We start from the raw sequence: 57,671 nt of genomic DNA, 5'->3' as shown, positions 1-57,671 counted from the left end.
ATGGGGCACTTTTTGAAGAATTAGAAGTGTCTAACTTCAGTACGACAACCGTTAGTTTTGAACTCAGCCTCAGCTTTGATGCAGATTATGTTGATTTATTTGAAGTTCGGGGCTTTGGCAGAGAAAAACGGGGGAAAATCTTACGCCTATTGGAATCCACCCATGAGGATGTTCCATCTACTGTCGTCGATGGCGCTAAACTCTCCGAGGTTCAATCTTCTAGAGAAGAATCCCTAACACTGGCTTATCAAGGTTTAGATGGCTTGGTGATGGAATCCCGGATCCAATTCCAGTATCGCCAACCAGACTATTTCAAGGGTTATACAGCAGTTTGGCAGTTAGAGTTGGCTTCTCACGAAACCCAAAAGCTGGGTTACCGGGTGAATATGCTGACAAACAACAAGTCAAGTTCTACTGTGAATGCAGCTGTCACCTTAGTACAGGCAAAAGCTGCTGAGTTGATGGAAGAGCAACACTGGGTACAACAAATTACACGCATTAGCTCAGATAAAAGCATTTTCAATCGCGTGGTTGAACGAGCTGAACAAGATATGTATTTGTTGCGCCAGTCTTTTGGTAAACATAAGACTGTTTCGGCTGGGGTACCTTGGTTCTCGACTCTGTTTGGGCGAGATTCCCTGATTACAGCTTCCCAAACCTTGATGTTAAATCCGCAAATTGCTAAAGAAACTCTGACTTTACTGGCGGCATTTCAAGGAAAAGCTGAGGATGAGTGGCGCGAAGAGGAACCGGGCAAGATTTTGCATGAGTTGCGGTTGGGGGAAATGGCTCGTTGTCAGGAAATTCCCCATACACCTTACTACGGTACAGTCGATGCCACTCCCCTGTGGTTGATGTTGTATGCTGAATACTACGCTTGGACGAATGATAAAGAAACCATAGAGCAACTTTGGCCCAATGCCCTAGCAGCAATGGAGTGGATTGATCACCACACCAAAGAAACTGGTTATCTAAGTTACTACCGTAAATCTAAACGCGGTCTAACAAACCAAGGCTGGAAAGACTCTGGTGACTGTATTGTAGACTCGAAAGGCAACCTCGCCCACGGTTCAATTGCCCTTTGTGAAGTGCAAGCTTATGTCTATGCGGCAAAAACTCGCCTTGCAGAAATTGCCAGAATGAGGAAGCGTCTTGATCTGGTAGAACGCTGGCAAGAAGAAGCTAGAGAACTGAAGGTTCGTTTTAATAAAGATTTTTGGATAGAAGACCAAGACTTCTGCGCCCTAGCTTTAGATGGCGAGGGCAATCAAGCAGATAGTATTACTTCTAATCCCGGCCATTGTCTGCATTTGGGCATTTTTACGCCTGAAAAAGCCTACAGTGTGGCAGAACGGTTACGGGCGCCAGATATGTTTAATGGGTGGGGGATTCGCACCTTGAGCAGTTTGTCACCTGCTTACAATCCGATGGGATATCACATTGGTTCAGTTTGGCCCCATGATAACTCTCTGATTGCGATTGGATTGCGATCGCTTGGTTTGATCGATCAAGCCCTGGAACTTTTCCAAGGTTTATTCGATATGACTAATCAGCAGCCCTATCAACGTCCTCCGGAACTCTTTTGTGGTTACGAATTGAACGGTGATAACGCCCCTGTGCATTATCCTGTTGCCTGTACCCCTCAAGCTTGGGCTACTGGTAGTATCTTTCAACTGCTGCAAATGGTCGTCAACTTGGTGCCTGACGCTCAAAATAACTGCTTGCGAATTATCGATCCTGCTTTGCCAGAGTCGATTAATCGCCTGTCATTACACAATTTGCGAGTTGGCCCCACCATCCTAGATCTAGAATTCGAGCGTTCTGGCAGCACTACGGCTTGTCGAGTCATTAAAAAACGCGGCAATCTCCGCGTAGTTATCGAAGCCTAACCGGCAATAGGTGACAGAGGGAGGAATGGGGATATTGAGAACTTAATCCCCATTCTTTTTCCTGCACTGTTTCATTCCCTAAAAGACTTATAGTTTCAAGACTTTTCTTTTAGGCTTGTACTAGTCTTTTGCGTTTTAACCCAGTGCTGAAGGCGAATGCGCCTAAGCCTCCTAGTCCTAGCAAGGCAGAAGGTTCAGGAATATCCACCTTAGGCTTATCTGCAGTGAGTTGGAAAGTAGTACTCTGACCACTTTTGGAGAGATTAAGAGCTAGAGTTCCTTTAGTAACTGTGTTGTCCGGCTCGATAAAGTCGGCATCTAGGAAATCAATGATCTGGAATTGAAAGTTTGTACTTAGAGGATTATTAGGTAACCGACTGAAAGCGGGGCTTGCTTTAAGCAGATTAACTTTCACTGTGGTTGAGTCGCTTAGCGTAATCTTTAAGAAGTCAACAACATCGTTAACAAGGTTGTACTGGTTTGTAGCGCCTACACGCTTAAGAGTAAATGGCGTTGGTCCAACCACAGCCGTAGCGCCTGCAAATTGACCAGTAAAATCACCTGGGCTGATAGCGCCAGGCGAGAATGTGAATATGGGATCGCTCGTAGTACCGCTTACTGTAGCGTTTCCAGACAGACCCAGAGACCCGTATAAAGTCCCCGCTTGAGCAGGAGCAGCTGCCATGCTGACACCCGCCAGAAGACTAAGGGCGGAAACTCCCGCAGCAAGTTTGTTAGTGAATGTACGAGTTTTGGTGATGGTTTTCATTTTTGACGTTGTGTAATGAGGGTAAATTTGTCTTTGATACTAGAGTGATCAAGAGCAACATAGTTCTGAATGTATACATTTGTGTTCAGAATTTCAGTCTTTCTCTTGCACAAACTAAACTGATTTTTGTTGCTGGTATAATTATCCAAGAATACCTGTTTCTATTAATACAGAGAATTTTAAAATAAGCAAGTCCGAGAGAACTACTTCATCAAAAGTTTATTTTTAGCCCTAGCGTCATATTCCCTGGACTTATTCTTGTCTGGCAGGATCTCACGTTTGCCAGGTATTAGAAATCGCGGCTACATAAATATGTGTAGCTGCTGCGAAACCTAGTCAACAGGACTGTAGATATCTTTACAAGAGGTTTATAAAAGTGAGACGCTGTCCGATACATCTACGCGGCAGTTTACCGAACATTGCCCGCCAAAGTAACGATAGCGCTCTCTGTTTTTGGTTAAGATACTGATGTGGTAGCTTTTTTGTAACCAAGTATTCAAATCAAAACCCTGCTCAAGCACTTCACCAAAAATAGAATAAGCTGGCTTCAGCAGGTAGATACCTTAGTTTATTAACTTGTTTGAGCTTTTACACAGAGATTATAAAATTTGAGTCTGTCAGGAATCAAATTTAATCAGCGTCTATTGAGTTGTGAGGCGACTTAATCGCTCCTGTAAGCGTTACATTGAATACCAAAAAACATTTAGGCGGGGTAAATCCTGTAATTAGCTTTCATCCCCGGCTTAAGAGCAGGGGGTTGTCAGCATTTGCTCGATAAATTATGAGTTACCCTTCTTCGTGATTTTCGATTTTTTTTCCTGGAGAAGCTTCATAAAGAGCATCTAACTGTTGGCGGGCATCTTCCACGTTAATCGAACGCATCACCAACAATGGTTCTTTAATTAAATTACCTGCGCTATCTAATAGCTCTGGATGGGGTATAAACTGTTTTTTTGCTCCATAGTAGCCAAAATTGCCTTGATTGCCTATTGACGAAGCTTTCGTAGGATAAGTCCGCTCACGATCAAAACTAAACATGACCAGATTGCGAATTAAGTTAGCAACAGCTATAAATGCAAGAATAGTAAAAGCAAGAATGTAAAGTAGGTGTAACATCGGATTTTCCTCCAGGGGCAGCAAGTTTTAAAATCTTATTTTGTAGCGCTTCTCTTCTGTGATCTCGTAGTTCACAGCTAAGGCAAGTATTTTATGCACTCTCTGTGCGCCTATTTATATGGGGCGATTTGTTAACCTTTATTTAAATTAACGTAGCATGGGATACATTATTTTGTGAATAAAAATAATGTTAAGGATTTTTTGCTATCTGTTCGACTTTAATATTCATCTTGCTGTTGCCTAGCAGTCTGCCACAGATAGATCGGATAGATCAGACTTCTCGCGCTTCACGGGAGCGCCTTGCCACATTCCAGCATTCTGTTACCAATTGATGCCAAGGCTTTAAAGTTGCTATATCAATACCGACTTGTTCTCCAGTTGCTGCAAACAGCACCTTTGCTGTGGTGAGTTCTGCCTGTGCTTGGTTAATCCGCATGAGCAAGTCAGTTTGCTCTTGGTCACTCATAAATGAGAGTTGCTCGGTTTCCAGCATTTGGCGCGATCGCGAAAACCAATATTGAAAATCCTCTAACAGCGGTTCTAACACTGTTTTCAGCAACTCAGTCCCTGGTAAATTAGAGTCTCGCATAAATTGAGATGATACTTCAAACTTTCTTACTAAAGATTAACATTATTCAATATTCTTAACAATTTTCTCAGATAGATCTATTCAGTTAGTCATCAAAACAATTTGTAGCATAAGCTACAGTTTTTATTATATAGGCTGGCTAAAGGTTTGTACAGTTACCTTTGGGGGTGTGTCTCTAAATCCAAAGGCATAGATCAGATCAGATAGCAATCAAAAACTATAAATTAATCCTAGGAATACACAGTGTGAAGAACTCCTGGGCGCTGCTTCTTTGGGCAACTGCGTTTGAACTTGGGCCGCTATTATAGGAGAATCCACTGGTGGCGGCGGCGTCATCATCAAGTGGACTATTGCCTCATAGGGTAAATTTTTCAGAACTTCATTTGAAATCACTTCGCCAATGGTTCAGCAGCCAATGTCGCCTAATCAAGCTCCCAATCAATCAGAACAACCAGAAAAAATTTACTTACCGCGTACCAGCGAATCGGAGAAGTTAAAAAAAATTCGCCACACAGCTTCTCATGTGATGGCGATGGCAGTACAAAAGCTGTTTCCCAAGGCGCAAGTTACAATTGGCCCCTGGATTGAAAACGGATTTTACTATGACTTTGATAGTCCAGAACCATTTAGCGACAAGGATCTAAAAGCCATCCAGAAAGAGATGGTGAAGATTATCAACCGCAAACTGCCAGTATTACGGGAAGAAGTCAGCCGAGAAGAAGCTGAACGCCGGATTCAGGAAATTAAAGAACCTTATAAGTTAGAAATCCTGGCTGATATTAAATCTGAACCAATCACAATTTACCACTTGGGTAATGAATGGTGGGATTTGTGCGCCGGGCCTCATCTGGAAAACACCAGCGAAATTAACGCCAAAGCAATTGAATTAGAAAGCGTTGCGGGTGCTTATTGGCGTGGGGATGAAACCAAGGCGCAATTACAACGCATCTACGCTACCGCTTGGGAAACTCCAGAACAACTAGTTGAATACAAGCGGCGTAAAGAAGAAGCGCTACGGCGAGATCACCGTAAACTTGGTAAGGAACTGGGATTATTTATTTTTTCTGACCAAGTGGGGCCGGGTTTACCTTTGTGGACGCCCAAAGGCACTTTGTTAAGAAGTACTTTAGAAGATTTCCTCAAGCAGGAGCAAGTTAAACGCGGTTATTTGCCTGTGGTAACGCCCCATATTTCCAGAGTGGATTTATTTAAAACCTCTGGACATTGGCAGAAATATAAAGAAGATATGTTTCCCTTAATGGCGGAGGATGAGGAAGCAGCAGTTTTAGAACAGGGTTTTGTTCTCAAGCCGATGAATTGCCCTTTCCACATCCAAATATATAAGAGCGAATTGCGTTCTTATCGGGAACTACCAATGCGCTTGGCAGAATTTGGCACTGTTTACCGCTATGAACAATCAGGGGAATTGGGCGGTTTAACAAGGGTGCGCGGTTTTACGGTGGATGATTCTCACTTATTTGTGACTCCAGAACAACTAGACAGCGAATTCCTCAGTGTTGTAGATTTGATTTTGTCAGTGTTCAATAGTTTGCAACTGAAGAACTTTAAAGCTAGACTCAGTTTCCGCGATCCTGCTAGTGATAAATACATCGGTTCCGATGAAGTTTGGGATAAAGCCGAAGGTGCGATTCGCCGCGCTGTGGAAAAGTTGGGAATGGAATATTTTGAGGGGATTGGGGAAGCAGCGTTTTATGGACCTAAGTTAGATTTTATCTTCAGTGATGCGCTAGAGCGAGAATGGCAGTTGGGAACGGTGCAGGTAGATTACAATTTGCCTGAACGTTTTGATTTAGAATATGTTGCTGAAGATGGTTCCCGCAAACGTCCGGTAATGATTCACCGTGCGCCGTTTGGTTCGCTGGAACGATTGATTGGGATTTTGATTGAAGAGTATGCGGGTGATTTCCCCTTGTGGTTGGCACCGGTGCAATTTAGATTGCTGCCGGTGGGTGAAGCACAGCTAGATTTTACTAAGGATGTGGCGGCGAAGTTTAGAGCTTCGGGAATTCGTGCGGAAGTTGACAGCAGTGGCGATCGCTTGGGTAAACTAATTCGCAATGGGGAAAAAGACAAAATACCTGTGATGGCTGTGGTGGGAGCCAAGGAAGTGGAAAGCAACAGCTTGAGTATCCGCACCCGCGCTTCCGGGGAGTTGGGCGCTATAGCTGTGGATGAGGTGTTGGAGAAGATGAAAGTGGCGATCGCTAACTTCGACAACTTCTAGCAAACGATAGCCTGGGTAATTCCCACTAGCGGTAGGCTTAATCTCACCTATCGCCCTTTAATATACACCCTACATCCCTTGCTGTTGGTGGCAAGGGGGATTTTTTTTCAACGCAGAGGCATACATAGGGTATAGCTGGAATAAAGATTCTAAAGAAATTGTTACAAACTTTAGTAGAATGACATCATTCACAGATAAGTATTTTTTCTTATATACATGACAGCGGATCAATTTCCCTGGCTTACCGCGATTGTCTTGCTACCACTCGTTGCTTCCCTACTCATCCCTGTGCTGCCCGATAAAGATGGCAAGCTTGTACGTTGGTATGCACTCGGTGTAGGGATCGCAGACTTTGCCTTAATGTGCTATGCCTTTTGGAAACATTACGATGCCAGCAGTGATAGTTTTCAACTCGTTGAGAATTATACCTGGATGCCTCAGTTAGGACTAAACTGGGCAGTATCAGTTGATGGACTTTCAGCCCCCCTTGTGCTTCTAGCGGGATTTGTCACCACACTCTCGATTTTTTCAGCATGGCAAGTTGATCGCCGTCCCCGTCTCTTCTATTTCCTGATGCTGGTGCTGTATTCCGCACAGGTAGGGGTATTTGTCGCCCAAGACTTGCTGCTATTTTTCATAATGTGGGAAGTGGAACTAATTCCCGTATACCTACTTATTTGCATTTGGGGCGGGAAAAACCGTCGCTACGCAGCTACAAAATTCTTACTTTATACCGCGGCAGCTTCTATATTTATATTGGTAGCAGCGCTGGCAATGGGGCTATACGGCGGCGGTGATGTGACCTTTGATATAGCTGCCCTCGCCATGAAGGAATATCCCCTTGGTCTACAACTGCTGCTTTATGCAGGATTGCTGATTGCCTTTGGTGTCAAGCTGGCTATTTTTCCCCTTCATACTTGGTTACCCGACGCCCACGGCGAGGCATCATCTCCAGTATCAATGATACTAGCTGGTGTGCTGCTGAAGATGGGTGGATACGGGCTGATTCGCCTCAATCTTGAACTTCTTTCTGATGCACATATTTACTTTGCACCAGTTATAGCTATTCTAGGTGTTGTCAACATTATCTATGGTGCATTAAACTCCTTTGCTCAGACGAATATGAAGCGGCGTTTGGCTTATTCGTCAATTTCTCATATGGGGTTTGTGTTGCTGGGTATTGCGTCTTTCACAGATTTGGGAATCAACGGCGCGATGTTGCAGATGCTATCGCATGGTTTAATCGCATCGGTGCTCTTCTTCTTGGCAGGTGTCACCTACGATCGCTCCCGGACAATGGTAATGGCAGACATGGGCGGTATTGGTCAAGCAATGCCTAAAGTATTTGCCCTATTTACAATCAGTGCGATGGCGTCCTTAGCTCTCCCTGGTATGAGTGGTTTTGTCGGTGAACTCTCGGTTTTTGTCGGTTTGACAACCAGCGATGTCTATAGTTCAACCTTCTGCACTGTGACAGTTTTCCTCGCCGCTGTGGGAGTCATCCTCACACCAATCTATCTACTTTCGATGTTGCGACAGGTGTTTTACGGTTCTGGCGCAGCACTAATCTGCGACATTAACAATGTAGCCTCGGAAAATCTGGAAGATGAGGGAACAGCTTGTTTTGGTACAGACTGTCTCTTGCCAACTGAAACAGTTTATAGTGATGCTCGACCCCGTGAAGTCTTTATTGCTGCCTGTTTTCTTGTTTTGATTATTGGCATCGGTTTCTACCCCAAGGTGGCTATGCAGATGTACGATGTGAAAACTGTGGCGATAAATGCTCAGGTTCGTCAATCTTATACTGTAGTCGCCCAATCCAATCCCCGCATCTATGCTGAGGGATTCTTGGCTCCTAAAGTTCAAAAGGCTGAGGTAGCGCCTGTTTTAGGAACTTTGAAGTAAGCCTGATTTGGCGGAAAATTGCGATCGCTAAGTTTGAGAATTTCTAGCTATCTTCCTGAGAAAGAATAGAGCATTGATAATCTAGCCTCATAAATAGACTATCAATGCCAAACTCTTCTCAAGATGCCCAGCACGTTTTTTCAGGAAACCATCCTTTTTTCCAGTGTTGCCGAATTTTGACAGATGCGCCTTGGAAAAATGCCTGCGGGTTTTGAGCAGGTGTTTCTTGAAGTTCCTTAACTTCACCACTAGATTTATCTAGCCACAAAGATCCTAAATGATCTTCGTTTGGTCCGAAGCGATAAGTAACGCTGGTTTCATCCTCCCTGTCTTTTAAAATCAATACATAAAAAGCCATAAAACATCATCTGGTCTGTAAGTGTTGGATACTTCAGTTTTAACTCATTTGATCTCTAGTTATGTTAGAGGTGGACTCCATACGCGGCCAGAGCGTTCAGTTGCCTCATGAGCAGTACGGTAGTTAGTATGGAATATAGCCTCAAACCGAGACTCAAAGTATTCATGTTCAAGTAGTCGCAAATCTTCAGAGTTAAAATTACCTTGCTGTAACCTAATCCAAGCATCTGCTATCTCTGGATGAGGGTCAAAGAAATCAACTCTATCATCTAGCAAGTGCTGACGGTAGAAAAGGTGGTCTTTAATTCGTTTAATAGGAAACTCTCTCCAACCCGTGCTTCTGGAAATTTCTGCTACATCATCAGCATTCCGACGAATAGCATCATACGCTTCAGGAGCATATTGCTCCCAACGTTGCAAATATTTCATTTTAAAAATTTTTAATAAAAATTAGCTATATGCATTCATGATATCATAGGTTTACCAGTACTTCAGGCAATAAAATTTAAAATAATTATTAAGAATAATAGCTGGCGAATTGGGTGCTATACCTGTAGATGACTTATTGGAAAAGATGAAACAAGCAATGCCTGCGGCAGACTGCGCTAACGCACCCTTTCCATGAGATGCTGGTTGATCGATTGGTGAGTATTTGCAAATGTCTCTGGTTTCTACTGTCATTGTTACAGTTCCCGCAACCACCGCTAATTTAGGGCCTGGTTTTGATTGCATTGGTGCAGCTTTAGGACTATACAACGAGTTTAAGTTTACTCGCCTCGATGAAGGTGGGTTAATTATTCATGTCACAGGTGCGGAAGCTGAACGGGTGCAAACTGATGAAAGTAATATGCTGTATCAGGCGTTTGTCAGGTTATATCAATATATAGAGCAGACACCGCCACCTGTAAAAATAGAGATTCAGATGGGTGTACCTCTGGCGAGAGGGTTGGGTAGTTCAGCGACTGCTATTGTCGGGGGGTTGGTTGCTGCAAATCAACTGGCGGGTGTACCTTTGTCTGAGTTGCAGGTGATGGAATTAGCGATCGCCATCGAAGGACATCCTGATAATGTAGTACCAGCCCTAATTGGCGGATGTCGTCTCGCAGCCACCAGCAGCGCAGGTTGGGAAATTTGCGATCTTCCTTGGCATGAAAATATTACCCCAGTAGTCGCCATTCCTGATTTTGAGCTTTCCACCTCAGAAGCACGGCGAGTTTTACCCACAGAATACAGTCGTGCAGATGCAATTTTCAATACTGCCCATTTGGGATTATTGTTGCGCGGCTTGGAAACTGGTAAAGGAGAATGGTTAAGCGCAGCTTTACAAGATAAGTTGCATCAGCCTTATCGCAAAGCGTTGATTCCTGGTTACGATACTGTGAATGCAGCTGCTGTCGCTGCTGGTGCTTATGGCATGGTGATTAGTGGTGCGGGGCCAACGCTATTAGCAATGGTTGATAAGTTGCACGCCAAAGCAGTTGAAACAGCGATGGCAGATGCTTGGAAGCAACAGGGAATTACCTCAATTGTGCGATCGCTTCCTCTCGATACCCAAGGCGCAACTATCTCTCAGCAAGGATAAACAGCAATCATGGAGCAAATTCAGGCAGAAATAGCGGCGCTGCACTCGCAAATTCAAGCTCTCCAGCAAGAACGCACTGCCCTCAATATTAATCATGTCAAATCTGGAGATCATAATTCACCCCTCGCCATAGTTGAGGCTTACCGCCGCCATGCTCGAGAAAATCCCCAATTGTCTACCGAACTCCAAGGCATAGATAATGCGATCGCCGCCCTAGAATTTGAGCTAAATCACAAACAAGCTGAATTAGCCCGTTGGAAAATTGAGTCCAGACGAATTTCCCAAGAACAGGAGCTAGAGGAAGCAAAAAGAATAGCTCAACTTCACGCCGAGCGGATTAATCAACTAGCGGCGGATCTTACAGCCGAAATCCGCCTGCTGAAAGCTTGCGCCGATCATCTTAGTCCAATATATTGGCAGATTTACTACAAGCCTTTCATCACCGGCTTTAAGACAATCTCCGTTCCCTACGTCCGCTCAGATGGGGAAGTTTGGACAATTGTCAACCGTATTGTTTAATTAGACGCAAGTCAACGTAACATTCAGTAACTATTCACACTATAAACGCGGAATTATAACTGATAACGGTGGCATGAGTCGCCGTTCTTTTATTGACGTTGCAAAAATTTACTTCTAGAATGGACGGCAGGAGAAAATAATAAGTATTTCTTACTATTTAGCCCCTAAATAGGAATTCCCAAAAGAAAAAACATTTACAAAAGTAAGAATTCCTTAATATAATGTAATTAAAAGCGAAACCGAAAAACGATTGTCAGCAGTGATGAATGCTATTCAAGTTCCTTGGTTAACAACCATAATTCTTTTCCCCCTAGTGGCAGCCCTAGCCGTTCCCTTAATCCCCGATAAAGAGGGAAAAACTGTCCGCTGGTACACACTGGGAGTAGCTTTTGCAGACTTTGCACTCATGATTTATGCCTTTTGGCATAACTACGATTTCCAAAACTCAGCACTCCAATTTGTCGAAAACTACCCTTGGGTACCGCAGTTAGGAATGCATTGGGCTGTAGGGGTTGATGGTTTGTCGATGCCCCTAGTGCTACTAACAGGCTTAATCAACACACTCGCAGTATTCGCGGCTTGGAAAGTTACCAACAAGCCGCGATTATTTTTTGGGTTGATGCTGGTGATGTACAGCGCCCAGTTAGGCGTATTTCTCGCCCAAGATTTACTGTTGTTCTTCTTAATGTGGGAAATCGAATTAGTCCCGGTTTACCTGCTAATTTCCATCTGGGGAGGACAAAACCGCCGCTATGCAGCTACCAAATTCATTATTTACACCGCCGCTGCATCTATATTTATCTTGGTAGCTGGCTTTGCAATGGCATTCTCCGGCGATACTGTCACCTTCAACATGAAAGCCTTGGGAATGAAAGAATATTCCAAAGCCTTTGAACTGTTAGTTTATGCAGGATTCTTAATTGCCTTCGGCGTCAAACTGCCAATTTTCCCTCTACACACATGGTTACCTGACGCCCACGGTGAAGCATCTGCCCCCGGTTCCATGATTTTGGCAGGTGTATTGCTGAAAATGGGTGGTTATGCCCTCATCCGCTTCAACGTCGAAATGTTGCCCAACGCCCATGTCACTTTTGCCCCAGTCTTAGCAATTTTGGGTGTAGTGAATATAGTCTACGGTGCTTGCTGCGCCTTTGCCCAAACCAACCTCAAACGCCGCTTGGCTTACTCTTCAATTGCCCACATGGGGTTTGTGTTGATTGGGATTGCCTCCTACACAGAAATCGGCATCAGCGGCGCAGTCCTACAAATGGTTTCCCACGGTTTGATTGCTGCTAGCTTATTCTTCCTCTCTGGTGTCACCTACGAACGCACCCACACCTTGATGATGGATAAAATGGGCGGCATGGCTAAAGTAATGCCCAGAACCTTCGCCCTCTTTACAATTGGTTCAATGGCTTCTCTCGCCTTACCAGGCATGAGTGGCTTTGTCGGAGAGTTGATGGTATTCCTCGGAATCGCCAGCAGTGATGTTTACAGTTCCAGCTTCAAAATTGTAGTTATCTTCCTGTCAGCAGTTGGCGTAATTCTCACACCGATTTATCTCCTCTCGATGTTGCGTCAAGTCTTCTACGGTAACCAAAGCGAAGAGTTACATTTAGATGCAGCCATCTCTGATGTTAAGCCCCGCGAATTGTTTATCACCGCTTGTTTGTTGCTTCCCATCATCGGTATTGGCTTCTATCCCAAATTAGCAACGCAGACTTATGATGTAAAAACAGTAGAACTAGCAGCCCATGCCCGTCAAGTTCTCTCAGTTGTTGCTCACCAAGAACCAACAAGCCTCTACTCCCGTGTTTCTACAGCACCAACCTTAGCTTCTTCCCAGGTTGATAGTTTAGTTAAAATTTCAGAGTAAATAAACTTCCCAATAAGGGTATCGCACGTAAATTCTAAATATGAGGGGAATATAGGGGTGGTTTCTTAACCATCCCTAAAATTTTTTTAGTTATTTTTCGGTAACATCATGTCCCACACCATCAAAAGTGCCTTTAAACTCCCCTCCTCGCTTGCGGGGAGGGGCTAGGGGTGGGGTTCCGGGTTTTCTGGGTAATGACACCAACATAATATAATTTATTTTTTTGGCAGTCCCTTACACCATTCTTGAAAATCATGTTCATATGATTCCCCTGTAGTCTTATAAGCCTTCATCCAATGTAAGAACAAACCTAATCCCCAAGCCAAGAGTGGAAAAATTGCCCAGAAATACGAAGGACTTGTGAACAGATTTAACAAAATCAAAAACCCATTTACCCCAATAAAAGAAACCACGTGTGATTTTAACTCCCTCCGTCGCTGGGCGTTAAACATCTGCCGCTTTTTCGCTTCTACTTCCTGTATCAACCATTCTTGTTCAGCAGCTTGCAGCGATGCAGCCGAAACACCCAGTTCTGAGGCTATCTCTATAATCTGTTCCCGTGAAACCTCTCCCTGCTGCTTACGAGCAAAAGCAATTTGAAGAATCCGTTGCATTTCATCTGAATTGTAAGTCATATAAATACCTATGATGGTGAAAAAATAGCCTGGAGAATTAAGTTTGTTTTGAAACTTTAGCTACACAATCATTAAAAATAGATTTGCCTGTTGTTACGAACTGCTTAGAAACACATTTTATATCTGAAAAAATAACTCATGAAGTAATTGAGAACACAAATCTAGATTTATTAAAAAGAAGATACCCGATTTATTAAATAAATCGGGTATCTGAAGCTTTTCTATTTTAATAAATCTGTATATTTAGCAACACTAAAAGTAAACTGAATTTTTGTGCATAGGTAAAACGTTATTACATGGGTTCGTTCTGGATTTAAGTCAGGTTTAGTAGGTGCTGTAGTTTAGAATTAATTCTCAATTCAAGAAGTAGAGACAAATTTTCTGTCCATATACGACAATTACCAAATTTAAAACAACTAAAGCTGAAGCTTCTTAATCAAGTTTAACATATTTTTAATGATTATTTATTTCTTGAATATCTTATATGAGAGTATAATATAGTGCTAAGGCACCACTGTTTCATAGTAAAAACCACAGTATCATTATGGATAGTAACTACTCTTTTGATGAAGAACAAAGTAGGTTTGATGATTATGCTGACGAAGAGGACGATTTTCAAATTGATGAATATGATTTAACTTCTACACCAAATGATTTCAATGTAATAACAATTTACAATTTTATGGAATCCGGTGCCGTTAAAATACCAGGCTTTCAAAGGAATTATGTTTGGGATATAAACAGAGCATCTAAGTTGATTGAATCAATAATTTTAGGGTTGCCAATCCCACAAATTTTTCTCTACGAAGAATCAAGAAATAAATTCTTGATTATTGACGGACAACAACGTCTAATGTCTATATACTATTTTATGAAACGTAGGTTTCCTCTTAAAGATAAACGTGTTGAGCTAAGAAGAATATTTGAAATAAATAGTTGTATTCCTGATGAAATATTAAACAACGATAAGTACTTTAGCAATTTTGACCTAAGCCTTCCACAAAAACTACCAGAACAGCCCAACAAATTTAAGGGACTTAATTACTTTACTTTAGGTGACTATAAAACACAGTTTGAACTTAGACCAATTCGGAATGTAATAGTTAAACAGAACTCCCCTAAAGATGATGACTCTTCCATATATGAAATATTTAATCGTTTGAATTCGGGTGGTGTTAATTTAACCCCACAAGAGATCAGAGCTAGTTTATATCATTCTCCTTTTTACGAAATGCTGAATCGTATAAATATGGAGAGGGGATGGCGAAATCTATTACAAATGGATGAGCCAGATATTCATATGAAAGATGTTGAGCTTTTACTTCGAGCTTTTGCCATGCTTATTGATGAAGAAGAATATGCCCCTTCGCTACCAAAATTTCTAAATAGGTTTTCCAAAAAAAGTAGAAAAAACAGTCAAGAGCTAAATAACTATCTTGAGAACTTGTTTAAAACTTTTCTGAAGCAATGTGAGTATTTAGAACAAGATCCATTTATTGGAAACCGTAACAAACGATTTCATATAGCACTTTTTGAGGCTGTATTTACCGCAGTATGTAAGCCAATTTTTCTCCAGCGTCAGTTGCTAGATTCTCCTCTGGAGATTAGTAAAATCAGGCAGATAGAGAACGATACAAAATTTGTTAAAGCTTCTTCAGAAGGAACAACCAAGAAATCAAATGTAGAAATTCGTTTGCAACGAGCTAAAGAAATTTTAGGTGTTTAAGGGTAGAAAAGTGCAAGAAGAAACGTGCGTTGATAGACTCTATAAAGAGTTTAAAACTTTAATAGAATACATTGATCAGGGAAATGAAATATCGCTCCGAAATACAGTAGATGAAAATTTCAGGAAAGCTTTACTTTTGGCAGCAGCAAGTTATTTTGAACATCGTATAACCAATGATGTTCTTGAATACATAGGGGAAATATCAAATAAAAACGAGCTTTTAGTTTCATTTGTCAAGAATAAGGCTATCAGCAGGCAGTATCATAGCTATTTTGATTGGAAAGGTACAAATGCAAATACTTTTTTTAATCTATTTGGCAGCATATTTTCAAGTTTTATCAAACAAGAGGTGAAAAATAGTGAAGCACTTAACTCTTCCATTAAGGCATTTCTTGAAATAGGACTTGAAAGGAATCGATTAGTTCATCAAGATTATGGTACATTTTCACTAGAAAAAACGTCTGATGAGATATATCAACTATACAGGGATGCATTAGTATTTGTGAATATTTTACCCAATAAGCTTCGCCAATGCTTACAAAAAAATGAAGCAGAAATAAATCAGAACTGAGAAAAAGTATAGCCCATAAAAAAAGCGGGCTGACCGCTATTACTTGGTTAAATCGTTAAATTTTGTAACATGAAATAATAAAACTTCATAAGTTAGGTAGAGCAACAACACAAACCGACTTAAAATTTCTTTTCTTCTTCTCTTCCCTTCTTCATTCGCGATCTTTTCGCCTTCTCGGTTCATTAATTGTTTTAACTTGTCATCTCACTAATCAACAAGCGATCGCTATTCCATGATCTATACTGAAGGTGCGATCGGCTTGAGGAACGGTAACCAAGATGAATACAACACCTTCTAAAAGCGAAAGAGATGAGATGTTATTTCCATAGTCCCTCCAGTACCCCTCATGACTACTATTAAGGAACAACTAATTGCGGCCATGGAAAACACTCCAGAACCGATTCTGGAACAAACCCTCGACTATCTCGAATATCTCAAAACTAAAATAAATGCTTCTGCTATTAAATCAAGCAGTGTTCCTGTAAAAGATGGAGAACCGATATTACGTGGCTCTAAAGCTAAAGATTTGCTAAAATTTGCTGGAACTTGGCAAGGTGACGACTTCGAGAAATGTCTTCAGCTTGTTTACGATACCCGTTCCGAAGCTGAATTCTGATGTATCTTCTAGACACTAATCACTGTAGTCGTATCATCTTTGGGATTAATCGTAACTTGTCATCTCACTAATCAACAAGCGATCGCTATTCCATGATCTATACTGAAGGTGCGATCGGCTTGAGGAACGGTAACCAGGATGAACACAACACCTTCTAAAAGCGAAACTGATGAGATGCTCAAGTGGTTGAACCGCAACCGCCAGATGTTATTAGATTTATATAAAAATCAATATGTCGCTTACAATTCCAATGGAATAATTGCTCACACCGAGAACTTACGTGAAGTTTTAGAATTAGCAAATGCTGCAAAACAGCCTTTTTTAATTTACTTGGTTCCCCGCCGCACTGCTTCTGTAGAAATTTTACCAATTCGCTTTCGCACAGTTGCTCGCCATGATTGGCAGCCAAATTATAGTGTAAATTTAAAGCACAGAGATATAGAAATTTCTACAACAATGTTAGTAGATTCTGGCGCTGAATTGAGTTTAATTTCATTTAAAGTCGGACAAGATTTAGGCTATGCTTTAGCTGATGCAGAATCAAAGTTATTAGCTGAAACCATAGGTGGCAGAGTTGAATATGTTTTACGCAATGTGGAAATGACAATTGATGAACACAATTTTATTGCCCCTGTAGCATGGTTACAAACTAATACAGGTGGAGAACAGTTGCTTTTAGGGCGAGAAGTTGTATTTGATAAGTTTAATATTGAATTTAGGCAAGCTGATGAGCAAATTATTTTTACGCGGCGTGAAGATTTGCAGCCATAAATCCCAGCCTCATAAAAAAGCGGGCTAACCGCTATTACATGGTTAGCCCGTCGAGCTTTGGGAACGCGCAGAGAAATTATTATTGCAGTACCAACTTGACATTGGCGTTTTGCAGGCCGCGTTGTTTTACTTCAGCCAAAGTTTTGTTAACGGCATACTTTTGGTTGATGGAGTTAATCAACTCGGTTTGGTTGTGCTTTTTAGCAACGCCCCACAGGTCAGCGATGAGGTCAAAAGAACCATCGCTATTGCGAGACCAACCTAAATCATATTCGCCTTCCAATGTAGCAACGATGTCGGAACGTACGCGCTGACCGTTATAACCACGGACATCTGCTTCAGTCTTTACGCTAATACCTAAGTCGCGCAAAGAAGCTTTGAGGATTTCGGCATCGGTGATTTTGGTACGCAGAGTGCTAAAATGAGACATGTGGGTTTCCTCCAAAAGAGAAGAGTGAGAAAAACGACAACGGTTTCTTTTCGGCGAAGCCGCGCTTATGGGGGGCGGCTTTTTTTCAAAACTGCTAGCCTTGTCAGCTAGCCTTTCCCCTCTGGGATTAGCAGAGGAAAGCTTTTAAAACTCCATTCGCTGATATTCAGCAACGGAGGCTGCGGCGGGTCGTGCGCGCTGTCTGGCCCAGTCTCTAAGAGCTGTGACCTGTTCTTGCATCGTGCGAGACAGTGGCAGGGTCGCTTTCAGTGCAGCGATAATATCTAATTGGGTGAACTCCCGATCTTGGGCAAAAGCTTCATACATTGCCGCGACGATCGCTTGTTCAATTTCTGCTCCAGAAAAGCCGTCAGACATTTTTGCTAATTGCTCAAGGTCAAATCGAGCAATGTCTTCCCGGCGCTTGGTCAGGTGGATGTTGTAAATATCTTGCCGTTCTTCTGGAGTCGGCAGATCCACAAAGAAAATTTCGTCAAACCGACCTTTCCTTAAAAACTCCCCAGGTAATCGCTCTACACGGTTAGCCGTTGCCATTACAAACACTGGAGATTTCTTCTCTTGCATCCATGTGAGAAAAGAACCAAATATTCTACTGGAAGTTCCGCCATCAGAGTCGCCGGAACCTGCACTACCAGCAAAGGATTTGTCTAACTCATCGATAAACAGAATCGTTGGCGAAATTGATTCTGCTGTTTTTAGGGCGTTCCGCAGATTTGCTTCGCTTCGACCCACCATTGAGCCGTCGTATACTCGCCCCATATCCAAGCGCAGGATTGGTAAACCCCACAGCCGGGAAGTAGTTTTGGCAATTAGCGACTTACCACAACCGGGAACTCCCAGAATCAGCATCCCTTTTGGTTGAGGCAACCCGTACTCCCGCGCTTTTTCTGTAAAGGCGTTGGAGCGTTGCTTGAGCCATTTTTTTAACTCTTCTAAGCCGCCTACAGCATCAATGGTTTCATCTTCCTCGATGTACTCTAGGATGCCATTGCGCCGAATTAGCTGCTTCTTCTCAGATAAAACTATATCTACTTCATCTTCCGTCAAACGCCCTGTAGTTACCTGCGCCTTACGATATACTTTTTCAGCTTCGTCTTTAGTTAGACCCAAAGCTGCTCTTATAAGTTTTTCTCGCGCCTCTGTAGTCAATCGCCGACCGCGATTTTGCTCTAAATGGTGGGTTAAAACTTTATTCAACTCAGCCATGTCTGGCAATTGAAAGTCGAGGACGACAACTTCTTTTTCTAGTTCGATGGGAACTTGCTGCATGGGAGACATCAAAATGATGTTCTTTTGCATTCCCTTGAAACTGGCGATCGCATCCCGCAGCGATCTGGTTGTGGGCGGCGCATCAATAAATGGATGTAAATCTTTAAGAATAAATATACTGGGTTCTTTCTGCCTGATGATCCACTCAATCGCTGCCTCTGGAGACACGGTGTTGTGCTGGGTCACATTCCGGGGTTGACCGTACTCCACTATGCCGTGAGTAACTGTCCAAATGTATACTCGACGTAGGGGCTTCAATAATTGGGCGATGGTAGAAATTGCCTGCTCAGCCCGCTCTTCCTCGGAGGTCACAAGGTAGATTAGAGGGTATTGAGCTTGAATGAGTATATTGAGCTCTTCTTTCATATCTATCGACCTACACGAGACCTTATAACAGACAGTACAGCCATTACTTTTGGTAAAGACAACCGAACTATGAATTAGTCATTCATAATTCCTATCTAGCAAGGAACCAATTCTTCTTCACCCTTAGGATGGGTTTCACTTTGCTTCATCTCATCTATGGGAAGATGTTCTTGACCAATTACCCCTGGTTGGTTACCTAGGGTCAATAACTCCCCATCGCGCAAGACCAGTGAACTTTCACAAGTGGGACAAGAATAAACTCTATGAGTTCGACCGAGGGAAGAAGCTTCAACTTCTTCCACCAATTCTGAATTTGTGAGGTAGAAAAATAGGGCACGTTCCGCAAGTTCGGACATTGGTTCGGAATCGACTGCTGAACGAATCTTTAGTTTTTTGTGCAGTTCCGGCGACAAATACAAAGTGACCTTTTGCTTAGTTTGCATATAACTCTTTAACGGTCTTACCCGGGTATGTAACTAAGTTATCGACTTCTTTGTTTGTTGTCAAGATGGCAAAGCGTTTTGACAGCTATTTTGTTACATTTGTTAATAAAGTTTCCTTGACTGTTGTTTGCAGTTAGTGACATCGTCATCAACGTAAGTTATTTATGAAACGGTTGCCCAGTTTTTACCAAAGGGCGGTGGGATGGAATAAAAGCCGCCCCACTCTGTGATCTGTAAGTTTGGCAAAGGGTGTAATGATGTCTATTGCTGTTAAAACCTGTAGTTTGGGGCGAATAATTTATACTTTCGCCTTTGGTGTTGGCACAGCGATCGCCTTTTGGGGGTGTAGCACATCTAATTTCAGAGACTCTGACCTCGCATGGAAGACTTACAGCAATTCCCGTTATGGCTTTGAATTTCCATATCCCAGCAACTGGACTTCGTTGGCCACCCCAGAAAATAATGATGGTATTGCCTTAGTTTCACCAAATAACAACTCTGTAGAGATTCGAGGGTGGGCAGGTCATCAGTTACCAGGGTCGAGTACCCAGAACCGGGAAGGGATGAAAACAATCAACGAAAACTTTCAAACTGTCCAAGGAGTTTCTGGAGTGCTGGTTGTCGAAGTTGGTCAAAAAGTAAGTTTGATGAAACTGACACTAACTCAGGGTGAAGTGAAATACTACTGGCAGGGACAAAGCAACAGCCAAGAATTTCAAAATTACTATCGTTTGTTTTACTACATTGCTCAGCAATACAGAATTCGGGAATAGGTAATTGGGAAAAAGGTAATTGGAAAAACTATTAACTATCACGCGCCTCTCTCAGAATGATGATGGCGAGGGGGCAGAAACCTGGTAGATTTAGCTATCAGTGAGTAAAAACTTGTAAAGGTCAACAACCCACCACCAACCCTTTGGGCACAGTGGGGGCAAACGACTGCCCTAGTTGACCCGACTAAGTACCGTGCGTACTACGTTTAAGGCAAGAGTTCAAGACCTACCCTGGAATGCGTAGCCAGTTCCAGGCACTAGAACTGGGGGATTAAACAGGCTTAGAGGGTTAAGCTGGTGTCTTCTGGATAGTGAGATAGTTCGTTTCTGTCGCCTCGCGTCGGAATCTTCTATCGAACCCGCAAGGGTACCGACCTTAAACATTGTCCAGGCTAACATTACTGGCGTAGCAAGGCGATTCTCGGCAATACAGAGAAATGGGCAAGTACTACGCCTCTACTTACCCAACCCCGCAAGGGGCTTGTACTAGTCAAATCAATCACTATTTTATGCCTAACCAAAGATTTGTAAATTGTTCAACTGTCCCCTGCCTTGTTTTTGCTCACGCAAAAAAACAGTTAGGGGGCGTTCCACAATTTACCCTCCATTCCTCCCACCACCAAGCTGAGTACAGCTATGGTGGGGATCTCCTGGAGGGTTAAGATGAAAGTTCTGGTTATTGGTGGCGATGGGTATTGCGGTTGGGCAACCGCACTTTACCTTTCTAGTCGAGGTTATGAAGTTGGAATTTTAGATAGTTTGGTGCGACGGCACTGGGATAATGAACTGGGTGTCGAAACTCTTACCCCGATCGCACCAATTCAGCAACGCCTCCAGCGCTGGAAAGATTTAACAGGTAAATCTATTGACCTGTATATCGGTGATATTACTAATTACGAGTTTCTCACCAAAGCGCTGCACAAATTTCAGCCAAACGCCCTAGTACATTTTGGTGAACAGCGTTCGGCACCATTTTCCATGATTGACCGTGAACATGCAGTTCTGACCCAAGTGAATAATGTGGTCGGTACTTTGAACTTACTGTATGCGATCCGGGAAGATTTCCCAGACTGCCACTTGGTAAAGCTGGGGACAATGGGTGAATACGGTACACCCAATATCGATATTGAAGAAGGGTACATCACTATTGAACACAACGGGCGTAAGGATACCTTGCCTTATCCCAAACAGCCCGGTTCAATGTATCACTTAAGCAAAGTCCATGATAGCCATAATATCCACTTTGCTTGTCGGATTTGGGGATTGCGGGCTACAGACTTAAATCAAGGTATAGTTTACGGCGTCTTAACCGAAGAAACAGGGATGGACGAACTGTTAATTAACCGCCTTGATTATGATGGCGTGTTTGGTACAGCCCTCAACCGCTTTTGCATTCAAGCCGCCATTGGGCATCCCCTGACGGTTTATGGTAAGGGCGGACAAACCCGCGGATTTTTAGATATTCGGGATACGGTGAGATGTGTGGAATTGGCGATCGCGAATCCTGCCGCCTCCGGTGAATTTCGCGTATTTAACCAATTTACCGAACAATACAGCGTTGGCGACTTGGCAATGATGGTGAAAAACGCTGGAATTGCGATCGGACTGAATGTGGAAATCGATCACCTGGATAACCCCAGAGTTGAAAAAGAAGAACATTACTTCAACGCGAAAAACACCAAATTGCTTGATTTAGGTTTAAATCCCCACTATCTATCTGATTCTCTACTCGATTCTTTGTTGAACTTTGCCATCAAGTATCAAAAACGAGTTGATAACACACAAATTCTGCCCAAAGTCTCTTGGCACAGAAATTAGGGTCAGATATGCCTAAAATTGGTCGTCTTACTGAAGCAGAGTAGGGCGACCATTCAGTTTTGAGCATCCAGGCTTTGGGTTCCCAAAGGTGGACTTGCAGGGGCAGAGTCTAGCGAAAAGTCAGAAAAGCTGGGATGATCTGCCTGTACTGAATAGTTTTTTATGAGAATTGCCCTATTCACTGAAACCTTTTTGCCCAAGGTTGACGGCATTGTAACGCGCCTGCGCCACACTGTTGACCATCTACAACGCAATGGAGATCAAGTTTTGGTGATTGCCCCTGAAGGTGGCATCACTGAACACAAAGGAGCGAGAGTTTACGGCGTTACTGGCTTTCCCCTACCATTGTATCCAGAGTTAAAAATGGCATTGCCCCGCCCAGCCATTGGTTATGCCTTAGAAGAGTTTCAGCCAGATATTATTCATGTTGTGAATCCAGCAGTTTTGGGATTGTCCGGGATTTTTTATAGCAAAGTTCTGAAAATTCCCCTGGTGGCGTCCTATCATACCCATTTACCCCAATATCTCCAACATTACGGGTTGGGGATGCTAGAAGGGTTACTCTGGGAATTGCTCAAGGGTGCTCATAATCAAGCGGCATTAAATCTGTGTACCTCGACAGCAATGGTCGACGAATTAACGGCACATGGTATTGAACGAGTAGATTTGTGGCAGCGTGGGGTGGATACAGAGTTATTTCACCCGGATTTGGCTAGTGTAGAAATGCGATCGCGTTTGTCGGAAAATCATCCTGAAAGTCCCTTACTACTTTACGTCGGGCGTCTTTCTGCTGAAAAAGAAATTGAGCGCATCAAACCAATTTTAGAAGCCATCCCCGATTCCCGGTTGGCACTAGTAGGAGATGGTCCCCACCGTCAAGCACTGCAAAAACACTTCGCAGGTACAAACACCCATTTTGTAGGTTATCTCATGGGACAGGAGTTAGGATCTGCCTTTGCTAGCGCTGATGCCTTTATCTTTCCTTCCCGAACAGAGACGCTAGGATTAGTGCTGCTAGAAGCGATGGCTGGGGGATGTCCAGTCGTAGCATGCCGTTCTGGGGGAATACCTGATATTGTCACAGATGGGGTAAATGGATATCTGTTTGAGCCTACAGCAGATATCCAATTTGCGATCGCCGCTACTGTTAGTCTCTTACAGCACAAACAAGAACGAGCGATTATCCGTCAAAATGCTCGGAAGGAAGCAGAAAGTTGGGGATGGGCAGCTGCCACACGCCAGCTACAAAATTATTATCACAAGGTAATCTTTTCTGAACGAGTTTCTCAGTGCTGATGTGGTGCAAAAATTAGAGCACAGCACTAATCTTGCCGTCAATCCCCTGACTAGAGCGCAAGGATGTCACTATCTTGTTTTCTGATATCCGGTGCTATACAACCTTAACGGAAAACCTGGGAGCGGCTGAGGTGGTATCACTGCTTATTTAGGGCGCAACGTCCCAAGTGCGATCGCCTACTTTGAAGTTGCCAAACGCATCCAGCCCGCAGACCGAGCTGTTAATATCCACCTAGAGCGCCCTCGGAATTACCAACAGACACCACCTCTAGATTCCTGGGATGGTGTTTGGACAATGACTGCCAAATAGGCAATCGCTCACATGATTTGGGCAGAAAGCGGGGAAAATACAAGTTAAAAGGTAAAGTCCTTTTTTGATTTATGTTTACTTTTTATTTTTGAGGTTTGAATTCTACCCCTGCTCTCCTTGCTTCAGCCTTCAGCATCAGAGCTATCGTTTTGAAAGGGGTCTTCACCAATTTTCAGTTGTTTTTTCGTGCGTTTTAACTGCTTCCATAGCGCTTTTATTTGTTTATAAGCTTCATCTGGCGGCAGTTTTCCACCCGTTTCTAAGTTGCAGACGTAGCTAACTCGTTGGGCGAATTCCTGTAGATTGGCATTAAAAACCAAGTTTTCCGGTTTTATATGACCATAGTAGCGACCACGAGGGTAGAGAAAATCATCTTTGCTCACCATTTTTTTCTCCATTTATTCAAGCCCTCTCCTATTTTCATCTCTGAAGCTGAATCACTAGTCACCGTTGATTAGTCCTCATCTCTATTTATGTCAGATATGAATCAAATTATTCCACCCCATTGGTGACTTGGTTATGGGGGAATAAGTCAATTCCGGCTTTGACAAAAGATAATAAAGCTTGAAATCGTTGAACAGCAAGTATTACACACGAAAATTATGCCAAAGTTGCAACAGAGGTTACTTTACTTTTAGCCAAGTTACCAATTTATTTGATCTTATTCTATGATTCGGGAAATTTGGATTTTAATCAACTTCACCTGATCGGACAGTAAAATGTATTAATATATACCATTTTTTCAAGCTCAAAATTTTATTCCCGCAAAAACCTGACTAAATTAACTGTGAAAGAATATAGTTTTATGCAAGGTTTAACCAGAGCCAAAGAGAATTATTCTTGAACCGCTGGCGAGTGTATTTTTTGGTCATTGCCCACGGAGGACTTGCGGGAGATACAAGGCAAGGACTTGCAGGGTTTTGCTCTTCCCGTCATCTCTGAGGGAATTAAGAGAATCGTCACAGTTTAAAACCTGCTTGCGCCTTTGACCTCTAGACTGAAGTCAAGGGTTTTCAGGCAGATTTCTTATAAAATAGTTAAGCCTGTAACGACAACATCTGCCCATCGCCTAGGACTTTACCCGTAACCATGCCTGTTAATTCTAAGCTATACGAAGGCAAAGCGAAAATTCTCTACACAACGGACGATCCCGAAGTCTTGTTGGCTGATTTCAAAGACGATGCCACTGCATTTAACGCCCAAAAACGTGGCAGTATTAAGGAAAAAGGAACTATAAACTGTAGCATTTCCAGCAAGCTGTTTCAACAGTTGGAAGCTATTGGCATTAAGACTCACTTTATTGATAGTCCAGCCCCAAATCAAATGCGGGTGAGGGCGGTAAAAATTTTGCCCTTAGAAGTAGTTGTCAGAAATATTGCCGCTGGTAGTCTTTGTCAGCAGACAGGGCTACCACTGGGTACTGTACTCCAACCGCCTTTAGTAGAGTTCTATTACAAAAACGACCAATTGGGTGATCCTCTACTGACACGCGATCGCTTGTTCCTGCTCGCACTAGCCACTGTGGAACAAGTCGACACCATTACCCATCTAGCATTGCAAATCAACGATTTTCTCATCGGCTTCTGGCAGCGGTGTGGTATTACCCTAGTGGACTTCAAACTCGAATTTGGTTTGGACTCGCAACAGCAGGTGCTTTTGGCAGATGAAATTAGCCCTGACACCTGCCGATTATGGGATGCATCTGAAGGAGATCCTAACCGCCGGGTAATGGACAAAGACCGCTTCCGCCGTGATTTAGGAAATGTAGAGGATGCCTACCAGGAGGTTTTACGACGAGTGTTAAAAGTAGTAGAAGCTACAAATTAAACAGGTAAAAACTATAAAAAGTAAAAAGGCTTTCTTTTTAGTTTTGCCTTGTGCCTTGTACAGTAAAAAGGCAAAAGTAATAAACTATGTGTTTACTTTTACCTTTTGCCTGAGAGCATGATTGCCTTGTAATGGTGTGTGGTAGTGAAGAGGAATATAAATAAAATGCGTTTATCTCCCGGATTGATAGTAGCGGTAGCCATTGCAACCCCTTTGGGCGGCTCTCTGAGCGCAAATGCACAAACCGCTAACTCTTTCAAGCAGACAACAGAGGTTTTCACAACAGAAACAAATCAGCAGCCAGAAACAGATATCGGAAAAAGTCACGCTAGTGAAAGTCGAGAATCTCACCCCAAGCTAACAGCAGTAGTTGTGGAGACAGAGCCTTACCAGTCCCCAGTTGTCAAAGTCTCAACAGGTAACTCAGCAGCGATGGGGACGCCAGAGGTTATAGTCCCAACCTTGTCAACGCCAATAACCCCAACCTCGAACGCAGCCGCACTAGGGACAACAGAGGTGAAATTACCAACGGCGATCACCCCAATCACCCTAACCGCCAACACAACAGCACTAGGGACAACAGAGGTGAAATTACCAACGGCGATCGCCCCAATCACGGCACAAATCCCGCAAAGCACTCCAAACTCTACTCCTCAACCAACGCCTGCTCCAGATTCTCAGACTAATCCCACTCAAGAGGACATTAATCCACCAACAGCGCCACCTGTTTTTCCGACGACGCCCGAAGCGGCTGAACCCCGCGTGCTGGTGTCGGAAGTATTAGTCCAATCGGAAACAGGGCAAATTTCCTCGGAACTGGAAGACCAAGTTTACAAAGTAATTCGTACCCAACCAGGACAGACAACAACCCGCTCCCAACTACAAGAAGATATTAATGCCATCTTTGGTACAGGCTTTTTTGCCAACGTCCAAGCAGTGCCAGAAGATACACCATTGGGCGTGCGGGTGAGCTTTGTAGTACAGCCTAACCCCGTCCTGAGTAAGGTAGAGGTGCAAGCCAATCCTGGCACTGGTGTTGCCTCCGTACTCCCGAACAATACTGTAGATGAAATCTTTCGCGAACAGTACGGCAAAATCCTCAACTTGCGTGACTTGCAGGAAGGGGTGAAGCAGTTAACCAAGCGATATCAAGACCAAGGTTATGTGCTAGCGAACGTGATTGGAGCGCCGCAAGTCGCAGAAAATGGAGTTGTCACCCTCAAAGTAGCAGAAGGGGTTGTGGAGAACGTTAAAGTCCGCTTCCGCAATAAAGAGGGTCAGGAGGTAGACGACAAGGGAAACCCGATTCGGGGTCAGACGCGGGAGTATATTATTAAACGGGAATTGGAGTTAAAGCCAGGACAAGTATTCAACCGGAACCTAGTACAAAAAGACCTACAGCGCGTATTTGGACTTGGTCTATTTGAAGATGTAAACGTCTCTCTTGATCCTGGTACTGACCCCAGCAAGGTGGATGTAGTGGTGAATGTCGCTGAACGCAGCAGTGGCTCTATCGCCGCCGGGGCAGGGATTAGTTCTTCTAGTGGACTGTTTGGTACTGTTAGCTATCAGCAGCAAAACTTAGGGGGAAGAAACCAAAAACTGGGAGCCGAGGTACAAGTGGGACAACGGGAACTACTATTTGACCTCCGGTTTACAGATCCTTGGATAGCAGGAGACCCCTATCGGACTTCTTACACAGCCAATGTTTTCCGCCGTCGTTCAATTTCTTTAATTTTTGATGGCAAGGATAACGATATTGAGACTTTTGAAGCGGGTACAACAGAAGGCGATCGCCCCCGCATTACCCGTCTCGGTGGTGGTGTCACCTTTACCCGTCCCCTTTCCGCCAATCCCTACAAAGAATCTGAATGGACTGCTTCAGCTGGCTTGCAGTATCAAAGAGTTTCTACCCGTGATGCCGATGGCGATATTAGAAAAGAGGGAACAATCTTCACAAATGGAGTACCAGGAGAACTCATTCCCCTAAGCCAATCGGGGAAAGGTGAAGATGATTTGCTACTATTCCAACTAGGGGCACAGCGCGATCGCCGTAACAACCCCTTGCAACCAACCAGCGGTTCTTACCTCCGCTTAGGAGTCGATCAGTCAGTGCCCATAGGAACAGGTAATATTCTCCTGACTAGATTACGGGGTAACTACAGCCAATATTTCCCCGTAAAATTTATCGGGAAAAAACCACAAACCCTAGCCTTTAACTTGCAAGGGGGCACTGTCCTCGGTGATTTACCTCCCTACGAAGCCTTCACCATTGGTGGTAGCAATTCTGTACGGGGCTATGAAGAAGGAGGATTAGGCAGTGGACGCAGTTATGTGCAAGCATCTGTTGAGTATCGCTTCCCTGTCTTCTCCGTAGTCAGCGGCGCACTATTTTTTGATATTGGTAGTGACCTAGGAACTAGTACCAAAACAGCCGAAGTGTTGAACAAAAACGGTAGTGGCTACGGATATGGTCTCGGTGTGCGCGTGCAGTCCCCGCTTGGGCCAATTCGCATAGACTACGGACTTAACGACGATGGCGACAGCCGCATTAATTTTGGTATTGGCGAAAGGTTTTAAGTTAGTCATTAGTCAGAACGCTTCTCCTTGAGACGCTGCGCGAACGCTTTGTACTCTTGACTTTTGACTAATCTATTTTCTTATTGACTTGCTAATTTTTACTTTTGCCCTAATACTATTCCCATAAAGGGATTAGTGACATTTTTGAGGGTAGATCAGGGTTTTTACCAAAAACTGAACATGAACAATACTAACCTTAATATCTTGAATTTCCACCTATGCAACAGCACACCTTAGCTGCGGAAATCACCCAAACAGGCGTGGGACTGCATAGCGGTGTGAGTACCCACGTACGGATACTACCAGCCTACGTGGGAAGTGGGCGCTACTTTGTGCGGGTGGATTTGCCAGACTTGCCAATTATTCCCGCCCAAGTCACGGCGGTTAGTCAGACTGTTCTATCAACTCAGTTGGGTAAAGGTGAGGTCTGCGTTCGTACAGTGGAGCATTTGTTGGCGGCCCTGGTAGGGATGGGTGTGGATAACGCTCGCATTGAAATCGATGGGCCAGAAGTGCCGCTTTTAGACGGTTCAGCAATGCTTTGGACAGACAGCATCGCCCAAGTTGGCTTAGTTTCACAACCAGTCACCAGTGACAAAGTACCTTTGGCTATTCAGCAGCCTTTATGGGTCTATCAAGGTGATGCTTTTGCCTGCGCCCTCCCAGCACCAGAAACCCGCTTTAGCTATGGTATTGACTTTGAGTTATCCGCTATTGGTAATCAATGGCACAGTTGGTCACTAACTGGCGATTTAGAAAATACCTCTGCTAGCTTTGCTGCGTCCATTGCTCCCGCTCGTACTTTTGGTTTACTGCACCAAATTGAATATCTGCAACAGTCAGGATTAATCAAAGGTGGCAGTTTGGATAATGCACTCATTTGTGGGAATGAAGGTTGGTTAAATCCGCCATTAAGATTTGCAAATGAGCCAGTACGTCATAAAATCTTGGATTTAGTAGGAGATTTGAGTTTATTGGGAACTTTCCCCCTAGCTCATTTCATAATGTATAAGGCTAGTCACAATTTACACATTCAACTAGCCCAAAAGATTTTAGATTCGATCTAAAATTTAATATCCTGTAGCAGTTTCAACACCAGCCTACTCAATTTCCAGATTGCAAATCAACTACACTACCAATGTCAATTCCCACTGCCAATTCCATCGACGAGACTACACCAGAATCTACTACACCTCAGGGAAATAATGAAAATACGCTTATATCTGAAATTAAAACGACTTTCACATCTGAAGAAATTCAGCAACTCCTACCCCACCGATACCCTTTTTTACTTGTAGACCGGGTTATTGATTACGTACCCGGTAAACGAGCGGTGGGTATTAAAAATGTCACATTCAATGAACCCCATTTTCAAGGGCATTTTCCAGGACGTCCACTAATGCCGGGAGTGCTAATTGTCGAAGCAATGGCACAAGTCGGGGGTATAGTCATGATCCAAATGCCTGATAGTGAAGGTGGACTGTTCGTTTTTGCCGGAATCGATAAAGTCCGCTTCCGTCGCCAAGTGGTACCGGGAGATCAGCTAGTGATGACCGTGGAACTGTTGTGGATAAAACAACGTCGTTTCAGTAAAATTCGAGCTCGCGCCGAAGTTGATGGTCAGCTAGCTGCTGAAGGCGAACTTATGTTTTCTCTAGTTAGCTAATAATTAATTTGCTTGCGTGGTGTGGGCATAGCCGTGAAGTAGCCCAACCGATGGACTGCCAAAACATAGCAGTAAAACCAACAAGCCACAAGAGCATTTGATAATTTCTTGATTTTCGACGCCCTCACACGCTCACTTACTTTGCCCGACACTTTCGGACACTGAATATTTAATACACAGCAATGCCAGTCGCCTCAACTCACGCTATGAGCACGGCACTGGCCCCTCAAGACAGTTCTGGAGATTCACCCTTGAAGACGCTTATTCATCCAACTGCTGTAATTCATCCTAACTCGGAAGTCCATCCAACAGTGCAAGTCGGTGCCTATGCTGTGATTGGAGCGCATGTCAAAATCGGCTCTGAAACTGTAATTGGTGCTCACGTCGTGCTAGAAGGCCCGTGTGAAATTGGGGCGCGAAATCAGATTTTTCCGGGTGCAGCTATCGGCATGGAACCCCAGGATCTCAAATATGTGGGAGAACCTACCTGGGTCAAAATTGGCAACAATAATTTGATTCGTGAGTACGTTACCATTAACCGCGCTACTGGCGGCGGTGAAGCGACTGTAATTGGTGACGGTAACTTGTTGATGGCTTATGTCCATGTGGGCCATAACTGCGTGATTGAAGACTCTGTGGTAATTGCCAACTCTGTGGCGTTGGCGGGTCATGTTCACATAGAGTCACGCGCTAGACTGAGTGGGGTTTTAGGTGTCCATCAATTTGTACATATCGGTGGTATGGCAATGGTGGGAGGTATGGCACGCATTGACCGGGATGTGCCCCCATACATGCTAGTGGAGGGAAATCCGGCGCTGATTAGAACCCTCAACTTGGTGGGACTTAAACGCTCTGGTATGGACTCAGGGGACTTCCAAATTCTGAAAAAAGCTTTCCGCATTCTCTACCGCTCTAACTTAACTTTTAAGCAAGCTTTGGAAGAACTGGAACAGCTAGGGGATACCACAGAATTACAGCATCTGCGTCGCTTTCTGCTACTATCCCAAATGCCAGGAAGGCGTGGTTTGGTTCCCGGAAAGGGGAAAAAAGGTGTAAGTGATGAGTCTTGAATTATGAGTTATGAATGTTGAATTGATTTACTATTCTTCATTCGTCATTACCTATTCCTTATTTTCTATTTTCTGTGAGTAAATGCGGATATTTATCAGCACTGGCGAAGTTTCTGGCGATTTGCAAGGGTCGCTACTAATTACAGCGCTACAGCGTCAAGCTGTAGCTGCTGGATTAGAGTTAGAGATTGTGGCTCTAGGTGGTGACAAAATGGCAGAGGCGGGGGCAACCATTTTGGGTCATACTAGTGGTATTGGTTCAATGGGTCTGATCGAATCCCTGCCTTATATTTTGCCAACTCTCCAAGTACAACGAGTGGCGATCGCATCCCTAAAGCAAAATCCCCCTGATTTAGTGGTACTAATTGACTATATGGGGCCAAATATTGGTATTGGCAACTATATGCGACGGCATTTGCCCCAAGTGCCTGTGGCCTATTACATCGCGCCTCAAGAGTGGGTTTGGTCGATGAATGTAGATAACACTACCCGCATTGTCAGTTTTACAGACAAGTTGTTGGCAATCTTTCCCGAAGAAGCCCGTTATTATCAAAAAAATGGCGCTAATGTTAGTTGGGTGGGACATCCTCTTGTTGACCGGATGGAGAAAGCTCCCAGTCGTCAAGCAGCCCGCGCTCAATTGGGAATTGAGCCAGACCAAATGGCGATCGCTCTTTTGCCCGCTTCTCGCCACCAAGAAATAAAATATTTATTACCAGTAATTTTCCAAGCTGCCCAAACTATTCAAAGTAAATTACCTGAAGTTCATTTTTGGATTCCCCTATCTTTAGAAATCTACAGACAGCCAATTGAGGAGGCGATCCAGCATTACGGTCTACGAGCTACAGTGATATTAGATCAACAAAAAGAAGTTTTTGCCGCTGTTGATTTTGCCATTACTAAATCTGGTACTGTCAACTTAGAACTGGCTCTGTTCAATGTGCCCCAAGTCGTAGTTTACCGCCTAAGCCCAATTACGGCTTGGTTTGCCCGTAACATCCTCAAAGGTTCTATTCCCTTTGCCTCACCGCCCAATTTAGTACTGATGAGGCCAATTGTGCCAGAGTTCTTACAAGAGCAAGCCACACCAGAAAATATTACCCAAGCGGCAATGGAATTGCTACTCAATCCCAGTCGGAGAGAGCAAACGTTGGCAGATTATCAGGAAATGCGGCAGTGTTTGGGAGAAGTAGGAGTATGCGATCGCGCCGCCCAGGAAATTCTGCAAATGCTACCCAGTTAGAGCCTTTAGATTTGCAGTTGGGAAAAGGCACAAATTTATCACGACGAAATAATGCTCAGAAAAGACCAATAGCCGTCGATTTATTTGCCGGCGCTGGGGGAATGACTCTCGGTTTTGAGCAAGCGGGTTTTGATGTATTAGCATCTGTTGAAATCGACCCAATTCATTGTGCAACCCACCAATTTAATTTTCCATTTTGGAAGATTTTTTGTAAAAGTATTGTAGAAATTACCAGCGAAGAAATTAGAAGTTTCTCTGATATTGGCGAGCAAGAAATTGATGTCGTATTTGGTGGACCACCATGTCAAGGTTTTTCCTTAATAGGTAAACGGAATTTGGATGATCCGCGAAACGGTTTAGTTGATCATTATATCCGTTTAGTTCTAGAGTTACAACCCAAGTTTGTAGTTTTAGAAAACGTTAAAGGGATGACTGTAGGAAAACACCAGGAGTTTATTTTAGAAATCATTTATAAATTTGAAGAAAACGGTTATCAAGTTCTCAAAAATTACAAAATTTTAAATGCAGCAGAATATGGAGTACCTCAAAATCGTGAGCGATTATTTTTGTTGGCTTGTCGTCAAGATTTAGAATTACCAAATTATCCTTTACCAACTTCTAAACCTGCTAAAAAAAAGATAGCTAAAAGTAATAACCTCCCATTAAGCCCTACAGTTAGCAAAGCTTTTCAAGGACTGCCTGTCATTGAAAATTATTCAGAACTATATGAACAAGACTGGGTAGTTGCAGATTTTGGTCACCCAAGCAATTATGTGAAAAAAATTAATAATATTTACTTTAAATCCAATAACTATTCTTATCAACGTCAATCTAATTCTAGAATCCTCACATCTAGTTTAAGAACATTCCATACTGAAGAATCAATTAAAAGATTCGCGTCTACTTTACCTGGTAAAATAGAACCTATCAGCCGCTTACATAAACTTGACCCTAAAGGTATTTGTAATACACTTAGAGCGGGAACTGCTAGTAATAGAGGCTCATTTACTTCTCCTCGGCCGATTCACCCAGATATTCCCAGATGTATCACTGTCAGGGAAGCTGCGCGTTTACATTCTTATCCAGACTGGTTTAGATTTCATGTGACAAAATGGCATGGTTTTCGCCAAATTGGTAATTCTGTGCCACCGTTATTAGCTAAAGCGATAGCATCAGAAATTATCAAAGTTCTGCATATATCACCATCTAAGCCTAAAAATATTCAAGATTTGGGTGATGATAATTTGTTAAAGTTGAATATGTCTCAAGCGGCTAAAAATTACGGCGTTAACGCAGATATTATTGAGCCGAGAATCCGAAGCATCAAAGAAAAAATCCTAATAGAGACTTTATAGCGCTAGATTTAGCTAGACATTATGCCAATAAACCCAGTTCCTCCGTCCGTTTTATCTAGTAAAAACCCCCTGTAGTCAGGGGGATATCAACTTCTCGGAGGGCATCTATTTATAGATTTATCACCCCATCTCGGCAAGATTATGCAATGTAAGTAAGCATATTTTATCGGTGGCACGTCGTCATCATTACCATCTCTATCGCGCATACGAAGTTCCAACCGGCAACCCCTGCACATATGATCCATAGGTGAGTACATTGTACTGACTATTAGCAGCAATCTCCCAACCCGTGAAATTATCATTTCCTGCTACGTGATAGCTGCCCGCGCCTTGAACGTTCCAAGAAACAACAGGCTGTGCTGCGAAGACTGAGTCGGAATCTACGTCCAGGAGATTATTCGTTCGCGCCATTGTGGAAGTGAGCGGAATAACGGGATTAGAAAGAGCGATATAGTTAGTGCTGTCCCGACAGTCTACGCGAACCCACTGCTGATTGCCCCAGATACTAGTTCCGGGAATAGGGTTGCTCACTTCACACCGCCCTTTGAGTAAATTTTGCGGACTGTATGGATTACATACCGGGGAATTTGCCCCATTTTCGCTTGTGCAGCGAGAAAGAGGAATCCATGCCTCCCATCGAGTAAATCCATATTCACGGGTAAAAAAGAATCGCTCAATAGCATTATTCTGCCGGGTCAGATCATAATTAGCCACGTGATAGGTAACGATTGATTGCAACTGCTTTCCTGATTCAAATGAAATAGCCGTTGGAGAATGCCAGATATCTTGAACGGAATTGTCCGTCACTTGGCTTACGGATTGGTAAACTCCGTTAACTGTATTAGCTGCAATACACGGAGACGGCGGAGCGGGATCTAGCCTAGTGAGTATTATGTTGTGAAGCTTGCTTCCAGCACCGCCACCCGGTGCAAAGAATATCCATCCATTTGTTCGCTGGACTGAATTAAGAGCGAACTTTTGCTCGTAGCAACCAGGGTCTGACGTTCTAATTGCCGAAATATATGATCCAGAAGTGTCGATTAAATCATAGCCGTCGCGCGACTGGAGAAAGTTGTATTGAAAAGATGGATTAAAGTTACCCTGCATGTTTTTGGAGACCACGATTTTCAGGACTCCATCAGTTCCTGGCACGGGGTAGCTAAAAAGCGCCTGATAGGTCGCGTTTTCGTTTGCTGTATCCTTGTCTGTAATCAGATAAGGAACCTTTTCACCTATCTGAATATTCCTGTGGTCAGAGCAAACCGCAGGGTCTCCGAGAACCGGATAGTCTCAAGCGTCCACACACACATCTTGAATTAAGTAGTCTAGAGCTTGATTGCCAGAGTTAATTTCGGCATTAAGAGTATTAACTAATTGTTGGTTTCCGTACGCATTAGCACTAAATAAAAATCCTACTGCTATTGAGCTAGAAATTACGCTTATAGCAGACGACATTTTCCGCAACATAATGAATTCTCCAGTGTTGAAGCTCGGTGTATCTCACTGACTGTCCTAAACTATGCAGAGGACACAGAGAGAAAAAATAAAAATTTTCATGGGTGATTCAGGGCTACTATAACATGGGCAAAATAGAAAATTATTACCCCTGCTACATTACCAAAAACTAATTTTTCTTTTCGGCACTGGCTAAATTATCAGGATTAATATTAATCAATGGTACGGCGCCATTACCACCCATTACCATTGGAAAGCGCCCATCCCATTTTTCTATTGCTTGCTTTTGCAATAAATCTGGTGTTAAAGTTAGCCGCTGTAATCTTTGTGCTTCAGCTTGACCTTTAGCTCGGTTGACATCTGCTTGAGCTTCTTGAGTAGCTTTTTGAGCAATAAATCCTGCTTGTTTTGCTTCTTGTTCAGCTATTTGTTTAGATTCAATTGCTTTAGCAAACTCTGGAGAAAAGGCAAAATTTACTAGTGAAACATCATCAACTATCAACCCGTAAGCTGCTAACCTGGTTTTGAGATTCTTATCAATTTCTTCTTTGAGTTCCGTTCTCTTGGTGATGATTTCTTCTGCTGTTTGTTTTGAGGTTGCTGCTTTCAAAACCTCAGATACAGCAGGGGTAATTATTCCTGTAATGATTTGTTCTTGATCTCCAACTCTTTGAAAAACCTTATTTACCTCGATTGGATCAATGTGCCAGTTGACAGCGAGTTCTGTTGTGATTTTTTGGAGGTCTTTGGAAGCAGCATCAGAATTAAAGCTATTTTGTTTTACACGCACACTGAGTTTTTTAACCGATGTGACAATGGGCATAATTGGGTGGATGCCTTCATCTAAAACTTGATCCTGGACTTTGCCAAATTTCATGATTACGCCCCGTTCCCCAGCGTTAACTATAGTAAAGGGACGGAGAAATATTGCAAATATTAACAATATTCCCCCGACGATATAAAAACTGAACTGAAAATTATTGCCAAAATTTATGCTGGTGTTACGCATGTTTAGATTTTTGTAAGTAAGCTATAGTTAACCGATTGCTAATATTGGGCAAACTACAAATAAATTTAGTATTTGTATGTTAGCAAAGGGTTACATTGTCTTTAAAATTAAAGATATCTGTAGCTACACAGTTACCAGCAACCATTTCGGAACCGAATTTTTTTAATTCCCAATTTAAACATGAAAATTTATCAACCTCATGCTTGGCCCTCGACACTACAGGAAGCCATAGCTATCCAAGAAAGCCTGCAAACACAGGTAATCACCACAGATCAACTGAAAGAACCTGTCCAGTATGTTGCCGGTGTGGATATGGGTTTTCTCGAAGATGGTACAGTTAGCCGTGCAGCTGTAGCAGTGCTGAGTTTTCCCGATTTGCAAGTGGTGGAGACAAGCCTAGCATACCGTCCCACAACTTTTCCCTACATTCCTGGTTTCCTGTCCTTTCGGGAAATCCCCGCTGTTCTCGATGCTTTAGAAAAAATTAAAATTACACCACATATTATTCTGTGTGATGGTCAGGGAATTGCTCATCCCCGCAGATTTGGGATAGCTTGCCATCTAGGTTTGTTGCTGGATATGCCGACAATTGGCGTAGCAAAATCGTTGCTAATTGGCAAGCATGAGGAATTACCAGATACGAAAGGTAGCTGGCAACCGTTGATACATCAAGGTGACAAGATTGGGGCAGTTTTACGGACGCGCACGGGGGTGAAACCTGTGTATGTCTCTAGTGGCCATCGAATCAGCCTACCGACGGCGATTGATTACGTATTGCGCTGCACGCTAAAATATCGCCTGCCAGAAACTACGCGTATTGCTGATAGATTAGCGTCTGCGAGATAATTATTTTTTGAAGTTTCTTCTCAAGACTTGCTGGCCACTGCTCAATCGTGTTAGGAATCGCACAGACAGGAGTTGAAGTAGCTAAACACGATTTACCTATAGTTAGAAGAATGAACGCACTAACTTTACAGTGGCACGATGCAGGTCAAAATAAAATACAGAATATATACGAACAACAGCCAAGCAAAAATCTTGGCACTGTCCGCATCGGTCGTGATCCACGACAGTGCGATATTGTTGTGACTAACCCGACTGTATCTGGTCTGCATGTGGAAATCTTTTTTCACAACCAACAGCAATGCTTTTATATTAGAAATTTGCGATCGCCAAATCCCCCCCTTGTAGATGGAAAGCAACTAGTCCAAGGTGAAATACCTCTTAGTGAGGGCAGCTTAATCTATTTAGGACAAATGAAACTCCAAGTTACTGCTGTGACCATCAACAGCATTCCGGCAACAATTTTGACACCACCGTCACCCGCAGCCCAGATTCAGCCGCAAATAAATCTAGGACATCACCACCATCAACAGTCATCCCCAACACATCCGCGAGGAGTTTATGCCTTAGAGTGTCCCAGATGTCATAAAGTTTCCCCGGCTGAAAATCTGCAAATAGGCTGTACTTGGTGTGGTACATCTTTAGCAGCAGCAGCCAGTGTACTGGTAGCACCCAGTAATTGAGTGCTGAAAACCAATGACCTGTTTGACCAATGACTAACCAAATTCAATTAAGTTGGGAAGATCCAGCAACCGGAGAACGGCGAGAACCAAATTTGAGTGTGCCGATCGCATTTGGCCGAGAATTCGCCCGTTTACCCGTTGAACTCAGGGGACAGCGTGTTTCGCGAATGCTGCTGAATAGTAACGAAGTCTCTCGCTATCATGCCCTAATTGACTGGGAACAAAATCAGCCGATAGTGATTGATCAAGGTAGTGTTAATGGTGTAGTTGTCAACGGTCAACGGCAAACGCGCAGTGTTTTGGCTAATGGCGATACGTTACAAATTGGCCCCTACATAATCATGGTGACGTTTGGTGTCAACGCCGCCACACAAGCCATTAGCCCTCCCTCAATAATTCAGTTTAACCCCAATACCAATCTCCCAGACCCCAGTTTAGCGCCAGCCCGTCCAGCAACGCCCCTAGGCGGCAATTTTCCCCCACCAGCATTTCAGGCAGAAAATGTCTCTGTACAAGTGCTTCATGCTACAGGCTTACCCGTGGATGAATGTGATTATCTCGCAATTGGGGCGGGACTTGGTAGTTTTGTCTGGGTTGATTTACTGCGAATTAGTGGCGTCCGTGCTGACAAGATTTTGGCTATGGGATTAGAGGCGGAACCTTATGCACGTTATAAGCGCCTTTGTCTAAATTCGCAAATTCCCTTACAGGAAAGATTGCGCTCTAATTCTGACTCCTGTCCTGATAATATTTGGGGCTGGCCTAGTTATGCCTTGCGGGAATCTTGGCGTGATTTCACGAAAGGTCAGATGAACTCAGCGTTTAAGTATTTGTGGCAAGTTTTTTCTGAGCCAACTTTTATCGAAACTTATACACCCCGTGCAGCTAACGTTTTTGATTCCATAGATCGAGAGGCGCAGCGCATTGGCTGGAATCAAATTTATCGTTATGGGCGAGTTAGATCAATTCGCAAAACTGATGATGGTAGGTATTGTGTCGCCTATTCTCGTCAGGGAGGCGGAAATCATGCTTTTGTCGTTACTCGTTATTTACATTTAGCTACCGGGTATCCAGCAATTCAATTTCTCCCAGATTTGCAGGCTTATCGCGAAAAATATCAAGATTTTAAGACCGTTGTCAATGCTTATGAAACGCACGATCATGTTTATCAACAATTAGAGGCACAGGGTGGGACTGTATTGATTCGGGGGCGGGGTATTGTGGCTTCGCGAATTTTCCAGCGGATTTATCAGGCTAGACAACAAAACCGCCAGATTACAGTTTTGCATTTAATGCGATCGCCTAAACCCCAAGGCAACAAATTTCAAAAAGCCCAACGTCTAGTCAAAAATCATTACGAATTTCAACCCTTCAACTGGCCAAAAGCCTGTTGGGGTGGTGAACTCCGGGCAATGTTAGAAAAAGCAACTCCCGAAGAACGCAAAAGCTTACTAGCAGACTGGGGCGGCACAACTACAGCAGACCGTCAAGACTGGCAACGCATCACCGAACAAGGTTTAAAAGAAGGCTGGTATCAAATTGCTTTTGGTGAGGTCTTAGGAGTAGAACGAGATGCCCAAAACCGCACAATTACCCGTATCCAAGAAAAAGGTTTTGGGGAAATGAATCTAGCCGCTGACTTTATTATTGATGCCACCGGACTAGATGCCAAAGTAGATGCCAGTCCCCTACTGTTAGACTTAGTCAAACATTACAACCTACCCCTAAATTATCTAGGGCGGTTAGTAGTAGCAAACAATTTTGAATTAGCAGAAATGCGTAGTGGTAAAGGGCAGATGTATGCAGCCGGGGCAATTACTCTCGGTGGCCCCTATGCAGCCGTTGATAGTTTCCTCGGCTTGCAGTATGCCGCCCTAGTCGCCGTCGATGGACTCGCCACCGCCCGTGCGCCAGGAGTCCAGCGTTTAAATGTTATAAGTTCCTTTGGGCAGTGGTTGAAGTGGGCGTTAAATCAGTCACCTTAGGAAATACCAAGGAATAAATCATCCCGTAGGACAGGCATGCAAGCCTTGTCTGTCCATCTAAATCCCTCTGGGGATTCATGAAAACAGGAATTAGTTTCTTCAAAAATTGATAGTGCTGATTCTAGTTTTTTATCAATGTGTAAGTCCTCATGGCTAAAGTTGAAGAATTTGCACCCCGAAAACTCTCCGAAGCCGACCTAAAACCGCGCGGGAGGGTTCAACTGAGTCCTGTTAGTTGGCGAGACCAATTTTTGTACCAGCTAATACCAGATAGATTTAGTGATGATAATGAAGCTGAACGGGAACTTTTTGACCCCACCAACCCTTTAAGATACAAGGTTAAACACAAAGCAGACTGGATGGCAGCAGGTACAAAGTTTGTCGGTGGCACTCTCAGGGGAATTAAGAATAAATTAGACTACTTGCAACGCCTAGGCGTAACAACGCTGTTGATTAACCCACCTTGGCGACAACGTCCTGAACTAGAAACCTACCACGGCTACGGTATTCAAAACTTTTTGGATATTGACCCCCGCTTTGGGACTCGCCAAGATTTAAGAGATTTGATCGATGCTGCCCACGATCGCCTGATGTATGTCATCTTGGATGTAATCTACAACCGTAGTGGTAATAACTGGTTCTACAAAGATGAAAACGATGGTAGTCCCAGAAACACCATGCCTTACCGCGAATCGCCTCCCTATCCCGTTCATGGTTGGTGTTCTAGCCAAGGCGAAAGTATCCCTGAAATCACCAGCCTTGACAATGGCGTTTGGCCAGAGGAATTTCAAAATCTCAACTGGTACACCCGTTCTGGAGAAATTGCCACTTGGGACTTTTCATATTGGGAAGATCCTCTCAGTCCCTATGCAAAATTTCGGCGTGGTGACTTCTACGATCTCAAAGACCTGAACCTAGACAACAATGAAGTAATTGCGGCTCTAGCAAAAGTTTATCAGTATTGGATTGCTCTCTCTGACTGTGATGGCTTTCGGATAGATGCAGTCAAATATGTTTCTCCCGAACATTCCCGTAAATTCTGTACTGCAATTCGCGAATACGCCCAATCCATCAGTAAGGATAACTTTTTACTCACAGGAGAGATAACTGCCGATAGTATGGCTGGCGCATACATTGACGTTATTGGCCGTAACCTTAGCGCTAGACTAGACATTATGCAAGCCCCTAATGAATTGGCGGCAATGGCGAAGGGATTAGTACATCCCAAAAAGTTTTTCGATTTGTATGGCGAAAATAATCTTGCAGGCCAATATCGGCAAATAGGGCTGTATCATATCTCCGTTTTGGATGATCATGATATGGTCTACCACCCCACCAAGCAGCGGTTTGCCGCCCACAGCGATGTCCCTAACCTCTACCAACAGGTTGCCCATGTTGTCGGTGTGCAATTAACTATGCCGGGAATTCCTGCTATATATTATGGAACGGAACAGGCTTTTGATGGCAATGAAGCTGATCACGACTACAACGTAGAAGGTGGTCGTTTTGCTGAAGATAGATACATCAGAGAGGCCATGTTCGGTGGTGCTTTTGGCGCATTTCAAACAGCAGGCTGTCATTTTTTCAATCCAGACCATCCTACCTATTTGCGGATTTCTGCGATCGCACGCCTACGCAACAATCACGATAAAATTGGCAAAGCCCTGCGCCGTGGACATCACTATTTGCGCGAAACATCCTTTTGTAACTACCCATTCTCGATTCCCGGACAAGGAGAATTGGTTGCTTGGTCACAGATTTTATTTGACACAGAAGTTTTGATGGTGTTGAACACTCATGGTTTAGAAAACCGGGGTGCAGAGGTGACAGTGGATTCTTCCATACATCCAAACGGCTCAACAATGACTTTTTTATATAAAAGTGATTGGAATGATACAGAGTTACGTTATCCACCGGAAAACCAAACTGTACCCGTACAACATCACAATGATGGTCGGGCATCTGTGAGGATTGATTTACCTGCCTCTGGAATGGCGATTTTGGTGTAATTCGGGAAAATTTAGCTAAAACCAACAGAAGCCTCACCTATGACACGTTCGCGTAGCATGCGGTCGGCATAGTGCAGCTTGGGATGAATTTTGGGGCAATGACGAATTGACCCCTTGATTCTTGGAAAAATTTATCTAATTTTTCATGAATCCAAGGAGGGATTTTGCTCTGGACAAAATTCGGCTATACTGCCTGAAACCCTTATTGGACTGACGTTTGACAAAATTTATGCTTGTTTCAAAGTCCGACGTTTGGCGATGCTTCCAGCACGCCTCTTTGGACATCGCACCTGCCGAATGTCGGATAAAAATCTTACCTACTACCCAACTGCAATCATACTAATTTTAAAGTATAAAATTGAACTTAATTTAAATATACCATTCGCCAAAACTTAAGTAATTTAACTTAAAAATATTAATTAGTGTAATTAATCGCCACAAAAAATAGCTACTTAAGAAAAACATAAAGATACGCATTAATGGTATAGAAATGTATAGAATCTTGTAAAGATATAAAATATAGTCTTTATCAAATGCAAACATTTTTAGCTTCTTCCTCAATGCAGCTGTCTACCCCACCAAACCAATGTCAGCCTTTGAAGATTATCGCTCTGGGAGATAGCTTAGTGTATGGATTTGGCGACCCGGAAAAGGGAGGCTGGGTTGAGCAATTGCGGCGGTGGTGGATGCTACCGGATAGTGCTGGTCATGTACTCTATAATTTGGGTGTGCGGGGCGATCGCACCCAGCAAGTCGCCCAAAGGCTAGAAGTTGAATTTCGCCATCGGGGCGAACTGCGAAACCGCGTCCCCGACTTGATTATTTTGTCAGTTGGCGTTAATGATTCAGCCCGGTTAGCTCGTGCTGATGGCAGAAACTACACCGATTTTGCTGTGTTTGAATCAGAAATCGCTTCTCTACTAGAACAAGCACAGCAACTCTGCCCCGTGCTATTTGTCGGCATGGTACCTGTAGATGAAGCCAAAATGCCTTTTCTAGATTGCTTCCACTTCAATCATGCTGATCAGTACCGCTACAAAGAAGCAACTCGAATTGCTTGCCATAAAAGGCAGATACCCTATCTGGATATTTTCGATCAATGGATGGAACGCGGTCAAGCTTGGCGGCACAAACACTTGAGCGAAGATGGTCTCCACCCCAATACCCTAGGCTATCAAGCGTTGTTAGAAGACGTGATCAATTGGCAAGCTATCTCCACTTACCATGCAAAATTTGATTACCAGCTAAAGCCATAGTGCTGAGTCAGAATCCATACTCTTTTAATCACCAATTTTTATGTATTGCCCAGCCTTACGGAAAATGTCACAATGCTGATGGATTTTTAAATATAGGTGGTTGTAAATTCGCTTGAAAACCCCTTGATAAAAACTCTAATTCCGCTCCTGGTATTTAAGGATGCACTTCCATGACTCCAACTTTATTTGGTCGTTGGCAAACTCGATTATTACTACTTGCAACTGTCGGTGTATTAGTATCTTTACCTTTTGCAACTGGTTTGATTGGCCCTGCTGCTAACTCAGTTTATTTTTGGATACTTGCCTATATCGCCATTTTTGGTTTAGGCTGGGATACGCTTTATGACTATCTGCAAAAATTTCGCTGGGATAGAGACTGGCCCGCAGCTTATCAACTCTTAGCTGGTATTTGGGAATTAGTATTTGTCTTTTGTGGCGTCAAACTTTTTGGCTTTTTACCAATACCATTACCCAAAGATGAAGTCTCACTAGACGCTTTTATACTGCACTACAGCGTCGTTTGGCTAACAGTTTTTATTACTTCACAAAGCCTCATGCGAATTATATTTCCCCGTTGGCGCTTCCGGGGTGGTGAGTGGTTATAATAACTAAAACTGTAAACTCAATAGTAATGCTGGCTGATATCATTTTCGGCAAGAGATAGGCGTCAAAAATGATGTCATTTTTATGACTTTAACAAGCTCCATAAATAAAGCTTTTTCACAAATTAATATATAATTAATTACTATATTTATGGTCAATATATTAGTCTTAATTGAAATAATAAAAATTTTCAAACACTAATTTGTGTTTAGGGATTTTTATCTAGTAAATTATTCTGATTTATTTTTTTTTGTAATTCTACAATTTTAGCTATTTTTGATTATTTTTTTCTCCTCTTGACTGAATATTGCTATGTTTACTTTCTGGAAAAATGATTTATAAAGTAAATTCTAGCATCCTAGAGTGCATTACACTGTATTAACCTAATCTACAGTTAATTAAACTTAGCTTTATACTTTACTTCTAAATCTCGCTATTTCTGCATAGGGAAATTCAAATGTCGAATTTTGAGTTAGTACTGAAGCTATTACTACAACTAACTATCATTTTGGTAGTTTGTCGGCTAATAACTATTGTCGGGCGGCGCTATTTTGAGCAAACTGACGTAGTTTGCGAAATGATCGTCGGTGTCATGTTGGGTCCATCATTGTTTGGCTTAATCGCCCCAGACTTGCAGCAATGGATATTTCCCAATGCACCAATCTTGCTGGCAACGGGAGCAAAGATTCCTAACCCCTCAATGTCAATTCTCTTTGCCATCAGTCAGATTGGGTTAGTAATTTATATGTTCTTGATTGGCTTAGAATTTAATACCGATTTGATTAAGCAGCGCATCAAAAGTGCAGGTTTGATTTCTGGTGCGGGAATACTTGCACCATTTACTTTAGGTGCAGCAGCAGCTTTTTTATTGTATGGCAAAGCTGAACTGTTCAAACCTGGCGTAACTCCTTGGGCAGCGGCTTTATATCTAGGCGCTTCTATGTCGATTACTGCTTTTCCCATGTTAGCCCGAATGCTGTATGAGCGTGGTATTGCCAAAACCAGCTTCGGAACTTTGGCATTAGCTGCGGGTTCGATGGATGATGCTACTGCATGGTGTTTACTGGCTATTGTTCTAGCTAGTCTGAAAGCGAACCTCAGTATTGCCATCTTTGCTATCGGTGGTGGTATCGGCTATGTGCTATTGTCAATTTTTGTCGGGCGTCCGGTATTTACCATTTTTACTCGGATGACAAACCGTGACGGTGGTGTAACGGTTCAAACCCTGACTTTAGTATTGATTGTTTTGATGTTAGGTTCTTGGTTTACCGATGCAATGGGCATCTATGCAGTGTTTGGTGCGTTTATTTTGGGTACAGCGATGCCACGGGGTGAATTTGCCCAACAAATACAGGAACGCACTGAGTATTTGACTACTGCATTTTTACTACCAATATTTTTTGTGTTTTCTGGTCTTAACACTCAAATTGGATTAGTCAACACACCAACTTTGTGGGGAATTACTATCTTAATTATAGCGATCGCTATTCTCGGTAAAGGTATCGCTTGTATGTTAGCAGCAAAATTGGCGGGTGAAAATTGGCGTGAATCTGCAACTATTGGCGCTCTGATGAATGCTCGCGGTTTAATGGAGTTAATCATCCTCAATATTGGTCTTGAGCAAGGCATAATCACCCCAACTTTATTCACGATTATGGTTATTATGGCTATCATTACTACACTCATGGCTTCACCGCTAGTTGCCTTATTGTTGCAAGGTACAAGCTATGTAAAATCATCTGTTTAAGCAAATTTAATCAGAGGCTTGAGTTGTCAATCACCTGCTTGATACTCATTACGTAGGGCTTTAGCAGATCAATATACTTAGAGTTTTGTTTTTGTTAAAAATTACCTTGTAGTAGTATTGTTTAAGCGGCACTACTACAAATCTAAAATATCAGAATTATGGTCTGTTTACCTGAATATTGCTTGATATTGCTAATTCCTGATTTGTTTTACCGTTAGCTATTAAATTCATAATAATTAATCTTTTACGGTTGATCTTGGTACTAACAATAATTAACATCACAACTGAGTGCGAACGAACCTAGGGTGTGTTTAATAAACTTAATATTTTCCAGTTATTTAAAGGATCATCTTAAATAACCTGGGTAGTCGCTTTAGAGGAAATCATGCACATAGTTATTCTTGTCCTGGTTGAGGTGCTGATTGTGATTGGACTGTCACGCCTAGTAGGGCTGGCATTCCGCTCAATTAAGCAACCATTGGTAATTGGTGAGATTGTTGCCGGGATTATGCTCGGCCCTTCTCTATTTGGTTTGATTGCCCCCCATGCAGCAGTTACCCTGTTTCCACCAGAAACTATTCCTTATCTCAATGTTTTGTCTCAGGTGGGACTGATATTTTTCATGTTCCTCATTGGGCTAGAACTAAATCCAAAGTATCTCGGTGGGCAGTTAGAAATAGCAATTTTGACTTCTCATGTCAGTATTTTAGTGCCCTTTTCCTTAGGAACACTGCTAGCAGTAGTGCTTTATCCTCTGGTTTCCAACGGTACTGTCTCGTTTACCGCCTTTGCCCTATTTTTGGGGGCGGCGATGTCGATTACAGCTTTTCCCGTGCTAGCACGAATTATTACGGAAAATAATTTGCAAGGGACACGCTTAGGAACATTGGCGTTAACCTGTGCAGCAGTAGATGATGTCACGGCTTGGTGTTTGTTAGCAATAGCGATCGCCGTAGCTCGCAATGGTAGCATCGATCAACAAGCTGTCCTCACCATACTTGCAAGCTTGCTCTACATCGGCTTTATGTTCACCGTAGGGCGCTGGTTCCTCAAACGTCTTGCTACTTACCATCGCCGCACTGGACGCTTGAGTCAATTTGTTCTGGCTGGGATTTATATGGCAGTGGTTGCTTCTGCCTTAATCACCGAACTAATCGGCATTCACCTGATTTTTGGGGCATTTTTACTGGGCGCAGCTATGCCCAAGAACGCAGATTTAGTCCGGGAATTGGCGATCAAAACCGAAGATTTTGTCCTGATATTTTTGCTACCAATATTCTTTGCCTACAGTGGATTGCGGACGCAAATCGGCTTGCTGAACCGTCCTGAGTTATGGCTGTTGTGTGGATTGGTGTTAGGAGTGGCGATCGCAGGCAAGTATATTGGTACTTATGTAGCAGCACGTGTTGGTGGCGTTAATAAACGGGAAGCCTCTGCACTCGGTTGGTTAATGAATACTCGTGGTTTGACTGAGTTGATCGTACTCAATATCGGTTTGGAGTTAGGAGTAATTTCACCCCTACTATTTACCATGCTGGTGATCATGGCATTAGTCACCACATTTATGACTTCACCACTGTTGGAATGGACATATCCGAAAAAGCTGATCAGGTTAGATGTAGTAGAACCAGATTCAGAAGCAGAAACGGTTACAGAGGTCACTGCTGGTGAATCTTACGTTCGTCCCTACCGGATTTTGGTACCAGTGGCTAATCCTAGTACGCAAAAAGGGTTGCTACAGTTGGCAGTAGCTATCTCTCTCAATTACCGACAACCCACCATTGTTAATCCCCTCAGTCTGATTGAATTTGAAGAAGACTATGGCTTTGAGAGTACCCCTATTGAGGTTGACCGATTAATTACCCAGCGTCAGCAACAGCTTGAAGAAGTGATTAATACTCTAGAACCACCGACAATACGCTCTCATCTGCATCCTATCGTCGGGATATCGAGCAATGTCGCTAGGGAAACAGCACAGATAGCCAAAAATGAGCAAGCTGATTTAATTTTAGTGGGATGGCATCGCCCAGCTTTTAGTACTAATCGCTTAGGTGGAAGAGTCGGTCAAATTCTCTCTACTGCACCAGTAGATGTGGCGGTGTTTGTTGACAGAGGAGGAGAGCGATTAGAAAACTTGTTGGTTCCCTACTCTGCAAATACTCATGATGATTTGGCACTGATACTGGCTCTGAGACTGCTGCTCAATCGTGATACTTGTATGTTGCAGATTTTACGGGTGGTTTCTGAAAATCAAGTGAAAGACGAATTGAGTTATGAACTGCACACGATGATGGGGCAATTGCCGACTAGTGTAAGCGATCGCATTGAGATCAAGACGATTGAAGCCCCAGAGCCAATTCAAGCCGTAGTCACTGCTTCAGAAACGGTTGACCTGACTATTGCAGGTACCAGCCGCGCTTGGGGTATTGAGCGTCAAACCCTGGGACGATACACAGATCAACTCGCCATCCAATGTCGCTCTTCACTACTAATTACCCGCCGCTACAGTCAAGTTACCTCTCATCTTGCTTCTGTACTTTCTGAAGTTAACCCTCAAAGTCCAGCCCTCAGATAGGTAAAAAAATGACTCATTTCAATTTCAAATCCTTAGCTTTTTATGGAGTAGCGATCAGTTCAGTTCTTATCTTATTTAAAACTGTCACCGCCTATGGCGAAAGTAATCTCAAGACTGCTCCCTCAATTAACAGCCGCTACCTTCTGACACTAGCGGAAAATTTGCCGAACTGTGAGAAATCCAACACCCTAACCTTAAACATTCAACAATCGGGTATTTACTTGAATGCTTCTTTATTACCAGCAAACACCAACGCAGATACTGAGCAAAAGCTTCCCCTTTCAGGACTTCTGCACGATCGGCAGTTAAGCTTATCTGGCAATGTTGACAAATCCATCCTTTGTAACAACCCTCAATCTCAACAAGAGCCGACTGACTCAGTCACAATTCAAATACCACTGGTAGATAAAGGTAGTATTCTCGGTCAATTAACTGTTAATGGCATTTCCAAACCTCTGGAATTTACCGCTGTACCACAAACAGATAAGCAAGCATCTCCGAAGTCAAACAGCCCTTGAAAATGGGTATTGGGCATTGGGGAGGGTTTTACTATTACCCATTACCCATTACCCATTACCCATTACCTATTACCTATTACTTACATCAGAAATTAAAAAATGAATCAGTTACTTAAAAATAGGCAATGTTTCCCCTCATACCAGCAGATATTTGGCATTACCTTATTGAGTTTGTACGCTGCGATTACCTTTGAAACAAGCAGCAGTATTGCCGCACCCGCATCCACCCTAGATAATTGGCGCTTTAACCCAAATAAACTGCAACTAGAAATTACCCTCTCGGCAGGTAGCACTCCCAGCTACTTTTACCTTGCTCAACCCCCGCGTCTTGTTGTCGATATACCAAATACTAAATTGGGACGTGTTCTCGCTCAACAAAATTATTCTGGAGCTATCCAAAGCGTTCGAGTTTCCCAGTTAAACGCCAGCGTTACTCGCATTGTTTTGGATTTAGCACCAGGGACTGTTTTAGATCAAAATCAGGTGCAACTGCAACCTGTTTCCCGACAAAACCCCACTCGCTGGGTATTAAGCTCTGTCATTGCCAACAATAGCACTTCTTCACCAAATAACTTATCCCCAACCCCATATAACTACCAACAGCAACCCTTTGTCACTGTACCGCCCTTAACTCCTAACAACTCCTCTCAACTACCCGACACTACTCTGCCTCCAGCTACTTTCCCCAATCAATCGGGTAATCTTAATCGCGTTACAGTCCCCAATTATGTGCCTAATGCTCCTAATTCCGGTAACTATCCAGCCAATGTACCTGAGATCAAAGTGATTGAGTTTGGTCAACCGCTTCCCAAAAGCAAATAAGCGATCGCTTATTTGTAATGGTTCATCGGAAAAAAGCGATGGGGCGGGGCGCTGCTGCTTTGATCTAGATCGCCATTACCCCAAAACCAAAACTAGAATCTATCCGTATCCTGCGGCGTACCGACAGCACCAGGTTGCGATAAAAAGAAATTTTGAGCAGATTCATTCTGATATATGCATCGAATATCAGGTTTTTCACTGTCCAAATTACCCGTAAACCCAAAGGTATTCAGACGATTCTTACATTCTCTTACCTGATCAGAAGTTATCAGCTTTTTCTGTTCTAAAAGTGCCCAGTTATTTTGACGCAGAACGCATCCAGGACGCATACTCGGTTGAGCAACATAGACATTAAACGGGTTGAGAGTCACGAACAGTCTGGCATCCATTACCATAGCGCTGGCACCATACTGTACGCAAAGGTCAGGGTTTGGGGCTTTGGTGTCAATAAATTCACGGGAAGCCACATTTGATGGAGATAACGTGGTTGTAGAACTAAAAGCAATGCCAATACCAATTCCTAGAATTAACACCCCTCCCAAAATTGCGATCGTGGTGAAGTTAAATATTGGGGATTGTAAAACAGAGGGTTTAGAAGTAGTAGTCGATCTACCAGTTGATTTACGTCTCATTTTTGCTTATTCACCTTCGCGCCGAATTGGTAGGGAGTGGTCTCAACTTCTCTCCCTCCTTTAGTATGCCGAGTTTGGAGAGCAATTACCCGCTTTCTTTTTCTTAGTATATCGTGCTGATATTACTAGGAATAGCGATCGCACTGTCTCCACAAGTCCAAGTTGATTTTTTTGTCTCACCCCTTCGGCCTTTGCTACCGTTTGCAATACACACCATTCGTAGGGGACACAGCAATGCTGTGTCCCCAGCTGTCTTGCATCCAAACGAGAACCACTATGTTGTCTCTTGTCTAACAAGACAGTCACCAAAAACAATGCGATACTAAGTAAATATTCTGAATGCTGTCAAAAGAGGTGTGAAATGGAGCCATTAACCGCTGGTGCGATCGCCTTTACAATTTGGCTAGGAGGTAAAATCCTCGACTGGTCAACAGACAAAGCCTTTGATACAGCTTCAGAACGAGTAATGCAACTCTTGAAGCAGAAATCACCAGACACAGCAAAAGCCTTAACAGCAGCAGCCGAACGAGAAGATATTGGCGAAGCCGTCTTAGTCGAAGAAGTGAAAAAAGCAGCAGCCACAGACCCAGATATTCAAGCAGCAGTAGAAGCTCTAGGACAAACTGTAAACCAGAATCCCGAACTAGAAAAGCAGCTAACAACCGTAATTGAAAATTGGAAAGGGATCAATATCAAGGGCGGAATCAACACATTCAATAATTCCCCCATCACCTTTAATTGACTACAGTCGCCCGAACGGGAACGGGTAAAGTCAAATCCCCCGAATAACATTCTATATTCCGGCTCCGCCAACTTTGTCGGACGAGAACACGAACTAACCCAACTCCATGAAAAATTGCAAAACCCCCAAGCGGTAGCCATTTCCGCCGTTGCTGGTATGGGTGGAGTTGGCAAAACCGAACTAGCAACCCGATACGCAAAAACTCATCAAGCTGATTATCCTGGTGGAATCTGCTGGTTAACAGCCAGAGAAGCGAACTTAGCAGCAGCAATCATCCAGTTTACCCAACTCCACCTCAACCTAGAAATACCCCAGCAAAATTGGCAGGGAAACCCCCTCAATCTCACAGAACAAGTAGAATGGTGTTGGCAGCACTGGCAACCCCCAGAAGGGCTGGTATTGGTCGTTTTAGATGATGTAACAGACTTAGAGTATTGTCGAGATTTCCTCCCCAAAACCAACCGTTTCCGCCTCTTAATGACAACCAGATTGCGGAACCTAGACGCCAATATTCAGGAAATACCGCTAGATGTGTTGTCACCGGCTGAAGCTTTGCAGTTGTTCACAGCCATAGCCGGTGAAAAGCGGGTACAAAAGGAACTAGAAACAGCAAAACAATTGTGTGATTGGTTGGGATATCTGCCTTTAGGTTTAGAGTTAGTCGGGCGGTATTTAGCAAAAAAACCTCCCCATTGGACATTAGCCAAAATGTTGCAACGGCTAAAAGCACAGCGACTAGAAGATGAAGCCGTCAACCCGGAATTGCACAAAACTCTGAGTACAGCACAACGAGGACTAAAAGCCGCATTTGAGTTAAGTTGGCAAGAACTCGAACCCATGACACAGAGTATTGCTGAGTTATTAAGCTTGTTTGCACCACATATCTTTGCTTGGCAATGGGTAGAATCTGCAACTAATTTACTCAACTGGAATACTGCTGATGTAGAAACCGCGAATGACAAACTTTATGAACGCCATTTAATTCAGTTTGTTGAAGATACCGCAGATGGCTATAAAATTCACCCCTTAATTCGGGAATTTCTGCAAACCAAACTCACAGCATCACCGCAAGCAGAAGAATGGAAACAGGCTTTTGCAGATGTTTTTGTAGACATTGCTAAACAAATACCCAAAGCACCAACCCAAGAGTTTATTAAATCAGTGAAAAATGCTATTCCCCATTTAGCAGAAGTAGCGCAAAATATGACTGCTGCTATCAGCGATGAGAATTTAATTTCGCCTTTTGTTGGTTTAGGGACATTTTATGAAGCACAAGGATTGTATAAGCTTGCAGAATCTTGGCGTGAGCAATCTGTATCAGTAGTAAAATCCCGCTTAGGAGAAGAGCATTCTTATGTCGCCACCAGTTTCAACAACTTGGCTTTACTCCACAAATCCCAAGGCAGGTATAAGGAAGCTGAACCTCTTTTTCTCAAAGCTTTAGAACTATATCAAAGGCAGCTAGGAGATGAAAATCTTTATGTCGCCACCATTTCCAATAACTTGGCAGAACTCTACAATTGCCAAGAAAGGTACACAGAAGCCGAACCTCTTTTTTTCACAGCTTTGGAACTTTGTCAAAGGCAGCTAGGAGATGAGAATCTTTATGTCGCCACCATTTTCAACAACTTAGCTAATCTCTACATTTCCCAAAGAAAGTACACAGAAGCTAAACATCTTTTACTCAAAGCTTTAGAACTCAGGCAAAGGCTACTGGGACAAGAGCATCCTAATGTCGCTATCACTTTCAACAACTTGGGCTTACTCTACTATTCCCAAGGCAAGTACACAGAAGCTGAAGATCATTATCGCAAGGCTTTGAAACTATGGCAAAGGGTGCTGGGAGAAGAACATCCTAATGTCGCTACCAGTTTCCACAACTTGGCATCACTTTACTATTCTCAAAATAGATACACAGAAGCTGAAAATTTTTTTTTCAAAGCTTTAGAAATAGACATTCAGCTTATAGGAGAGGAACATTCCCAGATCGCCACAACTTTCAACAACTTAGCAGAATTTTACCGTTCTCAAGGCAAGTACACAGAAGCTGAAAAATTATCTAACCAAGCGTTAACAATATATCAAAAAACTTTAGGCAGTCAACACCAAAATACCCAAAACGCATTACTCACTGTAAAAAGCTTACATATCCAAACTCTTCTGCATTGCAATCAGCAAACATTGTTTAGGATTCTACAAGCTCTTGCACAACAAGCAGAACTTACCGCGTTTAATACAGAAGTAACGTTGACGCTGCTGCAAAGACTAGAGAGCAATCCTGAGTTATTGTCATCTATTCGACAAGCATTGCAGCAGCAAACAGAAGCATCAGATGGCGATACATAAACACTGTTTTGCGATCCACAAGCTCATACAACACAACTTCACCCTGCTTCTTTGCTAATAAAAAAAGTCATCTCTAGATGACTAATATATTCGGGAAAATTTTTAGTCTACTTCAGTAGACTTTAGCTATTAGCCCTGAAATTCATTTCTGGGCGGACTAAACTGCTATCAGAGTCTTTTTGCGATCGCTAACCCAAAATACTACCAGCTTGAAAAATCTGTTCCACAGTCAAATTCAACTCCGGGAAAGATGGTGAAACTATCCGCTCATCACTTCTAAATCGGCTAACCTGATACTCACCATCAATCAATTCGTAAATAGAAATAGTTGGTTGCTTCGGATTCCCTATGTAGGGAGTCCCACCCAAAGCTAAATAATCAACAATCCAATATTCTTGAATACCAATCTCTTCATAATCCCTAGCTTTCGTTAAATAATCAATTCGCCAGTTAGTACTAACAACTTCTATTACTAATGGAATTGATGCACCTTGAGTAACAGTAGATTCTTTTTTCCATAACGGCTCATTTACTAAATTAGAGCGATTTAGTACCACTACATCTGGTAAATAGCATGATTCACCCTCAGGCGGCTTGACTAGGACTTGATTAGGTATGCCGTAAGGGAGATTTAATCGTTTACATTCAAAACCTAACTCGACAATCAAAAACCCTTTAATATCTTCATGTTCTCCTATAGGCTGATTCACTTCGACAATTACCCCATTATGCAGTTCATAACGCTTCTCTTCTGGCTTCCACTCTACAAAATCTGCAAAAGTTACTGGTTTTGGTAAAGCTTGGAGCATAACTTACCTACTTTTGTCAACTCTAAATTACTCAAAATTAAACCCCTAATAGCGATCGCACGCAACAAAAAAACGTAGGGGCGGGGTTTCCCCGCCCTTTTGGTTTTTAAGCTGCTAACAGTGTTTTTTCCAGAGGCGTCCAACGGAAAGCGCGATCGCCACCCCGCTCAATTACAACCTTCACCCGTGGTTCTAAACCGGGCAAAGTCGCTAAATACTCAACTTCCTGATTGGAAAGAATATGCCCTTCAATAATCCACAATACCAACCCCTTAGACTTGGGTGGTAACTGTTCTAGCTGATAACTGAGAATCGGGGGTAGATAGTATACCTCACCCACAGCCGCACCACTACCAGTACTTTTTTTACCAAGATGCGGCGGTCTGACACCATGAACTCTTGTCAGATAAGCAGCCACATCGCCCAATCCCCTCGCTGTAATATGGAGGTTAGCATAGCCAGCCGCACGTAGTCGGCGGCGATATCGACCTTCATAACCCCCTTCCAGAGGAACATATACCCCAAGAGCACCAAATTTTTCCAGATCCCGAATTAAAGCATTGCCAGTGGTAAGTAGTGCCATAGATTTTCGTCTTATTCCACTTAGATATCTCTATTATTTACCGTTTGCCAAGAGATTAAGTTAGATTAAGTGACATAATTTAAGCAAAATGGTTTTGAAGACCGAACTTACGTCTTGCTCCCTTACCCCAAGCCAAAAATTCCTGGCAAAATACTGGACAAAAGTAAAGAAATGATTTATATTTTGAGATCGTGACCAAACAGTAAAAATAGAGTACCCTCTTATTCGCATTCTAAGCTAGTGTTAGCATCAAGGGCTGATGATATCGATTCCTCAAGGAATTAGCTGGCTGAGATGGGTAAGAGACTGGTAAACTAAAAAAGCTTTCCGGTCAATTGAGGGTCTGGCGGACAAAAAACCACAGTTAAACCTCAGATCCAGACTACATTCACACCTGAAGCCCCTGAAAAAAAAACAGGCAAAACCTTAAACAATAGTTTAAAGTAATTAGTGAAGTAGAAAATGAGCAGCAATGTTGGTTTAATCGCATTGCATCAGCCTCAGGAAAAGGATACTGAGCGGAAATCAGCCGCTTAAGTCCAACTACAACCTCCAGAGTGCCAGAGTAATTGCTTGGACGAAAGCATTGCTGCACAAAGCGTAAAGCAGTAGCGCCTTGCATTGATTCCAGAAGTAATTCCTTCCCAATGATTGGGAAGACACCGATGGCTGTTCTGGTGACCAAGAGAGTGAAAGTAGACAGATTCACCAAACAGTAGGGACACGGTTTGTTGCGTCACAAAGAATTTGAACTAGTATCAGCTAGTACAAATGCCAGAGGCTCGTCCACCCTCAGCTGACGCTGAAAAAGTGTGTCCTCTAAAATCCGATTCCAAGGTCAGCAACTAGAAAGGAGAACCAGTTACTGTGTCTGTAGGTATTCTCGGCACCAAGCTGGGCATGACTCAAATCTTTGACGAGGCAGGAAGAGCTATTCCTGTCACGATTATTCAAGCCGGGCCATGCACTGTCACACAAGTTAAAACGAAACAAACCGACGGTTACTCCGCCATCCAAGTTGGTTATGGCGAAGTCAAACCAAAGGCACTAAACAGACCCCTGCTAGGACATTTGGCAAAATCATCTGCCCCAGCATTGCGTCACTTAAACGAATATCGCACCGATAGCTCCAGCGACTACGCATTAGGTCAAGCGATTAAAGCAGATATTTTTAGTGCAGGTCAAATTGTCGATGTAGTCGGCACAAGCATCGGGCGTGGTTTTGCAGGCAACCAAAAGCGTAACAACTTTGGTCGCGGACCCATGTCACATGGTTCCAAAAACCACAGAGCGCCAGGTTCCATCGGTGCCGGTACTACACCAGGTCGTGTCTATCCAGGTAAGCGGATGGCAGGGCGTTTGGGCGGTAAACGCGTGACAATTAGCAAGCTAACTGTGGTACGAGTAGACGCAGAACGCAACTTATTGCTAATTAAGGGAGCAATTCCTGGCAAACCAGGTGCTCTAGTAAGTATCGTGCCTGCAACCCTAGTAGGTAGAGCAAAATAGCTGTTAGCTGTCAGCGTCAGCAGCAAAACTCAGGAGTACTGACCACTGAATCCTTCGGGGAAAGTCAGTTGCTCATGAGGGAGAACCCCAAGACCGCACTGACTCACAACTGACAACTGACAACTGACAACTAACAAAGGACAAATAGCAAAATGGTTGAGAGTGTAATTAAAAATTGGCAAGGAGAGCAAGTCGGAGAGACGACCTTCGAGTTGCGAGTTGCCAAACCAGAAACGGCATCTCATATTGTACATAGGGCATTAGTCAGACAATTGAACAATGCTCGCCAAGGAACCGCAAGTACAAAAACTCGCTCTGAAGTCAGAGGTGGCGGTCGCAAACCTTGGAGACAAAAAGGTACTGGTCGTGCTCGTGCAGGTTCTATTCGTTCACCCCTCTGGCGTGGTGGCGGTGTAATTTTTGGTCCCAAACCCAGAGATTTTGACCTAAAGTTGAATCGCAAAGAGCGGCGTTTAGCACTGCGGACAGCCTTAGTTAGTCGCATTGAAGACTTGATAGTGGTAGAAGAATTTAGCGCCGAGCTACAACGCCCCAAAACCAAGGAATTGGTAGCAGCATTGGCTCGTTGGGGAGCAGCACCGGAAATTAAGGCGCTGTTAATTTTGCCGGAAATTGCCGAAAACATCCGTTTATCAGCCCGCAATATTGAGAACTTAAAGCTAATTGCCGCTGACCAGCTAAATGTTTACGATTTACTCCACGCTGACAAGGTTGTAGTTACAGCATCAGCCCTAGAAAAAATTCAGGAGGTCTACAGTGGCTAAGTTTGACCCCCGTGACCTTGCCGATTTAGTGCGTCGCCCCATTGTCACCGAGAAGGCGACCATCCAGATGGAAGAAAATAAATACACTTTTGAAGTAATTCCCAAAGCAACCAAGCTGCAAATTAGGGCAGCAATTGAAGACTTGTTTCAGGTCAAGGTTGTCAAAGTTAATACTCATATGCCACCGCGTAAAAAACGGCGCGTTGGTAAATTCGTTGGTTTCAAGCCCCAATACAAGCGAGCTATTGTCACCGTCGCACCTGGGGACGAAGAAAAGATTAGACAGGTTCTATTCCCAGAAGTCTAAAATTTTAGATTTTAGTTTTTAGATTTAATCCAAAATCCAAAATCTGAAATTAACAGTAGACCAGCGGATAATCCAAAATCCAAAATCTGAAATCAAAAATCGTTTATGGGTACTCGTTCTTATCGCCCTTATACCCCCAGTACTCGCCAAGTTACAATCTCCGACTTTGCGGAAATCACGAAATCCGAGCCAGAAAAATCACTAACTGAATCGGTACATCGTCCCAAAGGTCGGAATAATCAAGGGCGGATAACCAGCCGTCGCCGGGGTGGCGGACACAAACAGCTTTACCGCATTATTGACTTTAAAAGAGATAAGCGGAATATTCCGGCTACAGTTACAGCAATTGAATACGATCCCAACCGGAACGCGCGGATTGCCCTGTTGCTTTATGCAGATGGCGAAAAACGCTATATCCTCCAACCCAACGGGTTGACTGTGGGGAAAACCGTGATTGCTGGCTCTGATGCACCCTTTGAGGATGGCAATGCTTTGCCCCTCTCCAACATACCCTTGGGTACTAGCGTTCACAACGTAGAAATGACTCCTGGTAAAGGCGGTCAAATCGTGCGTGCTGCTGGTGCTACAGCCCAAGTAGTGGCAAAAGAAGGTAATTATGTAACTCTCAAGTTGCCTTCGGGAGAAGTTCGCTTGATTCGGCGTGAATGCTACGCCACCATCGGACAAGTAGGCAACACCGATGCCAGAAACCTGAGTGCAGGTAAAGCAGGGCGAAACCGTTGGAAGGGTCGCCGTCCTAAGGTCAGAGGTAGCGTCATGAACCCGGTTGACCACCCACATGGCGGTGGTGAAGGTAGGG

Annotated in this window: 51 protein-coding genes (2 of these 51 only partly in view); 36 read left to right on the top strand and 15 right to left on the bottom strand. The window is 43.3% G+C overall.

The features are described 5' to 3' along the window. Positions 1-1,889, top strand: partial view of an amylo-alpha-1,6-glucosidase gene (locus CYLST_RS14745; protein ID WP_015208521.1) — the 3' portion only. The gene continues 397 nt to the left of window position 1, outside the view; 1,889 of the gene's 2,286 nt are visible here — the last part of the coding sequence; the start codon falls outside the window, past its left edge; the stop codon is at positions 1,887-1,889. A gap of 109 nt (positions 1,890-1,998) precedes the next feature. Here CYLST_RS14745 and CYLST_RS14740 read toward each other — a convergent pair whose 3' ends face one another. The 3 genes from CYLST_RS14740 to CYLST_RS14730 all read right to left on the bottom strand — a co-directional run bounded on the left by CYLST_RS14740 (position 1,999) and on the right by CYLST_RS14730 (position 4,363). Beyond that, positions 1,999-2,574: a PEP-CTERM sorting domain-containing protein gene (locus tag CYLST_RS14740; protein WP_157162586.1), complete on the bottom strand. Its 576-nt coding sequence runs from the start codon at positions 2,572-2,574 to the stop codon at positions 1,999-2,001. 870 nt (positions 2,575-3,444) lie between these two features. Then, positions 3,445-3,774, bottom strand: coding sequence for a DUF2973 domain-containing protein (locus tag CYLST_RS14735; RefSeq protein ID WP_015208519.1), 330 nt, complete (start codon positions 3,772-3,774; stop codon positions 3,445-3,447). 271 nt (positions 3,775-4,045) lie between these two features. Next, positions 4,046-4,363, bottom strand: a complete 318-nt coding sequence (locus CYLST_RS14730) for a DUF2605 domain-containing protein (RefSeq protein WP_015208518.1) — start codon at positions 4,361-4,363, stop codon at positions 4,046-4,048. A gap of 400 nt (positions 4,364-4,763) precedes the next feature. Here CYLST_RS14730 and thrS point away from each other — a divergent pair, with 400 nt between their 5' ends. Both thrS and CYLST_RS14720 read left to right on the top strand, forming a co-directional pair. Then, positions 4,764-6,608, top strand: coding sequence for a threonine--tRNA ligase (gene thrS / locus CYLST_RS14725; RefSeq protein ID WP_015208517.1), 1,845 nt, complete (start codon positions 4,764-4,766; stop codon positions 6,606-6,608). A gap of 216 nt (positions 6,609-6,824) precedes the next feature. After that, on the top strand, positions 6,825-8,513 hold the full coding sequence (locus CYLST_RS14720; protein ID WP_015208516.1) for an NAD(P)H-quinone oxidoreductase subunit 4: 1,689 nt from the start codon (positions 6,825-6,827) through the stop codon (positions 8,511-8,513). A gap of 118 nt (positions 8,514-8,631) precedes the next feature. On the opposite strand, the gene CYLST_RS14715 is transcribed toward CYLST_RS14720, so the two are convergent. Then, a complete protein-coding gene (locus tag CYLST_RS14715) occupies positions 8,632-8,871 on the bottom strand; it encodes a hypothetical protein (protein ID WP_015208515.1) in 240 nt (79 codons plus the stop codon). Between the two features lie 59 nt (positions 8,872-8,930). Continuing rightward, positions 8,931-9,299 carry a hypothetical protein gene (locus tag CYLST_RS14710; protein WP_041233113.1) on the bottom strand — a complete coding sequence of 123 codons (369 nt, stop codon included), beginning with the start codon at positions 9,297-9,299 and terminating at the stop codon, positions 8,931-8,933. Positions 9,300-9,528: 229 nt separating this feature from the next. Here CYLST_RS14710 and thrB point away from each other — a divergent pair, with 229 nt between their 5' ends. The 3 genes from thrB (at position 9,529) to CYLST_RS14695 (ending at position 12,847) form a co-directional block, all read left to right on the top strand. Beyond that, positions 9,529-10,452: a homoserine kinase gene (gene thrB, locus CYLST_RS14705; RefSeq protein ID WP_015208514.1), complete on the top strand. Its 924-nt coding sequence runs from the start codon at positions 9,529-9,531 to the stop codon at positions 10,450-10,452. 9 nt (positions 10,453-10,461) lie between these two features. Further along, positions 10,462-10,971, top strand: a complete 510-nt coding sequence (locus CYLST_RS14700) for a hypothetical protein (RefSeq protein ID WP_015208513.1) — start codon at positions 10,462-10,464, stop codon at positions 10,969-10,971. Positions 10,972-11,233: 262 nt separating this feature from the next. Continuing rightward, on the top strand, positions 11,234-12,847 hold the full coding sequence (locus CYLST_RS14695) for an NAD(P)H-quinone oxidoreductase subunit 4 (RefSeq protein ID WP_015208512.1): 1,614 nt from the start codon (positions 11,234-11,236) through the stop codon (positions 12,845-12,847). Positions 12,848-13,062: 215 nt separating this feature from the next. On the opposite strand, the gene CYLST_RS14690 is transcribed toward CYLST_RS14695, so the two are convergent. Then, positions 13,063-13,482, bottom strand: a complete 420-nt coding sequence (locus tag CYLST_RS14690) for a 2TM domain-containing protein (protein ID WP_015208510.1) — start codon at positions 13,480-13,482, stop codon at positions 13,063-13,065. 544 nt (positions 13,483-14,026) lie between these two features. Between CYLST_RS14690 and CYLST_RS14685 the strand changes: the two genes are divergently transcribed. The 4 genes from CYLST_RS14685 (at position 14,027) to CYLST_RS14670 (ending at position 17,166) form a co-directional block, all read left to right on the top strand. Then, positions 14,027-15,208 (top strand): GmrSD restriction endonuclease domain-containing protein, encoded by a 1,182-nt coding sequence (locus tag CYLST_RS14685; protein WP_015208509.1) that lies wholly within the window; start codon positions 14,027-14,029, stop codon positions 15,206-15,208. 10 nt (positions 15,209-15,218) lie between these two features. Then, positions 15,219-15,779, top strand: coding sequence for a HEPN domain-containing protein (locus CYLST_RS14680; protein WP_015208508.1), 561 nt, complete (start codon positions 15,219-15,221; stop codon positions 15,777-15,779). Between the two features lie 346 nt (positions 15,780-16,125). After that, positions 16,126-16,395, top strand: coding sequence for a hypothetical protein (locus CYLST_RS14675; protein ID WP_015208506.1), 270 nt, complete (start codon positions 16,126-16,128; stop codon positions 16,393-16,395). 138 nt (positions 16,396-16,533) lie between these two features. Then, entirely contained in the window at positions 16,534-17,166 is a 633-nt protein-coding gene (locus CYLST_RS14670; protein WP_015208505.1) for a retropepsin-like domain-containing protein, read from the top strand. Between the two features lie 79 nt (positions 17,167-17,245). Here CYLST_RS14670 and CYLST_RS14665 read toward each other — a convergent pair whose 3' ends face one another. From CYLST_RS14665 to CYLST_RS14655, 3 genes are all read right to left on the bottom strand, one after another. Beyond that, positions 17,246-17,596: a DUF1257 domain-containing protein gene (locus CYLST_RS14665; RefSeq protein ID WP_015208504.1), complete on the bottom strand. Its 351-nt coding sequence runs from the start codon at positions 17,594-17,596 to the stop codon at positions 17,246-17,248. Between the two features lie 144 nt (positions 17,597-17,740). Beyond that, positions 17,741-19,252: a stress-responsive protein Ycf46 gene (gene ycf46 / locus CYLST_RS14660; RefSeq protein WP_015208503.1), complete on the bottom strand. Its 1,512-nt coding sequence runs from the start codon at positions 19,250-19,252 to the stop codon at positions 17,741-17,743. A 95-nt stretch (positions 19,253-19,347) separates the two neighbouring features. After that, the gene (locus tag CYLST_RS14655; protein WP_015208502.1) at positions 19,348-19,695 is read right to left on the bottom strand and encodes a slr0373 family blue light stress response protein; all 348 of its coding nucleotides are present in this window, start codon (positions 19,693-19,695) and stop codon (positions 19,348-19,350) included. Positions 19,696-19,949: 254 nt separating this feature from the next. Between CYLST_RS14655 and CYLST_RS14650 the strand changes: the two genes are divergently transcribed. The 3 genes from CYLST_RS14650 to CYLST_RS14635 all read left to right on the top strand — a co-directional run bounded on the left by CYLST_RS14650 (position 19,950) and on the right by CYLST_RS14635 (position 23,582). After that, positions 19,950-20,468, top strand: a complete 519-nt coding sequence (locus tag CYLST_RS14650) for a hypothetical protein (protein WP_015208501.1) — start codon at positions 19,950-19,952, stop codon at positions 20,466-20,468. A 663-nt stretch (positions 20,469-21,131) separates the two neighbouring features. After that, positions 21,132-22,286 carry an NAD-dependent epimerase/dehydratase family protein gene (locus CYLST_RS14640; RefSeq protein WP_015208500.1) on the top strand — a complete coding sequence of 385 codons (1,155 nt, stop codon included), beginning with the start codon at positions 21,132-21,134 and terminating at the stop codon, positions 22,284-22,286. A 162-nt stretch (positions 22,287-22,448) separates the two neighbouring features. Next, positions 22,449-23,582: a glycosyltransferase family 4 protein gene (locus tag CYLST_RS14635; RefSeq protein ID WP_015208499.1), complete on the top strand. Its 1,134-nt coding sequence runs from the start codon at positions 22,449-22,451 to the stop codon at positions 23,580-23,582. A gap of 432 nt (positions 23,583-24,014) precedes the next feature. Here CYLST_RS14635 and CYLST_RS14630 read toward each other — a convergent pair whose 3' ends face one another. Continuing rightward, positions 24,015-24,290, bottom strand: a complete 276-nt coding sequence (locus CYLST_RS14630; RefSeq protein ID WP_015208498.1) for a DUF7219 family protein — start codon at positions 24,288-24,290, stop codon at positions 24,015-24,017. 691 nt (positions 24,291-24,981) lie between these two features. Here CYLST_RS14630 and purC point away from each other — a divergent pair. The 7 genes from purC to CYLST_RS14595 all read left to right on the top strand — a co-directional run bounded on the left by purC (position 24,982) and on the right by CYLST_RS14595 (position 33,633). Next, positions 24,982-25,719, top strand: coding sequence for a phosphoribosylaminoimidazolesuccinocarboxamide synthase (gene purC / locus CYLST_RS14625; protein WP_015208497.1), 738 nt, complete (start codon positions 24,982-24,984; stop codon positions 25,717-25,719). A gap of 165 nt (positions 25,720-25,884) precedes the next feature. Then, the gene (locus tag CYLST_RS14620) at positions 25,885-28,299 is read left to right on the top strand and encodes a BamA/TamA family outer membrane protein (protein WP_015208496.1); all 2,415 of its coding nucleotides are present in this window, start codon (positions 25,885-25,887) and stop codon (positions 28,297-28,299) included. A gap of 218 nt (positions 28,300-28,517) precedes the next feature. Continuing rightward, positions 28,518-29,366 (top strand): UDP-3-O-acyl-N-acetylglucosamine deacetylase, encoded by an 849-nt coding sequence (lpxC, locus tag CYLST_RS14615; RefSeq protein WP_015208495.1) that lies wholly within the window; start codon positions 28,518-28,520, stop codon positions 29,364-29,366. Between the two features lie 71 nt (positions 29,367-29,437). After that, the gene (gene fabZ, locus CYLST_RS14610) at positions 29,438-29,965 is read left to right on the top strand and encodes a 3-hydroxyacyl-ACP dehydratase FabZ (RefSeq protein WP_015208494.1); all 528 of its coding nucleotides are present in this window, start codon (positions 29,438-29,440) and stop codon (positions 29,963-29,965) included. A gap of 251 nt (positions 29,966-30,216) precedes the next feature. Continuing rightward, positions 30,217-31,035 (top strand): acyl-ACP--UDP-N-acetylglucosamine O-acyltransferase, encoded by an 819-nt coding sequence (gene lpxA / locus CYLST_RS14605; RefSeq protein WP_041233662.1) that lies wholly within the window; start codon positions 30,217-30,219, stop codon positions 31,033-31,035. 82 nt (positions 31,036-31,117) lie between these two features. Next, positions 31,118-32,278 carry a lipid-A-disaccharide synthase gene (gene lpxB / locus CYLST_RS14600; RefSeq protein ID WP_015208492.1) on the top strand — a complete coding sequence of 387 codons (1,161 nt, stop codon included), beginning with the start codon at positions 31,118-31,120 and terminating at the stop codon, positions 32,276-32,278. Then, a complete protein-coding gene (locus CYLST_RS14595) occupies positions 32,233-33,633 on the top strand; it encodes a DNA cytosine methyltransferase (RefSeq protein WP_015208491.1) in 1,401 nt (466 codons plus the stop codon). Before lpxB ends, CYLST_RS14595 begins: the two co-directional genes overlap by 46 nt. A gap of 195 nt (positions 33,634-33,828) precedes the next feature. Here the strand turns inward: CYLST_RS14595 and CYLST_RS14590 are convergent, their stop codons facing one another. Continuing rightward, positions 33,829-34,785, bottom strand: a complete 957-nt coding sequence (locus CYLST_RS14590) for a hypothetical protein (RefSeq protein WP_041233111.1) — start codon at positions 34,783-34,785, stop codon at positions 33,829-33,831. 472 nt (positions 34,786-35,257) lie between these two features. Further along, the gene (locus tag CYLST_RS14585; protein WP_015208488.1) at positions 35,258-36,097 is read right to left on the bottom strand and encodes a prohibitin family protein; all 840 of its coding nucleotides are present in this window, start codon (positions 36,095-36,097) and stop codon (positions 35,258-35,260) included. Between the two features lie 180 nt (positions 36,098-36,277). On the opposite strand from CYLST_RS14585, the gene nfi reads away from it, so the two are divergent. The 10 genes from nfi to CYLST_RS14535 all read left to right on the top strand — a co-directional run bounded on the left by nfi (position 36,278) and on the right by CYLST_RS14535 (position 49,138). Further along, entirely contained in the window at positions 36,278-36,943 is a 666-nt protein-coding gene (nfi, locus tag CYLST_RS14580) for a deoxyribonuclease V (protein WP_015208487.1), read from the top strand. A gap of 110 nt (positions 36,944-37,053) precedes the next feature. Then, positions 37,054-37,623, top strand: a complete 570-nt coding sequence (locus tag CYLST_RS14575) for an FHA domain-containing protein (protein WP_041233110.1) — start codon at positions 37,054-37,056, stop codon at positions 37,621-37,623. A gap of 29 nt (positions 37,624-37,652) precedes the next feature. After that, the gene (locus tag CYLST_RS14570; protein ID WP_015208485.1) at positions 37,653-39,608 is read left to right on the top strand and encodes an FHA domain-containing protein; all 1,956 of its coding nucleotides are present in this window, start codon (positions 37,653-37,655) and stop codon (positions 39,606-39,608) included. 149 nt (positions 39,609-39,757) lie between these two features. Continuing rightward, positions 39,758-41,617: an alpha-amylase family glycosyl hydrolase gene (locus tag CYLST_RS14565; RefSeq protein WP_015208484.1), complete on the top strand. Its 1,860-nt coding sequence runs from the start codon at positions 39,758-39,760 to the stop codon at positions 41,615-41,617. A 533-nt stretch (positions 41,618-42,150) separates the two neighbouring features. Then, positions 42,151-42,873 (top strand): GDSL-type esterase/lipase family protein, encoded by a 723-nt coding sequence (locus CYLST_RS14560; RefSeq protein ID WP_015208483.1) that lies wholly within the window; start codon positions 42,151-42,153, stop codon positions 42,871-42,873. Positions 42,874-43,043: 170 nt separating this feature from the next. Next, positions 43,044-43,478, top strand: a complete 435-nt coding sequence (locus CYLST_RS14555) for a hypothetical protein (RefSeq protein ID WP_015208482.1) — start codon at positions 43,044-43,046, stop codon at positions 43,476-43,478. A gap of 455 nt (positions 43,479-43,933) precedes the next feature. Next, the gene (locus tag CYLST_RS14550; protein ID WP_015208481.1) at positions 43,934-45,223 is read left to right on the top strand and encodes a cation:proton antiporter domain-containing protein; all 1,290 of its coding nucleotides are present in this window, start codon (positions 43,934-43,936) and stop codon (positions 45,221-45,223) included. A gap of 385 nt (positions 45,224-45,608) precedes the next feature. Continuing rightward, positions 45,609-47,798: a cation:proton antiporter gene (locus CYLST_RS14545; RefSeq protein ID WP_015208480.1), complete on the top strand. Its 2,190-nt coding sequence runs from the start codon at positions 45,609-45,611 to the stop codon at positions 47,796-47,798. 8 nt (positions 47,799-47,806) lie between these two features. Beyond that, positions 47,807-48,316: a hypothetical protein gene (locus CYLST_RS14540; RefSeq protein ID WP_015208479.1), complete on the top strand. Its 510-nt coding sequence runs from the start codon at positions 47,807-47,809 to the stop codon at positions 48,314-48,316. A 99-nt stretch (positions 48,317-48,415) separates the two neighbouring features. Further along, on the top strand, positions 48,416-49,138 hold the full coding sequence (locus CYLST_RS14535) for an AMIN domain-containing protein (protein WP_015208478.1): 723 nt from the start codon (positions 48,416-48,418) through the stop codon (positions 49,136-49,138). A gap of 92 nt (positions 49,139-49,230) precedes the next feature. Here CYLST_RS14535 and CYLST_RS14530 read toward each other — a convergent pair whose 3' ends face one another. After that, the gene (locus CYLST_RS14530) at positions 49,231-49,770 is read right to left on the bottom strand and encodes a DUF3172 domain-containing protein (RefSeq protein WP_015208477.1); all 540 of its coding nucleotides are present in this window, start codon (positions 49,768-49,770) and stop codon (positions 49,231-49,233) included. A 361-nt stretch (positions 49,771-50,131) separates the two neighbouring features. On the opposite strand from CYLST_RS14530, the gene CYLST_RS14525 reads away from it, so the two are divergent. Next, entirely contained in the window at positions 50,132-50,512 is a 381-nt protein-coding gene (locus CYLST_RS14525) for a hypothetical protein (RefSeq protein ID WP_015208476.1), read from the top strand. Positions 50,513-50,560: 48 nt separating this feature from the next. Then, positions 50,561-52,858 carry a tetratricopeptide repeat protein gene (locus CYLST_RS14520; protein WP_157162702.1) on the top strand — a complete coding sequence of 766 codons (2,298 nt, stop codon included), beginning with the start codon at positions 50,561-50,563 and terminating at the stop codon, positions 52,856-52,858. A 188-nt stretch (positions 52,859-53,046) separates the two neighbouring features. On the opposite strand, the gene CYLST_RS14515 is transcribed toward CYLST_RS14520, so the two are convergent. Beyond that, positions 53,047-53,667, bottom strand: coding sequence for a Uma2 family endonuclease (locus CYLST_RS14515; protein ID WP_015208474.1), 621 nt, complete (start codon positions 53,665-53,667; stop codon positions 53,047-53,049). A 106-nt stretch (positions 53,668-53,773) separates the two neighbouring features. Next, positions 53,774-54,250, bottom strand: coding sequence for an NAD(P)H-quinone oxidoreductase subunit N (gene ndhN, locus CYLST_RS14510; RefSeq protein ID WP_015208473.1), 477 nt, complete (start codon positions 54,248-54,250; stop codon positions 53,774-53,776). A gap of 867 nt (positions 54,251-55,117) precedes the next feature. Between ndhN and rplC the strand changes: the two genes are divergently transcribed. From rplC to rplB, 4 genes are all read left to right on the top strand, one after another. Next, positions 55,118-55,759 (top strand): 50S ribosomal protein L3, encoded by a 642-nt coding sequence (gene rplC, locus CYLST_RS14500; protein WP_015208472.1) that lies wholly within the window; start codon positions 55,118-55,120, stop codon positions 55,757-55,759. A 152-nt stretch (positions 55,760-55,911) separates the two neighbouring features. Continuing rightward, positions 55,912-56,544: a 50S ribosomal protein L4 gene (gene rplD / locus CYLST_RS14495; RefSeq protein ID WP_015208471.1), complete on the top strand. Its 633-nt coding sequence runs from the start codon at positions 55,912-55,914 to the stop codon at positions 56,542-56,544. Continuing rightward, entirely contained in the window at positions 56,537-56,851 is a 315-nt protein-coding gene (locus tag CYLST_RS14490) for a 50S ribosomal protein L23 (RefSeq protein WP_015208470.1), read from the top strand. Before rplD ends, CYLST_RS14490 begins: the two co-directional genes overlap by 8 nt. A gap of 105 nt (positions 56,852-56,956) precedes the next feature. Further along, on the top strand, positions 56,957-57,671 hold the 5' portion of the coding sequence (rplB, locus tag CYLST_RS14485) for a 50S ribosomal protein L2 (RefSeq protein ID WP_015208469.1). 149 nt of this gene lie beyond the right edge of the window; 715 of the gene's 864 nt are visible here — the first part of the coding sequence; the start codon lies at positions 56,957-56,959; its stop codon lies beyond the right edge, outside the window.

Origin of the sequence: Cylindrospermum stagnale PCC 7417 (genome assembly GCF_000317535.1) — a bacterium.
In the GTDB taxonomy this organism is placed as follows: Bacteria; Cyanobacteriota; Cyanobacteriia; order Cyanobacteriales; family Nostocaceae; genus Cylindrospermum; species Cylindrospermum stagnale.
Note: the sequence above shows the minus strand (reverse complement) of the source record. Positions and strands in the feature narration are given on the sequence as shown.

What these genes read in the sequence shown, in the direction of transcription:
- CYLST_RS14695 (WP_015208512.1), top strand. Translation starts at nt 11,234, where the DNA reads ATGAATGCTATTCAAGTTCCTTGGTTAACAACCATAATTCTTTTCCCC.
- CYLST_RS14665 (WP_015208504.1), bottom strand. Translation starts at nt 17,596, where the DNA reads ATGTCTCATTTTAGCACTCTGCGTACCAAAATCACCGATGCCGAAATC.
- fabZ (WP_015208494.1), top strand. Translation starts at nt 29,438, where the DNA reads ATGTCAATTCCCACTGCCAATTCCATCGACGAGACTACACCAGAATCT.
- CYLST_RS14675 (WP_015208506.1), top strand. Translation starts at nt 16,126, where the DNA reads ATGACTACTATTAAGGAACAACTAATTGCGGCCATGGAAAACACTCCA.
- CYLST_RS14720 (WP_015208516.1), top strand. Translation starts at nt 6,825, where the DNA reads ATGACAGCGGATCAATTTCCCTGGCTTACCGCGATTGTCTTGCTACCA.
- CYLST_RS14515 (WP_015208474.1), bottom strand. Translation starts at nt 53,667, where the DNA reads ATGCTCCAAGCTTTACCAAAACCAGTAACTTTTGCAGATTTTGTAGAG.
- CYLST_RS14735 (WP_015208519.1), bottom strand. Translation starts at nt 3,774, where the DNA reads ATGTTACACCTACTTTACATTCTTGCTTTTACTATTCTTGCATTTATA.
- CYLST_RS14670 (WP_015208505.1), top strand. Translation starts at nt 16,534, where the DNA reads ATGAACACAACACCTTCTAAAAGCGAAACTGATGAGATGCTCAAGTGG.
- CYLST_RS14555 (WP_015208482.1), top strand. Translation starts at nt 43,044, where the DNA reads ATGACTCCAACTTTATTTGGTCGTTGGCAAACTCGATTATTACTACTT.
- CYLST_RS14635 (WP_015208499.1), top strand. Translation starts at nt 22,449, where the DNA reads ATGAGAATTGCCCTATTCACTGAAACCTTTTTGCCCAAGGTTGACGGC.
- CYLST_RS14545 (WP_015208480.1), top strand. Translation starts at nt 45,609, where the DNA reads ATGCACATAGTTATTCTTGTCCTGGTTGAGGTGCTGATTGTGATTGGA.
- CYLST_RS14575 (WP_041233110.1), top strand. Translation starts at nt 37,054, where the DNA reads ATGAACGCACTAACTTTACAGTGGCACGATGCAGGTCAAAATAAAATA.
- thrS (WP_015208517.1), top strand. Translation starts at nt 4,764, where the DNA reads ATGGTTCAGCAGCCAATGTCGCCTAATCAAGCTCCCAATCAATCAGAA.
- nfi (WP_015208487.1), top strand. Translation starts at nt 36,278, where the DNA reads ATGAAAATTTATCAACCTCATGCTTGGCCCTCGACACTACAGGAAGCC.
- CYLST_RS14585 (WP_015208488.1), bottom strand. Translation starts at nt 36,097, where the DNA reads ATGCGTAACACCAGCATAAATTTTGGCAATAATTTTCAGTTCAGTTTT.
- lpxC (WP_015208495.1), top strand. Translation starts at nt 28,518, where the DNA reads ATGCAACAGCACACCTTAGCTGCGGAAATCACCCAAACAGGCGTGGGA.
- CYLST_RS14640 (WP_015208500.1), top strand. Translation starts at nt 21,132, where the DNA reads ATGAAAGTTCTGGTTATTGGTGGCGATGGGTATTGCGGTTGGGCAACC.
- CYLST_RS14595 (WP_015208491.1), top strand. Translation starts at nt 32,233, where the DNA reads ATGCGATCGCGCCGCCCAGGAAATTCTGCAAATGCTACCCAGTTAGAG.
- CYLST_RS14730 (WP_015208518.1), bottom strand. Translation starts at nt 4,363, where the DNA reads ATGCGAGACTCTAATTTACCAGGGACTGAGTTGCTGAAAACAGTGTTA.
- CYLST_RS14540 (WP_015208479.1), top strand. Translation starts at nt 47,807, where the DNA reads ATGACTCATTTCAATTTCAAATCCTTAGCTTTTTATGGAGTAGCGATC.
- CYLST_RS14710 (WP_041233113.1), bottom strand. Translation starts at nt 9,299, where the DNA reads ATGAAATATTTGCAACGTTGGGAGCAATATGCTCCTGAAGCGTATGAT.
- CYLST_RS14715 (WP_015208515.1), bottom strand. Translation starts at nt 8,871, where the DNA reads ATGGCTTTTTATGTATTGATTTTAAAAGACAGGGAGGATGAAACCAGC.
- CYLST_RS14630 (WP_015208498.1), bottom strand. Translation starts at nt 24,290, where the DNA reads ATGGAGAAAAAAATGGTGAGCAAAGATGATTTTCTCTACCCTCGTGGT.
- CYLST_RS14550 (WP_015208481.1), top strand. Translation starts at nt 43,934, where the DNA reads ATGTCGAATTTTGAGTTAGTACTGAAGCTATTACTACAACTAACTATC.
- CYLST_RS14655 (WP_015208502.1), bottom strand. Translation starts at nt 19,695, where the DNA reads ATGCAAACTAAGCAAAAGGTCACTTTGTATTTGTCGCCGGAACTGCAC.
- rplD (WP_015208471.1), top strand. Translation starts at nt 55,912, where the DNA reads ATGGTTGAGAGTGTAATTAAAAATTGGCAAGGAGAGCAAGTCGGAGAG.
- CYLST_RS14530 (WP_015208477.1), bottom strand. Translation starts at nt 49,770, where the DNA reads ATGAGACGTAAATCAACTGGTAGATCGACTACTACTTCTAAACCCTCT.
- CYLST_RS14565 (WP_015208484.1), top strand. Translation starts at nt 39,758, where the DNA reads ATGGCTAAAGTTGAAGAATTTGCACCCCGAAAACTCTCCGAAGCCGAC.
- CYLST_RS14690 (WP_015208510.1), bottom strand. Translation starts at nt 13,482, where the DNA reads ATGACTTACAATTCAGATGAAATGCAACGGATTCTTCAAATTGCTTTT.
- CYLST_RS14560 (WP_015208483.1), top strand. Translation starts at nt 42,151, where the DNA reads ATGCAAACATTTTTAGCTTCTTCCTCAATGCAGCTGTCTACCCCACCA.
- CYLST_RS14525 (WP_015208476.1), top strand. Translation starts at nt 50,132, where the DNA reads ATGGAGCCATTAACCGCTGGTGCGATCGCCTTTACAATTTGGCTAGGA.
- CYLST_RS14700 (WP_015208513.1), top strand. Translation starts at nt 10,462, where the DNA reads ATGGAGCAAATTCAGGCAGAAATAGCGGCGCTGCACTCGCAAATTCAA.
- thrB (WP_015208514.1), top strand. Translation starts at nt 9,529, where the DNA reads ATGTCTCTGGTTTCTACTGTCATTGTTACAGTTCCCGCAACCACCGCT.
- CYLST_RS14535 (WP_015208478.1), top strand. Translation starts at nt 48,416, where the DNA reads ATGAATCAGTTACTTAAAAATAGGCAATGTTTCCCCTCATACCAGCAG.
- ycf46 (WP_015208503.1), bottom strand. Translation starts at nt 19,252, where the DNA reads ATGAAAGAAGAGCTCAATATACTCATTCAAGCTCAATACCCTCTAATC.
- CYLST_RS14685 (WP_015208509.1), top strand. Translation starts at nt 14,027, where the DNA reads ATGGATAGTAACTACTCTTTTGATGAAGAACAAAGTAGGTTTGATGAT.
- CYLST_RS14650 (WP_015208501.1), top strand. Translation starts at nt 19,950, where the DNA reads ATGATGTCTATTGCTGTTAAAACCTGTAGTTTGGGGCGAATAATTTAT.
- lpxB (WP_015208492.1), top strand. Translation starts at nt 31,118, where the DNA reads ATGCGGATATTTATCAGCACTGGCGAAGTTTCTGGCGATTTGCAAGGG.
- CYLST_RS14570 (WP_015208485.1), top strand. Translation starts at nt 37,653, where the DNA reads ATGACTAACCAAATTCAATTAAGTTGGGAAGATCCAGCAACCGGAGAA.
- purC (WP_015208497.1), top strand. Translation starts at nt 24,982, where the DNA reads ATGCCTGTTAATTCTAAGCTATACGAAGGCAAAGCGAAAATTCTCTAC.
- CYLST_RS14740 (WP_157162586.1), bottom strand. Translation starts at nt 2,574, where the DNA reads ATGGCAGCTGCTCCTGCTCAAGCGGGGACTTTATACGGGTCTCTGGGT.
- ndhN (WP_015208473.1), bottom strand. Translation starts at nt 54,250, where the DNA reads ATGGCACTACTTACCACTGGCAATGCTTTAATTCGGGATCTGGAAAAA.
- CYLST_RS14620 (WP_015208496.1), top strand. Translation starts at nt 25,885, where the DNA reads ATGCGTTTATCTCCCGGATTGATAGTAGCGGTAGCCATTGCAACCCCT.